45 protein-coding genes and 2 pseudogenes (1 of these 47 running past the window's edge) are annotated in these 57,671 nt (G+C 62.7%); 30 read left to right on the forward strand and 17 right to left on the reverse strand.

Annotated elements, in window-relative coordinates; translation table 11 throughout:
- Both FVF58_RS25100 and FVF58_RS25105 read right to left on the reverse strand, forming a co-directional pair.
- A pseudogene (locus FVF58_RS25100) lies at positions 1–558 on the reverse strand (hypothetical protein); the annotation flags it as partial.
- 1,079 nt (positions 559–1,637) lie between these two features.
- Positions 1,638–2,453, reverse strand: coding sequence for a class I SAM-dependent methyltransferase (locus FVF58_RS25105; RefSeq protein ID WP_149672536.1), 816 nt, complete (start codon positions 2,451–2,453; stop codon positions 1,638–1,640).
- Positions 2,454–3,321: 868 nt separating this feature from the next.
- On the opposite strand from FVF58_RS25105, the gene FVF58_RS25115 reads away from it, so the two are divergent.
- Both FVF58_RS25115 and FVF58_RS25120 read left to right on the forward strand, forming a co-directional pair.
- Positions 3,322–4,359: a 3-oxoacyl-[acyl-carrier-protein] synthase III C-terminal domain-containing protein gene (locus FVF58_RS25115; protein ID WP_149672537.1), complete on the forward strand. Its 1,038-nt coding sequence runs from the start codon at positions 3,322–3,324 to the stop codon at positions 4,357–4,359.
- Positions 4,360–4,386: 27 nt separating this feature from the next.
- A complete protein-coding gene (locus FVF58_RS25120) occupies positions 4,387–6,960 on the forward strand; it encodes an ATP-binding response regulator (protein WP_149672538.1) in 2,574 nt (857 codons plus the stop codon).
- Between the two features lie 207 nt (positions 6,961–7,167).
- Here the strand turns inward: FVF58_RS25120 and FVF58_RS25125 are convergent, their stop codons facing one another.
- A complete protein-coding gene (locus tag FVF58_RS25125) occupies positions 7,168–7,767 on the reverse strand; it encodes a ParB-like protein (protein ID WP_149672663.1) in 600 nt (199 codons plus the stop codon).
- 295 nt (positions 7,768–8,062) lie between these two features.
- Here FVF58_RS25125 and FVF58_RS25130 point away from each other — a divergent pair.
- From FVF58_RS25130 to FVF58_RS25150, 6 genes and pseudogenes are all read left to right on the forward strand, one after another.
- Positions 8,063–8,472, forward strand: a pseudogene (locus FVF58_RS25130) (GFA family protein).
- A 66-nt stretch (positions 8,473–8,538) separates the two neighbouring features.
- Positions 8,539–8,664, forward strand: coding sequence for a hypothetical protein (locus FVF58_RS54240; RefSeq protein WP_281291273.1), 126 nt, complete (start codon positions 8,539–8,541; stop codon positions 8,662–8,664).
- Positions 8,665–8,744: 80 nt separating this feature from the next.
- Positions 8,745–9,410 (forward strand): UdgX family uracil-DNA binding protein, encoded by a 666-nt coding sequence (locus FVF58_RS25135; RefSeq protein WP_149672539.1) that lies wholly within the window; start codon positions 8,745–8,747, stop codon positions 9,408–9,410.
- Positions 9,411–9,795: 385 nt separating this feature from the next.
- Entirely contained in the window at positions 9,796–10,344 is a 549-nt protein-coding gene (locus FVF58_RS25140) for a (2Fe-2S)-binding protein (RefSeq protein ID WP_149672540.1), read from the forward strand.
- On the forward strand, positions 10,341–11,345 hold the full coding sequence (locus FVF58_RS25145) for an FAD binding domain-containing protein (RefSeq protein ID WP_149672541.1): 1,005 nt from the start codon (positions 10,341–10,343) through the stop codon (positions 11,343–11,345). Before FVF58_RS25140 ends, FVF58_RS25145 begins: the two co-directional genes overlap by 4 nt.
- A complete protein-coding gene (locus FVF58_RS25150) occupies positions 11,342–13,591 on the forward strand; it encodes a xanthine dehydrogenase family protein molybdopterin-binding subunit (RefSeq protein ID WP_149672542.1) in 2,250 nt (749 codons plus the stop codon). Before FVF58_RS25145 ends, FVF58_RS25150 begins: the two co-directional genes overlap by 4 nt.
- Before the next feature lie 70 nt (positions 13,592–13,661).
- On the opposite strand, the gene FVF58_RS25155 is transcribed toward FVF58_RS25150, so the two are convergent.
- Genes FVF58_RS25155 through FVF58_RS25170 form a run of 4 tightly spaced genes read right to left on the reverse strand, consistent with a single transcriptional unit; the run spans position 13,662 to position 18,171 of the window.
- Positions 13,662–15,122 carry an efflux transporter outer membrane subunit gene (locus FVF58_RS25155; RefSeq protein ID WP_149672543.1) on the reverse strand — a complete coding sequence of 487 codons (1,461 nt, stop codon included), beginning with the start codon at positions 15,120–15,122 and terminating at the stop codon, positions 13,662–13,664.
- A 12-nt stretch (positions 15,123–15,134) separates the two neighbouring features.
- Positions 15,135–16,277, reverse strand: a complete 1,143-nt coding sequence (locus FVF58_RS25160; protein ID WP_149672544.1) for an ABC transporter permease — start codon at positions 16,275–16,277, stop codon at positions 15,135–15,137.
- Complete coding sequence (locus FVF58_RS25165) at positions 16,274–17,218, reverse strand: ABC transporter ATP-binding protein (protein WP_149672545.1); 945 nt, start codon at positions 17,216–17,218, stop codon at positions 16,274–16,276. Before FVF58_RS25165 ends, FVF58_RS25160 begins: the two co-directional genes overlap by 4 nt.
- A complete protein-coding gene (locus FVF58_RS25170) occupies positions 17,215–18,171 on the reverse strand; it encodes an HlyD family secretion protein (RefSeq protein WP_149672664.1) in 957 nt (318 codons plus the stop codon). Before FVF58_RS25170 ends, FVF58_RS25165 begins: the two co-directional genes overlap by 4 nt.
- A 313-nt stretch (positions 18,172–18,484) precedes the next feature.
- On the opposite strand from FVF58_RS25170, the gene FVF58_RS25175 reads away from it, so the two are divergent.
- Positions 18,485–19,165: a TetR/AcrR family transcriptional regulator gene (locus FVF58_RS25175; RefSeq protein WP_149672546.1), complete on the forward strand. Its 681-nt coding sequence runs from the start codon at positions 18,485–18,487 to the stop codon at positions 19,163–19,165.
- Between the two features lie 31 nt (positions 19,166–19,196).
- Here the strand turns inward: FVF58_RS25175 and FVF58_RS25180 are convergent, their stop codons facing one another.
- The 4 genes from FVF58_RS25180 to FVF58_RS25195 all read right to left on the reverse strand — a co-directional run bounded on the left by FVF58_RS25180 (position 19,197) and on the right by FVF58_RS25195 (position 22,828).
- The gene (locus FVF58_RS25180; RefSeq protein WP_149672665.1) at positions 19,197–20,267 is read right to left on the reverse strand and encodes a rhodanese-like domain-containing protein; all 1,071 of its coding nucleotides are present in this window, start codon (positions 20,265–20,267) and stop codon (positions 19,197–19,199) included.
- 61 nt (positions 20,268–20,328) lie between these two features.
- Complete coding sequence (locus FVF58_RS25185; protein ID WP_149672547.1) at positions 20,329–20,985, reverse strand: peroxiredoxin; 657 nt, start codon at positions 20,983–20,985, stop codon at positions 20,329–20,331.
- Positions 20,986–21,130: 145 nt separating this feature from the next.
- A complete protein-coding gene (locus FVF58_RS25190) occupies positions 21,131–21,493 on the reverse strand; it encodes a cyclic nucleotide-binding domain-containing protein (protein WP_149672548.1) in 363 nt (120 codons plus the stop codon).
- A 366-nt stretch (positions 21,494–21,859) separates the two neighbouring features.
- On the reverse strand, positions 21,860–22,828 hold the full coding sequence (locus FVF58_RS25195; protein WP_149672549.1) for a LysR family transcriptional regulator: 969 nt from the start codon (positions 22,826–22,828) through the stop codon (positions 21,860–21,862).
- A gap of 158 nt (positions 22,829–22,986) precedes the next feature.
- On the opposite strand from FVF58_RS25195, the gene FVF58_RS25200 reads away from it, so the two are divergent.
- Genes FVF58_RS25200 through FVF58_RS25215 form a run of 4 tightly spaced genes read left to right on the forward strand, consistent with a single transcriptional unit; the run spans position 22,987 to position 28,179 of the window.
- Complete coding sequence (locus FVF58_RS25200) at positions 22,987–24,852, forward strand: efflux transporter outer membrane subunit (protein ID WP_149672550.1); 1,866 nt, start codon at positions 22,987–22,989, stop codon at positions 24,850–24,852.
- Positions 24,853–24,862: 10 nt separating this feature from the next.
- The gene (locus tag FVF58_RS25205; protein WP_149672551.1) at positions 24,863–27,100 is read left to right on the forward strand and encodes an FUSC family protein; all 2,238 of its coding nucleotides are present in this window, start codon (positions 24,863–24,865) and stop codon (positions 27,098–27,100) included.
- A complete protein-coding gene (locus tag FVF58_RS25210) occupies positions 27,090–27,290 on the forward strand; it encodes a DUF1656 domain-containing protein (protein WP_149667965.1) in 201 nt (66 codons plus the stop codon). The genes FVF58_RS25205 and FVF58_RS25210 overlap by 11 nt, the downstream gene beginning before the upstream one ends.
- Before the next feature lie 13 nt (positions 27,291–27,303).
- Complete coding sequence (locus FVF58_RS25215; protein ID WP_149672552.1) at positions 27,304–28,179, forward strand: efflux RND transporter periplasmic adaptor subunit; 876 nt, start codon at positions 27,304–27,306, stop codon at positions 28,177–28,179.
- Between the two features lie 244 nt (positions 28,180–28,423).
- Here FVF58_RS25215 and FVF58_RS25220 read toward each other — a convergent pair whose 3' ends face one another.
- The 3 genes from FVF58_RS25220 to FVF58_RS25230 form a co-directional block, all read right to left on the reverse strand.
- Complete coding sequence (locus tag FVF58_RS25220; protein WP_188130923.1) at positions 28,424–29,818, reverse strand: MFS transporter; 1,395 nt, start codon at positions 29,816–29,818, stop codon at positions 28,424–28,426.
- A 70-nt stretch (positions 29,819–29,888) separates the two neighbouring features.
- The gene (locus FVF58_RS25225; protein ID WP_149672554.1) at positions 29,889–30,881 is read right to left on the reverse strand and encodes a PDR/VanB family oxidoreductase; all 993 of its coding nucleotides are present in this window, start codon (positions 30,879–30,881) and stop codon (positions 29,889–29,891) included.
- A gap of 35 nt (positions 30,882–30,916) precedes the next feature.
- On the reverse strand, positions 30,917–32,239 hold the full coding sequence (locus FVF58_RS25230; protein ID WP_149672555.1) for an aromatic ring-hydroxylating oxygenase subunit alpha: 1,323 nt from the start codon (positions 32,237–32,239) through the stop codon (positions 30,917–30,919).
- A gap of 282 nt (positions 32,240–32,521) precedes the next feature.
- Here FVF58_RS25230 and FVF58_RS25235 point away from each other — a divergent pair, with 282 nt between their 5' ends.
- Positions 32,522–33,664 (forward strand): FAD-dependent monooxygenase, encoded by a 1,143-nt coding sequence (locus FVF58_RS25235; protein WP_149672556.1) that lies wholly within the window; start codon positions 32,522–32,524, stop codon positions 33,662–33,664.
- A 24-nt stretch (positions 33,665–33,688) separates the two neighbouring features.
- Entirely contained in the window at positions 33,689–34,465 is a 777-nt protein-coding gene (locus tag FVF58_RS25240) for an IclR family transcriptional regulator (protein ID WP_149672557.1), read from the forward strand.
- 69 nt (positions 34,466–34,534) lie between these two features.
- Here the strand turns inward: FVF58_RS25240 and FVF58_RS25245 are convergent, their stop codons facing one another.
- Positions 34,535–34,762, reverse strand: a complete 228-nt coding sequence (locus tag FVF58_RS25245; RefSeq protein WP_149672558.1) for a hypothetical protein — start codon at positions 34,760–34,762, stop codon at positions 34,535–34,537.
- On the opposite strand from FVF58_RS25245, the gene FVF58_RS25250 reads away from it, so the two are divergent.
- The 3 genes from FVF58_RS25250 (at position 34,752) to FVF58_RS25260 (ending at position 38,524) form a co-directional block, all read left to right on the forward strand.
- Positions 34,752–35,846, forward strand: coding sequence for a porin (locus FVF58_RS25250; RefSeq protein WP_149672559.1), 1,095 nt, complete (start codon positions 34,752–34,754; stop codon positions 35,844–35,846). The genes FVF58_RS25245 and FVF58_RS25250 overlap by 11 nt on opposite strands.
- 79 nt (positions 35,847–35,925) lie before the next feature.
- Positions 35,926–36,888 (forward strand): AraC family transcriptional regulator, encoded by a 963-nt coding sequence (locus FVF58_RS25255; protein WP_149672560.1) that lies wholly within the window; start codon positions 35,926–35,928, stop codon positions 36,886–36,888.
- 490 nt (positions 36,889–37,378) lie between these two features.
- Complete coding sequence (locus FVF58_RS25260; RefSeq protein WP_149672561.1) at positions 37,379–38,524, forward strand: branched-chain amino acid ABC transporter substrate-binding protein; 1,146 nt, start codon at positions 37,379–37,381, stop codon at positions 38,522–38,524.
- Positions 38,525–38,639: 115 nt separating this feature from the next.
- Here the strand turns inward: FVF58_RS25260 and FVF58_RS25265 are convergent, their stop codons facing one another.
- A complete protein-coding gene (locus FVF58_RS25265; protein WP_149672562.1) occupies positions 38,640–39,563 on the reverse strand; it encodes a LysR family transcriptional regulator in 924 nt (307 codons plus the stop codon).
- Between the two features lie 101 nt (positions 39,564–39,664).
- Between FVF58_RS25265 and FVF58_RS25270 the strand changes: the two genes are divergently transcribed.
- The 6 genes from FVF58_RS25270 to FVF58_RS25295 all read left to right on the forward strand — a co-directional run bounded on the left by FVF58_RS25270 (position 39,665) and on the right by FVF58_RS25295 (position 47,223).
- Entirely contained in the window at positions 39,665–40,573 is a 909-nt protein-coding gene (locus FVF58_RS25270) for an HpcH/HpaI aldolase/citrate lyase family protein (protein WP_149672563.1), read from the forward strand.
- Between the two features lie 43 nt (positions 40,574–40,616).
- Positions 40,617–41,858, forward strand: coding sequence for a CaiB/BaiF CoA transferase family protein (locus FVF58_RS25275; protein ID WP_149672564.1), 1,242 nt, complete (start codon positions 40,617–40,619; stop codon positions 41,856–41,858).
- 86 nt (positions 41,859–41,944) lie between these two features.
- Entirely contained in the window at positions 41,945–42,811 is an 867-nt protein-coding gene (locus FVF58_RS25280; protein WP_149672565.1) for an amidohydrolase family protein, read from the forward strand.
- 82 nt (positions 42,812–42,893) lie between these two features.
- Positions 42,894–44,258 (forward strand): short-chain fatty acid transporter, encoded by a 1,365-nt coding sequence (locus FVF58_RS25285; RefSeq protein ID WP_149672566.1) that lies wholly within the window; start codon positions 42,894–42,896, stop codon positions 44,256–44,258.
- A 38-nt stretch (positions 44,259–44,296) separates the two neighbouring features.
- Complete coding sequence (locus tag FVF58_RS25290; protein WP_425468966.1) at positions 44,297–45,673, forward strand: 2-hydroxycarboxylate transporter family protein; 1,377 nt, start codon at positions 44,297–44,299, stop codon at positions 45,671–45,673.
- 245 nt (positions 45,674–45,918) lie between these two features.
- The gene (locus tag FVF58_RS25295) at positions 45,919–47,223 is read left to right on the forward strand and encodes a gallate dioxygenase (protein WP_149672567.1); all 1,305 of its coding nucleotides are present in this window, start codon (positions 45,919–45,921) and stop codon (positions 47,221–47,223) included.
- A 92-nt stretch (positions 47,224–47,315) separates the two neighbouring features.
- Here the strand turns inward: FVF58_RS25295 and FVF58_RS25300 are convergent, their stop codons facing one another.
- Positions 47,316–49,073 carry a tannase/feruloyl esterase family alpha/beta hydrolase gene (locus FVF58_RS25300; RefSeq protein WP_246217196.1) on the reverse strand — a complete coding sequence of 586 codons (1,758 nt, stop codon included), beginning with the start codon at positions 49,071–49,073 and terminating at the stop codon, positions 47,316–47,318.
- Positions 49,074–50,341: 1,268 nt separating this feature from the next.
- Here FVF58_RS25300 and FVF58_RS25305 point away from each other — a divergent pair.
- The 6 genes from FVF58_RS25305 to FVF58_RS25330 all read left to right on the forward strand — a co-directional run.
- Complete coding sequence (locus FVF58_RS25305) at positions 50,342–51,691, forward strand: MFS transporter (protein WP_149672667.1); 1,350 nt, start codon at positions 50,342–50,344, stop codon at positions 51,689–51,691.
- Positions 51,692–51,760: 69 nt separating this feature from the next.
- Positions 51,761–52,786 (forward strand): amidohydrolase family protein, encoded by a 1,026-nt coding sequence (locus tag FVF58_RS25310; protein ID WP_149672569.1) that lies wholly within the window; start codon positions 51,761–51,763, stop codon positions 52,784–52,786.
- 2 nt (positions 52,787–52,788) lie between these two features.
- Complete coding sequence (gene ligK / locus FVF58_RS25315) at positions 52,789–53,472, forward strand: 4-carboxy-4-hydroxy-2-oxoadipate aldolase/oxaloacetate decarboxylase (RefSeq protein WP_149672570.1); 684 nt, start codon at positions 52,789–52,791, stop codon at positions 53,470–53,472.
- 13 nt (positions 53,473–53,485) lie between these two features.
- Positions 53,486–54,193: a substrate-binding domain-containing protein gene (locus FVF58_RS25320; protein WP_149672571.1), complete on the forward strand. Its 708-nt coding sequence runs from the start codon at positions 53,486–53,488 to the stop codon at positions 54,191–54,193.
- A 132-nt stretch (positions 54,194–54,325) separates the two neighbouring features.
- The gene (locus FVF58_RS25325) at positions 54,326–56,266 is read left to right on the forward strand and encodes an FUSC family protein (protein WP_188130924.1); all 1,941 of its coding nucleotides are present in this window, start codon (positions 54,326–54,328) and stop codon (positions 56,264–56,266) included.
- Positions 56,267–57,301: 1,035 nt separating this feature from the next.
- Positions 57,302–57,671, forward strand: partial view of a hypothetical protein gene (locus FVF58_RS25330; RefSeq protein ID WP_149672573.1) — the beginning only. It continues 962 nt past the right edge of the window; 370 of the gene's 1,332 nt are visible here — the first part of the coding sequence; it begins with the start codon at positions 57,302–57,304; the stop codon falls past the right edge of the window.

Genomic DNA, 57,671 nt, shown 5'->3' on the forward strand with positions numbered 1-57,671 from the left:
ACCACTCTTGTTGCAATGGTAGACCTTGCCACCGTACCAAAGTACGAGCGCCACGTTGAAATTGGGACCTGCGGCGACGCCGTTCCTGTAAACGATGCCGTTGACAAGCGTCCATTTCGAGCCAGACTTGTCGATGATGTACGGCGCGGAAGGTAGGGTGGTACCGTCCGCGGAAATGCTGCCCAAACGCGGATCGATGGTGCTCACCCATGCCGAGCCGTTCCATTGATAGAACTGGCCGCTCTTGTTTTGGTGATAAATGCTGCCGTTGTACCACAGCGCGAGCGCCACATTGTAGTTACCCCCAGCTACTGCCCCGTTTTTATATAGCAGCCCGCCCGACAGCGTCCATACGGCCCCTGCACTGTCTGTAATCGAACTTGCCGGCGGCATCGCCGTGCCGCTCGCGGATGCAGTACTCGCATGCGCCGTTGCTTTGCTGGTAGCAGCGCCAGTAGTGCCACTGCTACCGTCTTCGCCGCCGCCACCACAGGCCGTCAAAAGATAACTTCCACCGAGGGCCGCCAGCCCACCAATAAATTGACGTCGTTTTACCATGGCTGATTATTTTCCACTGTCGATAAAAATATCGGAAAAAATACAAATATTGATCTTTATAGACTTCGAATTAATGAGTTTTTGTGGATAACTCGGTTTACTTCGTTATGCTAATTATGTAAAAAGATCTTCTTCTGATTCCTGGGCGCAGCTTAAATGCTGATTAAAGCGAGCGATGGCAGGCTCGACCACGTGTGGCAATCCAGCAGACGAGCGCCGTCGATCGCTGCCGCGAGCGATCCGCGCGTCCTACTGCGTCAAAAAATCTTGGGAGACGATATGGCTACGACATCCATTGCTGCTCGGACCCTCTCGCCACCTGATGCGCAAACGTTTCAGCAGACGAATGCCGATCACCTTAGCAGCACGCAATTTCTTCCGTACCGCCTTCGCGAACGGGGTAGATCCTACCCGAAGTACTTTCCAAATCCTCCAGGAAATAGTACTTTTCGGACAAATAGTAATAATTTTTCTAATAAATTGTTGTGTCGCCAAAATCCCTGCTTTCTCATGATGATAAGAGGATTGAATGGTCACAATTATTGCGAATTCGACCCCCAGAAAAAATCGCGTTTTGCGGAGTGATTTCAAGTGCGGAAGCGAGCCAAGTCGGTGATGCACCGTTCGGGGGCGCGTTTTCGCTCGCGCCGGATAGCAGCCATGGCCGGAACTCCGCGAACTTGGTCGTTACGAGGGGCGGTGCTTTAGAGATTCGCGCAAAGATTGCGGGTCTTCAGACGCGACATTTCCGATGCCGCATCGCAAAGCGGCTTGTGCTCTCCCCGGGATAGACGAGCTTTTCGGTGCTGCCCTCTAACGTGAGCGAGGCCGGCGCCGTTGCGCGCGCTAGAAAGGGCGTGGCGCGTTCAGAGGGTTTGACGGCGATACAGTCCTCGCAATCCCGCCGTCTTCAGTGTCCCCGGTTCGGGAGCCAGCCCGAAGACATCGATGAAACAATCGGAGGAAGAGGACGTAACTAGCGCAGCCGCGATATTCGATGGGTCTGCATTCGAGTTTCGAGTGAAAACCGATTCTTGATTTGTCGCGGCCCACTTCGTGACCGCGCTGGCCAGCATAAACTATCGACCGAGTAACCTTTTTGCTGAAAAAACCAGATCAGGATGATAGGTCTTCATATAGTGCATAACCCTCGCCCGCAGCCCCCATTCTGGAACCGCATAGACCTGGTAGACCAAAATCGCCTCATTCGATATCTCGTACTTTTTCGAGAAATATAATTGCAAAAAGTTGCTACTGGTTAGAATGCCGCGGTACAGTTCTGCGAAGGGATGCTGGCATAAATAAGTCTTATTATATCCAATCGCGAATGGCACGAAATCTTTGGTTTTTCTGGCGAGATACGAGAACAAGGCCATGCTTACCTCTGGCCACTCCGGTCTGAATACGTCGTCGATCGCGATAATGCCGTTATCGCTAACGACTGCTTCGGCCAGATTCAGATCGTTGAGGGCGACATCGTGATGATGTCCCCCGTCAATATGAAAAAAACGAACCTTTCCTACTTTTCCTTCGATATCGCTGGGCGTTACCTCTGTAGAGGGTCGTTCGTCGATAAAAACGCCTTTCGCGTCAACGCCAAACTTCGTCAGATTCCGGACAAACACATCTTTATCACCGCAACCGGAGATGTCAACATTGAACTCCTGTCTCCCGAAGATATCGATTGCGTAGCAAAGGCGCCCGTTGTTGCTGATTGCCATCGGAATGAATGACTTTCCGTGATGAACTCCAATTTCTGTGATGGCGCCAGTAATGCCGTTATCGAGTTGCGATTCGAGTAGTCTCGCGAATATTTCGGCATCACATCTTGCTAGCCACCCATCAACTTCTCTTCTTCGGTGCCTGATGTATTCGTCGAGTATTTTACTGGTCATAATCGCCCTCTTTATTTCAATTCGATGATATGCCGGCTCTAAGAATTATCAATGGGGTGCGATGCTCAACGAATTTTCAGGAACAGGACGCGGGAATGCACATTGCAATCATGGTACCGCCGCGTCACGTGCCATTCGGGTGTTTTGGCCGACCACGTGGAGGTGTTGGCCGATTGTGGTGAATATTCGCTGAGATCTCTGGACGACAGATCCGCGAGATACAGTGCGGGTTTGCTGTCGCGATCGGTGGCCGGCTGGAATAGGGTCCTGCACATGAACCTTGCGCACATTAGTGCCGTCTTCGTTCAGGAGCCACACGCGGGCATCGACCACATCGTGCGACCCTCGTGATAGAACGCGACCGTATGGTCGTCGGATGGCACCCCGAATTGGCGGACCCATGTGCCATAGCCGACGAACTCCTAAGGCACCTCGGACAGCACAGATCCAGCAGCCAGTTGCCGTCGTTGCAGAAGCTCTTCTGGCAGAAGTCGTTGCAACGGCATGTCACACGACGCGGCCTGAGCCGCGTCACTTTCGCACCATTTTTCCACGGCTATTTTTTGGCATCGGCGAATCGTTCGCTATAGGGGCCGGGCTTGAAAACATGGCGACATTGCGACCGGGCGCAGCGAGTTGAACGTTTGCCCCGGTTCCCGCGGGCCCGAAACCCCGATGCCTTTTTGCTTTCACTTCCTTGCATCGACCCTGTATCTGGGACCAAGACCTAAAAGAACAATATTCATGATGAGCGGTGGACGCGTTAATGTACCAGCGCCGCGCGGGCGGGTACCCGACGTTTGGTACTCGCGTGCCATGCGGGCGAAACGTGCTTCTACTTATTGATTCAATTTTTCATGGATTTTTTATGCTCATCAAGAATGTTGCAGTCAGTCTGCCGTCCAAAGTCGTTACAAACGAAGAAGTTATCGACTTGATTCGTTTCCATTCCAAGGAATACGAAGGCGACATCGACCGGGGTATGCGTACCATCAAGACGCTGCTCGACCGAAGCGGGCTGGTCAACCGGCGCTGGTGCGAAAGCCACGAGGCGCCCATTGATCACGTTGCAATGGCGACGCGCAAGGCGTTATCCGAATCGTATCTGCGGCCGGAACATATCGAGCTGTTCATTTTTGTCGGCATCGGCAGGGGATTTCTAGAGCCGGGTAACAGCCATATGATGGCCAGCGCACTGGGGTTCGTGAATGCCGAATGCTTCGACGTCGTCGATGCCTGCATGAGCTGGACACGAGCGATGTCAATTATCGACAGTCTCTTCAAGTCCGGTCAGTACAGAAACGCTATGATTGTGAATGCCGAGTTCAATATGCTGGCCGGCGGGCCACTCTTTCCGGCAAATTTTGCGTTGAAGAACTCGGCTCAAATCGAATATACGTTGCCGTCGTTTACGATCGGCGAGGCGGCCACCGCCACGCTGCTTGTCGCGAAGGAGCCGGATAATTTCAGTTTCGCGTTCCGCGCGCGCCCGGAGATATCGGACCTGTGCACCATTCCGATTCCGGGCTATGAAGGGTTTTGCCACCCGTCGGATCGGATCGGAAAGAATGGCAACATGCGTTTCACATCATTCGGTCATGAGCTTCACAAGAATTCCGACGAGCTGTCCGCGGTGATGGAGAAACTGCCCGTGCCGAAGAAAGAGATCGACATCGTCTTTACCCACGCATCGTCGAAGGCGGCGTGGCACGGTTTTGGAGCAAAGGCGGGGATCGAGGACAAGATGTATCACATCTACCCGGAAACCGGTAATCTCGTGTCGGCGTCGATCCCGGCTGCCATTTCCATGGCCAAGGAAAGCGGGCAGTTGAAGAGAGGCGACCGGGTGGTTTGCTGGGTCGGCAGCGCCGGCATGTCATTCAACGTTAGCAGCTTCAAATTCTGAGGCTGAGCAAGCAAAGATAAAGCACAAATGAAAGCCATTTCAGGGGGCATCCGCTATCTCAACCGGGTGGTGTTCGACGCCGCCAAGGTATCGGACTACAGTGTGTTGGCGGTTGGCGTGATCGGTACGATCGGGCATCCGGTGTACTGGTTGTGGTGGACCTTCGTCGATCCTCAACCCAACGAAAATCTGTTGATGCGCGTGATCGGCACAGCCGCCTGCGCGCTGCTGCTTTTGCGCCGTTACTGGCCGGTTTCGATGGCGCGCTTCCTGCCGTGGTATTACTTCGCGACGGTAGCCTATACGCTACCGTTCTTTTTCACCTATTACCTGTTGGCCGGTCACTATTCGATGCTCTGGTCGATGGCCGAACTGGGAATGATCTTTTTCCTGATCGCCATTTTCCCGTCGTTCGCCGCGTTGTCGCTGAATCTGTTGTTGGGCATCGGTTTGGCGATCCTGTGCGCGAAGATCGTAATTCCGCAGTCCGTCCACGTGGATGCGCATCTGTTTCTCTACACCTATTTGCCGGTGTTCACGTTTGGCATTTTCGCCGGCCTCACGTTCAGCTATAGCAACCTGAAGGGGATCGTCGCGCAGGCCAGAAACGGCGCGCTGCGCGCGCTCGCCGGCTCGATCGCGCATGAAATGCGCAATCCGCTCAGCCAACTGAGGCTCGTGTTGGATCGCGTGGAAGAGGCGCTGCCCGCCACGGCGGATGGCCGCACGCCGCCGGCCCTGCCGCACGACAGAGCGGCGTCGCTTTACCGGCATCTCGCGCATGGCCAGTTGTCGATCGAGCGCGGCCTGCGCATCATCGCGATGACACTGGATGAAGTGAGCGCGAAACCCATCCCGTCGGACCGTCTCGTCTATCTGAGCGCGGCCGCCGCCACGCGTAAGGCGCTGGACGAATACGGCTTCGCCGACCAGCAGGAGCGCGCAAAGGTCCGGCTCGCGGTGCTCGAGGATTTTACGTTCAAGGTCGACGAAACCGTCTATCTGTTCACGCTGTTCAATCTGATCAAGAATGCGCTTCATCATATTGCCGCGCATCCTTCGGCGACACTTACGCTCACGGTCGACCGGCAAACGGTGCTGGTCCACGACACCGGGCCGGGCATTGCGCCCGACATCGTGCCGCATCTGTTCGAGCCTTTCCGCACTACCGGCAATTCGGCGGGTACGGGCCTTGGCCTGGCCTACTGCCAGCGCGCGATGCATGCGTTCGGCGGCACGATCGGCTGCCGCTCGGAAGTCGGCAAATTCACGCGGTTCACCCTGCAATTTCCCGTTATCCTGGAGCGCGAGGTGACGGACCATGAGCAGAAGATCATCGACCGCGCCACGCCGTTTTTCAGCGGCAAACGCATTCTCGTCGTGGACGACGATGCCGCGCTAAGGAGCAGAGCGCGCCGCGCATTGTCGAAGGTGGGCGCCGACTTGAGCGAAGCGGAGAACGGCGAGGCGGCGTTGAGCGTGCTTCAGCAGTCAGCGCGCTTCGACCTCGTGCTAATGGACATCAACATGCCGGTTCTGGACGGCTACAGCACTGCCGAGAGAATTCGCGCCGACCGTCAGTCGCCGAACTGGAACGTGCTGATCGCCGCTTATACGGCGGAGCCGGGCAACGTGACCCGCGTGCTTGCCCGGCGCGCCGGCATGGACGACATGATCAGCAAATCCTGCAGCGTGGTGGAATTGATCACCACGCTCGAGAACCTCTTCGAAAACGGCAATCGCTATCTTCACAGCGAGCGCTTCGAAGGGTTCGCCGGCAAGACGATCGTCGTCGCGGACGACGACACCTACAGCCGGCTGGTTGCCAAGGGTTATCTGGAGCGATGCGGTGCGAGCGTCATCGAGGCCGAGCACGGCCCGGCGGTGCTGGCGAAGCTGGAGGAGGGCCGCGCGATTGATGCGATCGTGATGGACGTGAATATGCCGGGAATGGGCGGCGTGGAAACCACCACGCTGATTCGCGCGCGTGCGGACTCGTATGCCGAAGTCCCCATCGTTGCATTGACCAGCCACGCCGACATGGATGCCGTGCAGGCATGTCTTGCCGCGGGCATGAACGAGGTCATGCTCAAGCCCGTTCAGGTCGGCTCGTTCTACGCCGGCCTGGCAAGACAGTTTGCAAGGCAACGTGTGTTGCGTTCGCCGGCGCAGGCCGAGGCGGCACGGACATCCGCTGTGCAAGCCGCCAAGTCCGAGCCGGTCAAGGAAGCACCGCTGCTCGACGAGAAGCACCTTGAAGAACTGGTCGCGCTCGATTTGCTGGACCAGACATTCCTCAACGGTATCGAGCAGATTCGCTCGACTGTCGCGCGGCTCGCGGCCAGCGTGGCGGTTCGCGATCTAGAAGCGACGCACGCGGCGTTGCATGTTTTGTTGGGCGTCAGCGGCAATATTGGCGCAAAGGCGCTGCATCAATTCGTGCGGCAGATCTATCCGCGCGTGGTGGAAGGCGAATGGCCTGCGCAGGCCGACTGGCTGGCGCGAATCTGCTCGTTGAGCGACCAGTCAGCGCCCGCTCTGCGGACGTATTTCGATTCGGCGAACGCGCGTGGCGATCATCGGGACGTGTTGAAGGATTGACGGCCGTTTGAGGGTGCCGCCGGCGCGGCCGCCAGTGGCACGAACGCGGCGAGCAGCGAGGCGCCCGTTGTGAGTACGCCGGCAAGCGCGGCGAGTCAGTAGGCGGGGATGCGTGATGTGTTGAACGCATCGGGTGGGCTTTCATCAGGAACGCCGCCGCCACGACCCGCAGGAGACAAACGCCGCCTCATAATTACATCAACCGCGTTACTCCCGTTGCGGGTTGCCCAGGAAGCCCGGCAGACCGATCGCGGCGACGCTTCCCGCCAGCTTGATCGCCTCGCGCAGCGAGCGCGCAAACGCTTCGTCGTCGGACGGCAGGGGCAGCATGCTGCGAAACAGATCAGCCCAGCGGAACTCTTCCAGCGGTACGGTGGTTTTCTCGAATGCGCCTGCGTCGCGAGCGAATGCCGCGAGGCTTCGGTATTCATCGTTGCTCAGGTCCCAGACATGGCGAGGCATGTTGGTAAAGCTCACGCGCCCGCCCTGCGCGTCGTAGGGATACGTCCAGCGCCGGTCTTCCATCGTCAGCCAGAACTGCTGGACTGTCAGCGACGAAAGATCTTCCTGAAGGACGACCGGCACCGCAGCAATCCGCAGCGCATGCAGCGCGGCGACGATGTGGTGATGGTCGGTCACATAAGGCTTTCCTTGGGGGCCCAGCACGACTGGCACCGGCTTTTCGGCAATTGCCATCTGCAGGTCATGTTCCGACAGGCTTCGGTATTGCTCGATCTTCTTCGCGACCTCGCGCATGCCGTGCGTCATCTGTGTCGGTCGCAACTGTTCAAGGGCAATTTGCTTCATGACGTGCTCCCCCAGGTGGACCTCAACCGGCGACGCCGGCGAGATGCGTTTGCGTTGTTTGTGTCCTGGCCGCAATCGCTTGCTGCACCCATAGCAAACCCTATTCCCAGCGGCCACGGTACGGCCGACTTCGATCACGGCGGCCGCCAGCGAGGAATGCTGCTTGCTCGCCCCGCAAATTGAACGTGGCCGCGTTCACGTCGCGCAGTTTCGCACTCTAGTCCCCGGTCCTTTCAAGGAGGCAACAATGGATTCCGAAGAAAAGCGAGAAATAGCGCCCGGCCAGGAGAGTGTGATGGAAGCCACTAGCGAACACATCGAAGAAACCGGCGGATGTGCGTGCGGTGCGGTGCGCTTTCGTGTCACCGCGCGACCGAGGCGCGTGTCCATTTGCCATTGCATGACCTGCCGCCGAATACACGGCAATGTGTTCGGCGGTTATGCAATGTTCGCGCGCGACGCTGTGGAGTTTTCGGCCCCACGAAAGCCTGGCAGAGTTCGCCCGGCGCGCGAAGGTATTTTTGCCCGACGTGCGGCTCGGTCGCGTTCATGGAATATGTGGGAAGCGACGAGCTAGACCTGCCGCTGGGTGCGTTCGACCGGGTGGGGATTTATGAGCCGACCTACGAACTGTGGTGCTGCCACAAGGAGCCCTGGTTGCCCGCAGGCGTGCGCACCGAATATGACAAGGACCGGCTCAGGTAGTCCGCGGGGGAACGCTGTTTGCTGCGGTTAAAAAGCAACCGGCGTAACCGGCACAAGGGAGTCGATATGACTGACACGAAGCAATCCAACACGCAGGCTGGCAATCCGAAGAATGCAGGCAAGGTCCAGGGCCAGCAACAGCAGAACCAGCAGAAGATGCCGCAGCATCAAGGCGGTCAGCGGCAGCCATGACGATGTTTGTTGCGTGCATACCGCTGATGTTTTTGCCGACGCTCACTCGCGAGGGTGGGCGCCGGGCAGGAATGCCCAACATGGCCGTTGAGAAAGCCGATAAACCCCAGCACACGCACAGCAGCAAGGCCGCCAGTCCAGACATCGACCGCGACCAGCAACCGGCGAGACTGGCGGACTGCCGCCGTTGCGCGCTATGGCGCGACGCCACACAACCAGTCGGCGGCGAAGGGCCGCGTAACGCGTCGATCATGCTGGTCGGCGAACAGCCGGGCGATGCGGAAGACCTGCAAGGCCGGCCTTTTGTCGGACCCGCCGGCGCACTGCTCAATAAAGCACTCGAAGAAGCGGGGCTGGAGCGCGCCGACGTCTACGTCACGAACGCAGTCAAGCATTTCAAGTGGACGCCGCGCGGCAAGCGTCGCATGCACAAAACGCCGGCGCAAAGAGAAGTTGCAGCCTGTGAATACTGGCTCGAACGGGAATTTCGGCAGATAGAAGCGCGCGTGATCGTCACATTGGGCGCTACCGCGCTTAAAGCCGTGCTGGACGATGCGCACTCGCGGCTACAGGATGCGCTCGGCAAAACGATCGAACACGGCGAACACCTCATTGTCGCAACCTATCATCCGTCGTTCGCGCTGCGTGCGCCGGACCCCGAAACCCGCCGGCGCGTCTATGAAACGATCGTCGAATCACTCCAGACAGCGCGCAAACTCAGCCATCAGCACAAGCGGTCCACGTGATTTCAAACACATGCACTCCCCCGCATGTGCCGCAAGCACGCCTCACTTGTGAATTGCCAACCTTAACTGACGCAGCTGCCGGTCCGACACCGGAGCCGCATGATTTCCCCAGGTATTCCTGACGAAGCTCACCACCTGCGCGATTTCCGTCGAGGTGAACTGATCGTTGAGCGCCGTTGAGGTCGCGGACCGGCCACGCGCGGACTACGAGCCACGCGCTCGATGCGCCCGACACGCCGGCCGGCTGCTTCTTTGCGCGGCATCTGCGCGGGTTCGGCGCGTTAGCGCGATAATCCGCCGTAGCACCGTGGCACGCCGCTTGCGCCATGTTCGCGATGGATGCGCCGTATCGCACGATCTACCGTGCGGAGTGAGGAGAACACCCATGGATACCCCAACCGTAGAGCGGACGCCGGACGTCGCGCCCGAGGAAGCACAGCGTGTGCCGGTCACGTTTGAAATCAATGGCGAAAAGCGGCACTTCGAAGTGGAGGCATGGACCTCGCTGCTCGATCTGCTGCGCGAGCACTGTCATCTGACAGGAACGAAAAAAGGCTGCGATCACGGACAATGCGGAGCGTGCACCGCGATTGTCGACGGCCTGAGAATCAACACCTGTCTCGCGCTCGCCGTGGTGCGCGATGGCGCGTCGATCACGACGATCGAAGGGCTGGCCGAAGGCGACAGGTTGCATCGGGTCCAGCAGGCTTTCATCGACCATGACGCGTTTCAGTGCGGCTACTGTACGCCGGGGCAAATCTGTTCCGCGGTCGCGATGCTCGCCGAAGGCCACGTCAAGTGCGCCGACGATATCCGCGAGCAGATGAGCGGCAACCTGTGCCGGTGCGGCGCGTACACCAACATAGTCGCGGCGATTCTGGACGCAGCGGATCTCGCGGACGGGCAGCCCGGCGCACAGGGAGCCAGTTCATGAACCGCTTTTCCTATACGCGTGCAAACGCGGTGGCCGATGCGATCGCGCAGCATCGCGCGAATGCCGCCGCTGCGTTCATCGCGGGCGGCACCAATCTCGTGGATCTGTTGCGCGAGGACGTGGCGCGCCCGAAAGTGCTGGTCGATATCAACCGCCTGCCGCTCAAGCAGATCGAAGCCACACCTGACGGTGGCTTGAAAATCGGCGCGCTGGTCACCAACAGCGCGGTCGCTTACAACGAGACCGTCGCCGCGCGCTATCCGCTGCTCGCCGACGCGATTCTGGCCGGCGCGTCGGCGCAGATCCGCAATGTGGCGACCGTCGGCGGCAATTTGCTGCAACGCACCCGCTGTCATTACTTCTACGACGTGGGCACGCCGTGCAACAAGCGCGAGCCCGGCTCCGGCTGTCCGGCGCTGAACGGCATCAATCGCATTCACGCGATTCTCGGCGCGAGCGAACAGTGCATCGCCGTGCATCCGTCGGACATGTGCGTGGCGCTCGCAGCGCTCGACGCGACCGTGCATCTCGACGGCAAGGACGGTGCGCGCACGCTCGCGTTCGCGGATTTTCACCGCCTGCCGGGCGACACGCCGAACCTCGACACCAATCTGCGCGACGACGAATTGGTCACGGCCATCGAATTGCCGATGCAAGGTTTTGCGTCGCATCACGCGTATGTGAAAGTGCGCGACCGTGCGTCGTATGCGTTCGCGCTGGTGTCGGCGGCGCTGGGCGTCGAACTCGACGGCGACAGGATCGTGGCGGCGCATTGCGCGCTCGGCGGCGTCGCGCATAAGCCGTGGCGCCGTCCCGAGGCCGAAGCCCGGTTGCGCGGCAAACCGCTGAACGCGGCCACGGTGCGCGAGTTTGCCGCTGAGTTGCTGCGCGGCGCGCAGGGCCGTCCCGGCAATGCGTTCAAGATCGATCTGGCGCGGCGTGTGATCGTGCGCGCGTTCGAACTGGCTACGCAACGTTCGTTCGAGGAGGCCGCATCATGAACCGCGCCGAAACATTGCCGGCATTGCGCGCCATCGGCGTACCGCACAAGCGTGTCGACGGCAGGCTGAAGGTGACCGGCGCCGCGCGCTATGCGGCCGAATTCACCGCCGACGCAATGACTTATGGCTTCGTCGTATCGAGCACGATCACGACCGGCCGCATCGTATCGATCGACGTATCGGCCGCGCTCGCATTGCGCGGCGTGCTGCTCGTGCTGACCCATCAGAACCGCCCGCCGCTCCCGCTCGACGAAAAGCTATACAAGGACATGATCGCGCCCAGCGGCACACCGTTCCGGCCGCTATGGGACGAGCGCGTGTGGTATAGCGGCCAGCCGGTTGCGCTAGTGGTGGCCGAGTCGCACGAACTGGCGCGCTATGCGGCGTCGCTCGTCGTCGTGCGTTATGAAAGCACCCCGCATCGAACCGACATCGACCAGGCGGTGATGAGCGCCGTGTCGCCTTCCACGGAAAAAGGCGGCTTCGATCCGCCGCCGCCCGCACGCGGCGATGCCCACGCCGCGCTCGCCAGCGCCGCTGCTCGGGTCGATGCGTTCTACAGCACGCCGGCGGAATATCACAGTCCGATGGAAATGCACGGCTGCACCGTGGTGCCGGACGAGCAGGGCCGCCTGACCGTGTACGAGAAGACGCAGGGCGTCGGCAATACCAAGTCGTATCTGACCCGGGTATTCGGTCTGAACGACGATGAGGTGCAGGTCATTGCGCCGTTCGTCGGCGGCGCGTTCGGCTCCGGCTTGCGGCCGTACTATCACCTCGCGCTCGCGGTGATGGCCGCGCGCGAACTGAAACGGCCGGTGCGGCTCACGCTGACGCGCCAGCAGATGTTCACCTTCGCGCATCGTCCGCAGTCCATCCAGCGCGTCGCGCTCGGGGCTGACGCGCACGGCAGATTGCAGGCGGTGATTCACGAAGCCGTGGCGGAGACCTCGCAATACGAAGAATTTTGCGAATCGACGGTGAACTGGGCGGGCAAGCTCTATCGGTGCGATAACGTGGCGATGGGCTACAAGCTGGTCCGGCTCGATGTGCCCACGCCCTCGGATGCGCGCGCGCCCGGTGCGACTGAGGGCCTGTTCCCGCTCGAAATGGCGATGGATGAACTGGCCGAAGCATTGCAGATGGACCCGCTCGAATTGCGGCTCATCAACTATGCCGAGCGTGACGCCAACAAGAATCTGCCGTTTTCGAGCAAGGCGCTGCGCGAGTGCTATCGCGAAGGGGCGGCGCGCTTCGGCTGGAGCCAGCGGCCGCTCGCGCCGCGCGCGCGGCGCGAGGGCCACGAGTTGATCGGCTGGGGCATGGCGACCGGCGCGTGGGACGCGATGCAGATCGAAGCGGCGGCGCGTGCGGTGATGACGCGCGACGGCCGCGTGACCGTGTCGAGTTCGACCGCCGATATCGGCACCGGCACCTACACGGCGATGAGCCAGATTGCGGCGGACGCGCTCGGCGTCGCGGTGAGCGACGTGAGCTTCGAACTCGGCGACACGCGTTTGCCGAAAGCGCCGATCGAAGGCGGGTCGTGGACGGTGTCGTCGGTGGGCAGCGCGGTCGACGTCGTGTGCAAGAGGTTGCACAACCGGCTCGTCGAACTCGCGCGCGAGCATGGCGGCGGCCGTTTCGCGGCGGCGCCGCGCGAAGAGGTGCGGCGTTCGGGCAACCGGCTCGTCTGCGGGGCGGGCCCGGAGGATGCCGTCCGTATCGATACACTGCTCGAGCGCGCCGGCCTCGAAGAAGTGGAGGAGCAGGCGAGCGTGAAGCCGCACGAAAAGCAGCGGGCGTATTCGATGGGCACGCATTCGGCCGTGTTCGTCGAGGTGCGCGTGGACGAAGCGCTCGGCACCGTGCGGGTGACGCGCGTGGTCAGCGCGATTGCCGCCGGGCGCATCGTCAATCCGAAGATGGCGGCCAATCAGATCGCCGGCGGCGTGGTGTGGGGCATCAGCATGGCGCTGCACGAGGATGGTCAGTTCGACCACGCGCTCGGCCGGCAGATGAATCACAACTTCGCCGAATACCACGTGCCGGTGAATGCCGACATTCGCGAAATCGACGTATTGTTTGTCGACGAGCATGACGACATCGTCAATCCACTTGGGGTGAAGGGCGTTGGCGAGATCGGTATGGTGGGCGTGGCCGCGGCGGTGAGCAATGCAATCTGGCATGCCACCGGAAAAAGGATAAGGGACTTGCCGATTACTCTCGACAAGCTGATTACCTAGTCAGCGCCTCTGCCATGTCCAGCGGGGCGGCCGTCCCGGCCGCCCTCGGCAGCAAGAGGTAATGCCAGATTCAGCGGCTACTGCCCACGGTCGTTTCCATCACCCCGCTGCCGAGCGACTGAAACAACGCCGCCGTATCGCTGAACTGGTCGCCCTGTGCACGGGTCCGGTCGATCGCTGTCTGCAATGCCTGGCGTTGCGCGTCGAGCAGCGCAGTCTGACTGATGCCGCCGACGTCGTACTGCTGGCGCGCGATCACGAGACTCGCCTGGGCCTGCTGGTCGGCGTCGTCGCGGGCTTGCAATTCGCGCGCATTGTCCTGCAATGCGCTCAGCGAATCGGCAACCTGCTGCAAGGCCTGCAACACTGTCTGCTGATATGCCGCTAACGCCGCGTCATAAGCCGCTTGCGCGGCGCGCTTTTTCGCGCGCAATTCTCCGCCGTGGAAAAGAGGTTGGGTCAGATTGAGGCCCACGTTCCAGATATTCAGACCTTTTACGATGTCGCCCATGCTGGTGCGCTCCGACCCAATCCCCGCCGATAAGGAAAACTGCGGATACAGATTCGCCGTCGCCACGCCCACGTTCGCGCTGGCCTGATGCAGCAACGCTTCCGATGCGCGAATGTCGGGCCGTTCGCGTGCCAGCGTCGAGGGCAGTGTGACGGGGATGTCGTTGGGCAATCGGAGCGTATCCAGCGTGATGTCGCTGTAGTCCGCTTTCGACGGCGCGACGCCCACCAGAATCGCGAGTTGATGATCGGCCTGCGCGAGCTGTGTGGTCAGCGGCGGCAACGACGCGCGTGTCTGTTCAAGCAGCGTGCGCTGACTGTGCACGTCGAGTCGAGCCACACCGCCGGCGGCGTAGCGCGCTTCGATGATTGCCAGTTGCCGTGCCTGTGCATCGGCGAGACGTTGCGTCAGCGTGATCTGCTGTTGCAGCGACGCGCGCCGCACAGCGGTCAACACGACATTGCCGGCGATGGAAAGCCGGGCGGCGTCGAGTTCGAACGACTGGTAATCGACTTGCGCGAGGCTTGCTTCGAGCGCGCGCCGATTGCCGCCGAAAACGTCGAATACATACGACACGCTCACCGATGCGTTGAACAACGAAAACGGTCCCGGCGCTTCAGCGAGCGGAACGCCGAACGCAGCGGGATCGACCTTCTGCCGCGAGGCTGAAATCTTTGCATCCACGACGGGATACTGCGTCGCGCCCGCCTGCGCGGTGTAGTTCTCGCGCGCCTCGAGCAGTTTCGCGCGAGCTTGCCCGAGTGTCGGGCTTTGACGCAACGCCTGATCGACAAGGCGATCGAGCGCATCCGAATGGAACTGCCGCCACCACATGGGCAACGTGCTGTCGGCGACGCTAAATGTTTGCGCCGATCCCGACGCGCCTTCGCCCGGCGCGCCGCGTTCGGGCAGCGGCTCGCGCGTATAGCTTTGCGTATCGGGCGCCGCCGGTGCCTGAAAATCGGGGCCGACCGCGCAACCGCCTAGCGCGAGCACGCACGCGATAACGATTGGTTTCATCGACGTGTCCTCCTAGTCCAGCGTGCGCCGATAGAAGCGCAGGGCAATAGCCATCACGATGGCCGTAAAAAGCACCATGGGCCACACGGACGGCCATAGATCAGCCCAGCCACTGCCCTTGAGCACAATGCCGCGAATCAGCCGGTTGAAATAGGTCAGCGGCAACAGATTGCCGAGGAACTGCGCCCATCGCGGCATGCCTGCGAACGGAAACATGAAGCCGGACAGCAGGATGTTGGGCAGAAAGTAGAACATTGTCAGCTGCATCGCCTGCAACTGATTCTGCGCGAGCGAAGACAGCGTGATACCGACTGTCAGGTTCGCCGCGATGAAAAGCAATGCGGCCAGATAGATCGCCACCACACTGCCGACGAATGGCACATGGAACACAAAGCGCATTGCTACAAGAATGATCGTCGCCTGAATGAGGCCGATCGCAACGTAAGGCACGATCTTGCCGGTCATCACCTCGATGGGCAGAACAGGGGTTGCGAGCAGGTTTTCCATCGTGCCGCGCTCGCGTTCACGCGTGATGGCGAGGCCCGTCATCATCACGAGCGTCATGGTCAGGATCACGCCCATCAGGCCGGGAACCACGTTGTATTGCGTAATGCCTTCCGGGTTGTACAGGCTGTGGATCTGCACGCCGAATGCGCTCGGGCCGCCGTTCAGATGCGCGAGCGCACCGGTGATGTCCTTGTCCGCCACCGGTTGAATCAGGCCCGGCAATGCGGCGAGAGCGGTGTTGGTTGCGGTGGGATCGGTTGCATCGGCTTCGACCAGCAACGACGGACGTTCGCCTCGCAGCAGTTGTCGCGAGAAATCCACCGGGACGTTCAGCACGAATTGCACGCGGCCTTGCGCGAGCGCGCGGCGGCCCGCTTCTTCGTCCGGCAGTATTTCGACGATGTCGAAATAGGCCGAGTTCGTCATGGCCGCGACGAAGCTGCGTGAAAACGCGCTCTGGTCGTGAATGATGATGGCTGTCGGCAGATGCCTGGGATCGCTATTGATCGCGAAACCGAACAGCGTCATTTGAATGATCGGCAGACCCACGATCATGGCAAACGTAATGCGGTCGCGCCGTAATTGCAGGAACTCCTTGAGGACGATGCTCCACCAGCGCGTCAGTGAAAATGCGATTGCTCTGCTCATGATGGCGCTCCGAAGTTATCTTTCGAATGGCTCATCAGATAGATGAACACCTCTTCGAGTCCTGTGCTGATCGGCTCGATACGCAGCGTCGTGCCGGCAGTGGCTTGCCTGATCGCCTTTTCCAGCGCTTCGTGATCGCTGCCGCTGACATGCAGCGCGGAACCGAATACGACGGTCTGGTCGACGCCGGGCATCGTGCGAAGCCGTTCGGACAGGTCGCTCAGACGTTCGCCGTAGATCGACCAGGTCGCGAGATCCTGTGACGCGATGACTTCGTTCGCCGTGCCTTGCGCCAGCAACTTGCCGTATGCGATGTACCCGAGCTTGTGGCAGCGCTCGGCCTCGTCCATGTAATGCGTGCTGACCAGCACCGAGATGCCGCGCGCCGCCAACCGGTGGAGCTCTTCCCAGAAGTCGCGTCGCGCGGCGGGGTCCACGCCCGCCGTGGGTTCGTCGAGCAACAACAGTTTCGGCTCGTGCAGCATGCATGCGGCCAGCGCAAGACGTTGCTTCCAGCCGCCGGACAGCGAGCCGGTTAGCTGATTCGCCCGGCTTTGCAGCCCGAGCGATTCGAGCGAGCGATCGACGGCTTCGCGCCGGTTGCGCATCTGATACATACGCGCCACGAAGTCGAGATTCTCGCGGATGGTCAGGTCTTCCCAATACGAAAACCGCTGCGTCATATAGCCGACGCTGCGCTTGATCTGCGCGCTCTCGCGCTGGATGTCGTAGCCCAGACAGGTGCCGGTGCCGGAGTCCGGCGTGAGCAGTCCGCACATCAGGCGGATCGAGGTGGTCTTGCCGCTGCCGTTTGGGCCGAGAAAGCCGAAAATCTCGCCGCGCGCGACTTGCAGCGTCACGTCGTTGACCACGTGCTTGTCGCCGAAGTGTTTGTTCAGGTTATGGACGTCGATCGCGTATGCGGGGCTATCGGCGTTCATTTCCGCACCACCGTCACGGGCTGCCCCGGATGAAGCTTCGCTGCATCCGCGACGGACGGATGCGCTTCGATCATGAACACCAGCTTCGCGCGGCTTTCGTTGCTATAAATGACCGGTGGCGTGTACTCGGCCTTGTTCGACACGTAGGTGATCTTCGCCGGCACATCGGCTGCGCAGCCGTCGCACTGTATCGTCACGTCGCGGCCCGGGGTCATTGCGCCGACCAGCGTCTGCGGCACGAAAAAGCGCACCTTGACGTTCTGCGGCGGCAGCATCTGCACGACCGGGTTTCCGGCAGGCACCCATTCGCCGGCGCGAAAGAGCGTGTCGTAGACGAGGCCGTCTGCGGGCGCGGTCACACGCTTCTGGTCCAACTTCCACTGTGCCTGCGCGACGACCGCTTCGGCGGCCGCGACCTGGGCCTGCTGCGCGGCAATCTGCTGCGAACGGCCAGGCAGGCGCGCGACTTCGACCTGACTGGTGAGTTCGCGTACTTGCGCTGCGGTGGCGTCGGCATTGGCGCGCGAATCGTCGAGCTGCGCCTTTGAAATGCCGCCTGCGCGGAACTGCGCCTCGTCGCGTGTCAGTTGCAGCGATGCCTTGCGCGCATTGGCGACGGCCTGAGAACGTTGTGCGCGATTGACGTTGACTTCGGGCACACGCTTGCCGGTTTCGATATCGGCCAGTTGCGAGCGCGCGGCGGCAAGCTGTTGCTGCGCCTGAGCGAGTGCGGCGGTTTCGTCGACCGGGTCGAGCAGGAAAAGCGGCGTGCCGGCTTTGACCGTTTGTCCGCGCATAACTTGCAACTGCGTCAGCGTGCCCGCTTGCGACGACGCGAGATAGACGTACTCGCCTTCGATGTAGCCTTGATACGCGTTGTCGTCGTGGCGCGAACAACCGGCAACGAAGCCGGTGATTAGCAGCAGCCACACAGTGATGTGAACCCGGTTCATTGCGTTCTCCCCGAAGGCAAACAACTGCGGAAAGGTGCGGCGTGCACGGGGAAAACGATTGGCGCGATGATCGGCGCGGGACAGGGGATTGAAGTCGGCATCGGGTTCATTCCACGCGGACGGGTTCTGCTCGACAGAGGTGTTCAGTAAGTAATCCATACTGTTTATCGCACGCCGGCGGCCTGCGTGTCGAAAGGGGCAAGCGTGCCGAAGGGCGGTGAAATGGCTGCAAGCCGCAGCGCAGACGAAGTAGAATAGATAATATGTGAATTTGAATTTGAATTCAAACTATTTGCGGAGTCGCGATTTCTCTATGCCCGGCAAACCAGCACAGACCGCCGTGAAGCAGCCCAAACGGGCCAGCCGCCCCGATGGTGCGGCGACCCGCCAGCACTTGCTCGACACGGCGGGAAAGGTATTCGCGGAGCGCGGATTCGCGGATGCCACCAGCAAGGAGATATGCGCGCGCGCGGGGACGCCGATGGCATCGGTGAACTATCACTTTGGCAGTCGCGAGGCGCTGTACGAAGCCGCGCTTGTGGAGGCGCATCGGCAGATGGTGGGGCTCGACGAACTCACGGCGCTGACAAAGGGACCGGGTGATCCAAGAGAAAAATTGCAGGCGGTGCTGTCCCGTTTTGTCGGCCTTTCGACGAAGGCTGGCGCGCCGTGGGGATTCATGCTGATGCTGCGTGAGATATTGTCGCCATCGCGCGCGATGCCCGCGCTCGTCGAGAAAGCGGTGCGGCCCAAGGCGGCGGTGATGCTGGGGCTGATGGGTGAGGTACTGCAGCTGGATCCGCGAGACCCGGCCGTACAGCGGGCGGTGATGTTCACCGTGCTGCCCTGCGTTGCGCTCATGATCGCGCCAAAGCAGGTGCAAAACGCGCTGCTGCCCGCTGTCGCGAAAGACAGAAATGCACTCGCGGACGACTTCGTCCGCTTTGTGATCGCTGGGCTGGATGCGATCGCCGCCGCTCATCGTTCTGATTGAGTCGAGTCGGACTGCGCGCGCGGGGCGCCTCTCAGACGCTTCCAGACGCCACCGGCAGCCCTTCGGTCTTCCAGCGCAACATCCCGCCGGCGAGGTTCGCCACCTTGCCGAAGCCCGCTTTGGTCAGCAACACGCTAGCCTGGGCCGAGCGCACGCCCGAGCGGCACACCGCCACCACCGGTTGCTCGCGGTCCAGTTCATCGAGCCGTCCCATCAACTGCGAAAGTGGCACTAACCGCGCGCCCGGCAGATGGCCCAAGCGATCAATGAACTCCGGCGCTTCACGCACATCGACGATCTGCAGCCCGGCCGCATGCTCCAGCAGCGTCATGGGTTCGATCTCCCAAACACCGCTGAAGCGTAGCGTCAGCGGCGCCCAGTCAGGCGTCTCTTGCGGCAAGGCTTCCGTGTCCGGCTGGCCGCAGCGCAGGTTCGCGGGCACCGCCACGGCCATCAGTTTGGGATGCGGCAAATTGAGGTTGTTCATATGACCAGTGAAGTCGCCGACATCCACATCGCCGCCCAGGCGCGGATTGAAACGCCGTTCTTCGGCGACGCTCGTGACAGTGATGCCGCGATAGTCGTGTGCCGGGTAGAGCAGGCAGTTTTCGGGCAGCGTCAGGATCTGCTCGTGCACCGACGCGAACAGTTGTTGCGGGCTGCCCTGCTGGAAATCGGTGCGGCCGCAGCCGCGAATCAGCAGGCTGTCGCCGGTGAAGGCCATGCTCTGGTCGTCCAGAACATAGGTCAGGCAGCCGTTGGTATGGCCGGGGGTCGCGCGTACGCTCAGGTAGCGGCTGCCGAAGTCGATACGATCGCCGTGCCGCAGCGGCCGGTTTACGCCGGTCGCGCCAGCCGCCTCGGCGAGCGCGATCTGGCTGCCGCAGCGCTGACTCAGGCGCCACGCGCCGGTGACGTGGTCGGCGTGTACGTGGGTGTCCAAGGTTGCCCGCAAGTGGAGCCCCAACTCCTGCAGCAGCGCGAGGTCGCGCGGCACCTGCTCGTAGACGGGGTCAATCAGCAGCGCGTCGCCGCTGCCACTGTCACCTAGCAGGTAGGTATAGGTGGACGAGGTGGGGTCGAACAGCTGGCGGAAGATCAACATGGCGGGCTCTGAAATAAGGGAGACACGGCGAGCCTTTGACAGCCCGCCGTGCCTGAGTTCAGCCAGGCTGCTTGGTGACGCGCAAGTACGGCTTGATGGTCTTGAAGCCGGGGAAGAGTTGATCGGCTTCCTCGTTGCTGACCGCGCCCGTGATGATGACGTCTTCGCCCTGTTTCCAGTTCACCGGCGTGGCGACCCTGTGCTTCGCGGTTAGCTGCATCGAATCGAGTACGCGCAGGATCTCGTCGAAGTTGCGGCCGGTGGTCATCGGGTAAGTCAGCATCAGTTTGATGCGCTTGTCCGGGCCGATGATAAACACCGAGCGCACGGTCGCGTTGGTGGCGGGGGTGCGTCCTTCGGAGGTGCCGGGCTCGTCGGCCGGCAGCATGTTGTAGAGCTTGGCGACCGCGAGATCGGTATCGCCGATCATCGGATATTTGACCGTGGCACCCTGGGTTTCCTCGATGTCGGCAACCCATTTGTCATGACTTTCGACCGGGTCGACCGACAGGCCGATCAGCTTGGCGTTGCGCCGTGTGAACTCGGGTTCGATCTTTGCCATGTAACCCAGTTCGGTGGTGCAGACGGGGGTGAAATCCTTCGGGTGTGAGAACAGGATGGCCCATTGGTCGCCGATCCATTCATGAAAATCGATGTCTCCCTGAGTGGTGCGAGCGGTGAAGTTGGGCGCGATGTCGTTGATTCGGAGTGACATGTTGATTTCCCTGCAAAGTGGTTTGTCAAAATGGACATCTGATCCGAGCCTGTCCACAAGTATCCAACACAGGACTACCAGACCTCAGTAATAAAAGTCACCAACTTTTCACAGACTGACAAATTTCCTCATGGCGCTGCCACGTTCATCGGCGATGCTCTGATGCGATCATTTCGATCGGGTTCGATCTGGACAGCAGCAAGGACGCAAGGCGCTGCTCCCGTTTCTGGAATGTCATTGCCGTGACGAGCTTCATCAGCTCAGTCAGGCGCTCAGAGAAGTGATTAAATACCTGGTTGTCAAATAGCTCAAGCCAGGAGAACAACTGCTTGAAACTGCTGGACGGCAGCACTAGCAGTTCGATAGCAGGCAACTGCCGGTGAGAATTCGCGTCCCGCCAGGCAGCACCTGATAAAGATGCAGGTCGCGTGCGCTTGATCGGACGCAGCAGTTCTTTGAGCAGGGGATTGAGATCGAGGATTCGGCTGTGAGTTTCCTGATTGATCAACAAATCACCTTACGAATGTGCGCAGCGATGACCGCAGCTGGCCGAAAAGTTGAGTTCAACCTCGCCCGTGACTGTTCAGCAGACGAGTAGTGGCTGTTTTGCGAAGTACGTGCCGCGCCTATGATTTTTCATTCGCACCAGGCTGCGGTCCTGGAAGACTTCCGAAATGCGTTTGCTTCGAAGAGTCTCTGCGTTTCGCGTTTGAACCCGCTTCTAAATGACGGTGCCACAAACGAAGACATATATCGTATAAGCGTGACAGGTCAATACAATCGAGTGTGTTCTGCACTGTACGGTCGCGCAGGAATTTGTTCTTTCGGCTGTTTTGATTGGCGCTGCATCAAGGCCGGTTTGCTGCGACGCGCGCTATGACATGAAACCGCACACACTCAACTCGCGATCGCGCGAAAACGTACCCAGTTCAGCCTGATCTCTCGCGAGTACCAATGGCAACTCCTCCCGCAGGAATTCCACCCAGGTGCGGATTTTGGCGTCGAGGTACTGGCGCGACGGATACAACGCATAGACATTCAGTTGCTGAGCCGTGTATTCCGGCAGAATGCGCACCAGTTCTCCGCTGCGGAGCCCGCTCGCAGCGGAATAGGCCGGCAGCAAACCAATACCCATGCCTTCGCGCACTGCGACGGCCAGCGCTTCGGCAACGTTGATCTGAAACGTTGCCGGTCCGAGTGCGATCGACTCTTCGCCGTGCGGCCCATCGAAAGTCCATTCATCGGCGCGAAATACGGGAGTCAGGATCTGGACACAGCGATGCTCGCGGAGCTCCGCCGGTGACGTCGGCGTGCCGTTGCGTTTGAGGTAGGCGGGCGACGCGCACGCGACGCTGAACGCGTTGCCCAGGCGCTGCGATACCAGGCCGGAATCCGGCAGACCGGTGGCGAGCGTCAGCGACACGTCGAAACCCTCGTCGAGCAGATCGGGCATGCGCTGCGCGAGCGTCAGTTCGATATGCACGTCCGGGTAGCGCCTCTGATAGCGGCTCACCGCCGGAACGATGTAATGCTGACCAAAACCGGTCATCGCATGGACCCTCAGCTTGCCGGCGGGGCGCGCCTGGGCGTCGCCGGCTTCCGCCTCGGCCTGCTCGACATACGCGAGGATTTGCTGGCAGCGCTGCAGATAGCGCTCGCCTGCCTCGGTCAGCGCGATGCGGCGAGTCGTGCGATTCAGCAAGCGCGTGCGCAGGTGTGCTTCGAGGTCCGAAACAGAGCGCGACGTATGCGCGGTGGTCGAGTTCAAATGTTGCGCGGCCGCAGTGAAGCTGCCCGCTTCGACGACGCGCACGAATGCCCGCATGTTCTGGAGAGTATCCATTTCCCGTTCCTTCCGAATTCGACCGGATTGTTGCATATATCAAGTGGGTGATTGATTCGCATTCGGTAAAAATCCGTTGCGATATTTTCTGTTTTTCCAACAATTTATGAAAAATATAATGATGCGAAGATTGATATAGTCATTTTTTGGAGAGAATTGTGCCGTCTCCGGTATCGAAGCGTGCCGTCGTAGTTCCGGTTCTTGCGTTATTGCTAACAATCGCCGGGTGTGCAGGTACCGGAGGCATCGCCCCGCAGGACCACGCGACCGAAGCGTCCTCGCTCGACGCGGGCAACGCGATCCGCGCGGCCAACCGCGACGCCCAGTGGCCGGCCGCCGACTGGTGGCGCGCCTATGACGATCCGCAGCTCAACGCGTGGATCGACGCCGCGCAGGCCGGCAATCCGAGCCTCGCCGCCGCGCAGGCGCGCGTGCGCGAGGCGCTGTCGATGGCGGGCGTCGCGCGCGCGGCGCTCGCGCCGCAGGTCAACGGCAGCCTGTCGATCCAGCGCCAGAAGTGGGCCGACAACGTGTACTACGGCCCGGGGCCGCTGGCCGGTGAGCAGTCGTGGAACAACACCGGCACGCTCGGCCTGTCGTATCACCTGGACCTGTGGGGCAGGGACCGCAACGCCGCCGAACGCGCGCTCGACGCCGCCCACGCGAGCGCCGCCGATGCCCGCGCCGCGCAGCTCGAACTGCAGGCCAACGTGGTGCGCACGTACATCGGCATGTCGCTGGACTACGCGTTGCTCGACATCGCGAAGGCGACCCTGCAGCAACAGCAGCAGATCGTGGATCTGGCCAGCCGGCGCCTGAAGGGCGGCATCGGCACGCAGCTCGAAGTGAGCCAGGCCGAAACGCCGCTGCCGGAGTACGAGCGCCAGATCGACGCGCTCGACGAGCAGCTCGCGCTGGCCCGCAACCAGCTCGCGGCGCTGGCCGGCAAGGGGCCGGGCGCGGGCGACGCGATCGGCCGTCCGGCGCTGTCGCTCGCCGCGCCGGCGGGGCTGCCCGCCGCGTTGCCGGCGGAGCTGATCGGCCACCGCCCGGACGTGGTCGCGGCGCGCTGGACGGTGGCCGCGCAGGCACGCGGCATCGACGTCGCGAAGGCGGACTTCTATCCGGACATCAACCTGCTCGCGTCGATCGGCGGCTATGCGGCGATGGGGCCGCTGTTCCAGTTCCTGAAGAGTCCGTCGCACAGCTGGAGCGCGGGGCCGGCGCTGTCGCTGCCGATCTTCGACGGCGGGCGGCTGCGCGCGCAGCTCGGCGCGGCGTCGGCCGGTTATGACGAGGCGGTGGAGCGCTACAACCAGTCGATCGTCGGCGCGCTGAAGGACATCTCCGACCAGGTGATCCGCATGCGTTCGCTGGCGACCCAGGCGGACGACGCGGCCCGTTCGGTGGCGGCGGCGCAGCGCAACTACGATCTCTCGCGCGAGGGTTACCGGCGCGGGCTGACCGATTATCTGAACGTGCTGGTCGCGCAGAACCAGTTGCTGCGCGCGCAGGAAGGTGTGGCGAAGGTGCAGGCTGAAAGGCTGGGCGCGCATGCGTCGCTGATGACAGCGCTCGGCGGCGGGCTGGATGAACCGGGTAATGGACCGAAGGCGGATGAGACGCTGCCGGGGCATGGCAAGGGGAAGGCGGCCATCACGGGCGACACTGCGCCGAAGGCGGCAAACGCTCCTGTGGCAGCAGGTTCGGTTCAGCCCGTGCCTAGCCATGCTGTCACCGGCGACGCGACGGACGGCAGCGGCAATGCCTCTGCGAAGGCGGCAAACGCTTCTGTGGCAGCAGGTTCGGATCAGCCTGTGCCTGCCAGCCACGCTGCCACCGGCGGCGTGACGGACGGCAGCGGCAACGCCTCTGCGAAGGCGGCAAACGCCTCGGCGCACGCCGGGGTGGCCAGCCACGCGCCCACCCCTGCGCGCATCGGCAATCACGCCGTAGCCACGACCGCCACGAGCACCGCGGCAACCACGGCGCGCGCCAGTGCCACCGCCCCCGCGGCCGAGTAAGGAAGCGCCCATGTCCGCCTCGTCCTCTTCCCTCGCGCGCCCCATCTCCCTCGCTGCCCTGCGCACCGCCGTCACCGACTGGGCGCGCACCGACGGCCTCACCTGGGTCTACCTGTTCAAGGCGCTCGCCGCCTGCTTTCTCGCGCTCGGCCTCGCGATGAAGCTCGACCTGCCGCAGCCGCGCACCGCGATGACCACCGTGTTCATCGTCATGCAGCCGCAAAGCGGCATGGTCTTCGCCAAGAGCTTCTACCGCATCTGCGGCACCCTCGTCGGGCTCGTCGTGATGCTCGCGCTGATCGGCCTGTTCGCGCAGCAGCCGGAGCTGTTCATCGTGTCGACCGCGATCTGGGTCGGCATCTGCACCGCGGGCGCCGCGCGCAACCGCAACTTCCGCTCGTACGGCTTCGTGCTGGCTGGCTACACCGCCGCGCTGATCGGCATCCCCGCCGCGCAGCATCCGGACGGCGCGTTCCTCAGCGCGCTCACGCGGGTCGCCGAAGTGGTGCTCGGCATCGTCTGCGCGGGCGCGGTCAGCGGCCTGGTGTTCCCGCAGTTCGCCGGCCTGCAGATGCGCAGCACCGTGCGCGCGCGCTTCTCGGCGTTCGTCGAGTACGTGTCGGCGTCGCTGGCCGGGCACAACGACCGCGCGCGCATCGAAGCGACCAACGCGCGCTTTGTCGCCGACATCGTCGGCTTCGAGGCCGCGCGCAGCGTGGCCGTGTTCGAAGGCCCCGACTCGCGCAGGCGTGGCGGGCGCCTTGCGCGGCTGAACAGCGAGTTCATGACCGCCTCGACGCGCTTTCACGCGCTGCACCAGCTGATGAACCGGCTGCGCAACACCGGCGCGGCCAGCGCGATCGCCGCGCTCGAACCGTATTTCAAGGAAATCGCGCCGCTGCTCGCGAAGTCCGGCGAACCGGTGCTGAGCGCCGCCGATGCCGCGCACGCCGCCGCCCAGCTCGACGCGTTCAGGGCCGCGTTGCCGGCGCGCGTGCGCGCCACACGCGCCGAACTGCTCAAGCATGCCGACGCCACGCAGCCCGACGCGCCGCTGCTCGACTTCGACACCGGCGCCGAACTGCTGTACCGCTTCATCGACGACCTGCACGCGTATGCGGCCACCTACGCGTCGCTCGCGCTCGACACGCATGCGCGCGAGCGCTGGATCGACCGCTACGAGCCGAAGACCAACGCGCTCGCCGCAGGGGTCGCGGGCCTGCGCGCGGCCCTCGTGATGATGGCGCTCGGCGCGTTCTGGATCGCCACCGCCTGGCCGAGCGGCTCGACCCTCACGCTGAACGCGGCCGCCGTGTGCGCGCTGGCGTCGTCCTCGCCCGATCCGAAGCGCACCGTGTTCCAGATGGCCGCCGGCACGCTGGCCGCCACGTTCATGGGGATGCTCGCGGTGTACGGGGTGTTTCCGCACATCGACGGCTTCGCGCTGCTGTGCGCGGCGCTCACGCCGTTCCTGCTGCTCGGCGTGTTCATGACCACGCGGGCGGCGCTGGCCGGCTACGGCGTGGGCTACTGCATCTTCTTCTGCTTTCTGGCCGGCCCCGATAACGTGATGCACTACGACCCCAGCGCGTTCATGAACGACGCGCTGGCGCTGGTGCTGTCGATGCTGGTGTCGTCGGTGGCGTTCGCGGTGCTGCTGCCGCCGTCCACGCCCTGGCTGCGCCACCAGCTGCTGGTCGACCTGCGCCGCCAGGTGGTGCTGGCGGGCCGCGCGGGGCTGCGCCGGGTGCGTTCGCGCTTCGAGAGCGGCGCGCGCGACCTGACGTTCCAGATCAACGCGCTCGCGCCCGACGAGCCCGAACTGCGGCGCGACACCTTGCGCTGGCTGTTCTCGGTGCTCGAGGTGGGCAATGCGGTGATCGATCTGCGCGGCGAGCTCGCGGCGCTGCCCGTCGATGCACGCTACGCGAAGTCGACGCCGTGGCGCGTGGCGCTGCGCACGATGGGCGACGCGTTGAGCGCGCTCTTCGGGCAGCCGCGCGAGGACCGCTTCGAACGCGCGCTGGCGAGCACCGCCGACGCGATCGCCGCGCTCCAGCAGCTGCTCGCCAGCTTCACGCCGCCGCGCGAGGAGCGGCATCGGTTGCAACGCATCCTCAGCCAGCTGCATTTCATCCGTACCGCGCTGCTCGATCCGCAATCCCCGCTCGAACCCTTGATGGGTGAACGCAGGGGTGACCACAGCGAGCGGGCCAGCGCCCCAGAAGGAGTTCCCCATGCCACGTGACATTGCCGTTTTCGACGCCTACGTGCCGGCCATCGTGCTGCTGTTCATCGCGGGCGCGGCGCTCACCTGGGTGCTGGACCGCGTGATCGCCTGGACGGGCCTGTATCGCGTGGTGTGGCATCCCTCCCTGTTCCGGGCCAGTCTGCTCGTATGTGTGTGCGGCGTGCTGGGTCTCGCCGTTTATCGTTGACCAGAGTCGAACCATGACCATCCGAAATCTCGTTGGCTTCATCGCGACAGCCATTGTCTTTATCGTTGCGATCCTGATTGGGCGCGTGCTGTGGGTCCATTACATGGATGAACCGTGGACCCGCGACGGGCGTGTGCGCGCCGAGATCGTGAACGTCGCGCCCGATGTGTCGGGCGCGGTCGTCGATCTGCCGGTGAAGGACAACCAGCTGGTGAAGAAGGGCGATCTGCTGATGCAGATCGATCCGTCGCACTACCAGATCGCGGTCGAACAGGCACAGGCGGCAGTGGCCGCGCGCAAGGCCGAGTTGCAGATGAAGCGCGACGACGCGCAGCGGCGCGCCGATATGGACGCGCTGGTGGTGTCGAAGGAAAGCCGCGAGAACGCGACGCATACGGCGTCGGCGGCCGAGGCGTCGTACCAGCAGGCGCTGGCGGCGCTCGATGCGGCCAAACTCAATCTCGGGCGCACGCGGGTGGTGTCGCCGGTCGATGGGTATGTGACGAACCTGAGCGTGTTCCGCGGCGACTATGCGACCGCGGGGGCGGCGAAGCTGGCGATCGTCGACAGCCACTCGTTCTGGGTGTACGGGTACTTCGAGGAAACCAAGCTGCCGCATGTGCGCGTCGGCGACCCGGCCGAAGTGCGGCTGATGAGCGGCGGCACCTTGCAGGGACACGTGGAGAGCATTTCGCGCGGGATCTACGATCGCGACAATCCGGAAAGCCGTGAGCTGCTCGCCGATGTGAATCCGACCTTCAACTGGGTGCGCCTCGCGCAGCGCGTGCCGGTGCGCGTGAAGATCGATGCGGTGCCGGATGGGGTGGTGCTGGCGGCGGGGATTACGTGTACCGTGGTCATCGACACAAAGCAGACTCGCAAGTTGTAAATGCAATCAAAGTCATCGATCGTTGCGAGCGGTCTTCAATGAGCTGTTCATGCCGCTCACAACGGCACCAGCACGCAGGAACTGGTCGTGCTCGGCCTGCGCCACAAGTTCTGACTCCAATCGCCGTCTGAAAAGCGCGACGGTTACGCGCTTTTCTTCTGATGCAAAAAGCCCGTCGACTATTTTCGGCGGGCTTTTTTTGCTTTCCCTTCCTTACCGGCTGTGCCGCCGGTCTCGCATCCTGCTACCTGGAAATCTCATCGAGCGTGCGGCCGCCGGTTTCCAACGCAAACGCGCCGATCACAATCGATCCGAGCAGCGAGACAATCGCGAAGTAGCCGAACACGGCCTCGACGCTCAGATAGGTCAGCAACGCGCCGATGATGACCGGCCCGATCACCGACGAAACCCGTGTGATCGCCGATGCGGCACCGGCGCCGCTCGCGCGGATTCGCGTCGGATACACCTCGGGCGCATAGACATAGACCCCGCATTGGACAATCGCGATCATCGCGACGCTGATCGACGCGAGCACCGACACCTGTTCAGCGGGAACATGCGTGCCGCTGAAGGCAAGGTAGAGCATCGGCACGGCCGCGCCGAGAAAGGCGATCGCAAATGTCTTCTTGCGGCCGAGATAGTCGATCACGAAGATGCCGACGATCGTGCCGATCAGCGTGGCGATCATGCTCACCATCCCATAACGCAACGCGACGTTCAGCGGCAGGTGGTAGACCGTGCGGTACAGCGACGGCAGCCACACCAGAATGCCGTAGGTCGTGAGGCTCGCGCAGCAGGCCATCAGCCACACCACCAACGTGCGTGTCGCGAACCCGTGCTTGAACAGCGAGCGAAACGATTCCTTCCTTTCGTCGACTCTCGTTTCGACGATTTCCAGTGCGGGCAGGCGTGCATAGTCGGCAGCCGGCATCGACTTTTCGATGCGTTCGACGATCCGGTTCGCTTCGGCGGCGCGTCCGTTGATCGCGAGCCAGCGCGGCGATTCGGGCGCGGTGCGGGGCAGGATCGCGGCGAGCACGATCGGCAGTGCGCCGACCACGAACATCGCTTGCCAGCCATACGCGGGAATCAGCCACATCGCGGCAATCGCGGCGATCAGATTGCCGAGCGCGAACGTCGATTGAAGAATGAAGATCAGCCGGCCGCGTATCTTCGCGGGACACAGCTCGTTCATGTAAGTGGCCGATACCGGCGACTCGCCACCGAGGCCGATGCCCTGAAAAAAACGCAGCGCGATGAACACCGCGTAGCTCGGCGCATAGGCCGACGCGAGACTCCCTAGCGCGAGAATCACGAGGATCCAGCGCAGCACGCGCAGCCTGCCGAAGCGTTCGGCGGCGGCGCTGAAAAACAGCGCGCCGATCGTTTGCCCGACATAGCCGCCCGACACCAGCAAACCCGCATCCGCCGGCGTCAGATGCCACAGACCGATCAAGACCGGCATCACGAAGGCGATCGTCAACGCATCGAACGCATCGGTCATGTGGACGAAGCCGACGACGCCCAATACCCGCGCGTGCCAACGCGTGAGCGGCAGCCGTTCGATGCGCGCCGAGATGGTCGCCGCGTCGTGCAGACCGCTGGCGCGCGTGACGACGTCAACGTCGTTCTGTTTCATTGTGCTCGAGAGTTCCATCATGTCCTCAGAAGGGATACTGCGGGGGGAAGTACGCGGCTTCAGATGAAGTTCATGCAAGGTCGAGGGCGAGCGTTTCGCTCTTCGCGCCGGAAACGCAAATCATCATGACGTTGCCGGCGGCCCGATCGGATTGCGTCAGCACGGAGTCGCGATGGTCCGGGCAACCGCCCAGCACGCGGGTTTCGCAGGCGCCGCACAAGCCTTCGCGGCAGCTGTACCCGACCTCGACATCCGCTTCGAGCAGCACGTCCAGCAGCGCTTTGCCGGCCGGCACGAAGAGGGTCCTGCCGCTGCGGGCGAGTTCGACCGTATAGCCGGCCTGTTGGGTATCGACGGCGGGCGCGCTTGCTGTAAAACGTTCGATATGCACGTTGCCGATACCGGCGGCAGCGCACGCTGCTTCGAAGGCGCTCAACATCGCGCCCGGTCCGCAGCAGTACGCGTGGACGCTCTGGTCCTGTTGCGCGAGGAACGCGGCAAGATCGAACGGACGGCTGTCGTGCTCGTCGTCGAAATGCAGGCGCACGTCGCCGCCCAGCGCCTCCAGTTCGTCGAGAAATGCCGCCTGTGCGCGGCTGCGCGCGCAATACACGAGCTGCGCGTCGCGGCCTCGCTGACGCAAGCGGCGGTACATGCACAGCATCGGCGTGATGCCGATGCCGCCCGCGACCAACACCGTCGACGCGGCCTCTTCATCGAGCGCGAAGTTATTGCGCGGTTTGCCGATCGGCAGCGTCGAGCCGCAGCGCAACTGTTCGTGCACGTAGCGCGAGCCGCCGCGGCTCTTTGCGTCGTCCAGCACGCCGATCACATAGCGGCCGCTTTCGTCCGGCGAGTTGACGAGCGAATAGCTACGCGTGATGCCATTCGGCAGATTCAGATCAATGTGCGCGCCGGGCGTGAAAGGCGGAAACGCCGTGCCTTCCAGCGGCACGAGTTCGATGCTCAGCACCCGTTCGGCTTCATGGCGGATCGTGCGTACCCGCGCGCCGAGGCTGGCGGTCCCGCGCGTCGCGCCGCCGCCGACTGTTTGCTCGTCCATGGTTCAGACTCTCGATAGATGGCTTCGACGCTTGATCAGGTCGGCTCGGTTTCGTGCTCGTCTTTCTGACGCGCACCGTGCACGGAGAAAAAGCGCGCGCGCTTGACCTTCTGCCCGACCGCGGCTTCATAGGCGTCACGCACTTCATCGGGTTGTCCGTACTGCCCGATGAAGTCGCGCAGATAAGCGCCGAGCAGCGGATGCGCGGCCAACGCCTCGCGCGTCATGCCATTGAGCATTTCGTCGCGGCATGCCGAGGGCAAATAGACGTTGTGATTCGCGGCGCTATCCGTGATCAAACCCTTCGGCGGCTTGCCCGCGGCGACCGCTTCGAGTTCCTCGAAGAAGCGCCGGCGCAGCATCACGATGCCGCGATCGCTCGCGCCGAGCGTCTCCCTGGTGCGGTCGGTGATCGCGCCCTGGCCGACCCACGCGGCAAAGTCCTGGTTCGCCACATGGCTCGTGATCCAGTCGCCGTTTTCGTCGCGCAAAGGTCCGTACCAAGCGGGAATGTGCTGCTGAACGTAGGGCTCCTGTTCCTTCGGCACCTTGTTGAACACCCACAGCAGGCTCAGCGTATTTTCATCGTCGATGGGGACGCGCCATTCGAAGTGGTGTCCCAGGTAGAAGCCGTTCGGCCACAGCGTCACGCGGCCGGTGGTCCACATCGGGTTCGCTTCGTTTTCATGCGCGCGCAGGCGCTTGTAGACGAAGCCGTAGTCGAACTCTTCGTACAGCGTGCGCAAGTGGGTCGGCACATGTTCGGACTGGTTGTCCTGTTGCCGTTCGGTCCAGTTGTTGTGCGTCCACTCGAAGTGGATCGGATCGATCGAGTTCTCCTGGCACTGAAACCAGTTGCACGGAATTTCCGCCATCACGACTTGCGCGAAGCCGTTCGTATAGTTGAACGGCTCCCAGTCCGGCAATTCCGGCGCGGGCGCGGGACCCATGTACGCCCAGATCATGCCGGCTTTCGCGCGCACTTCGTAGGCGGTGATCTTCGTCTTCCGACGCAGCCGTGCTTCGGCATCGACGATTTCTTCGTAGGGCTGATGCGTGCATTGGCCGCCCGCATCGAATTCCCAGCCGTGATACGCGCAGCGCAGCCCGCATTGCTCGACGAAGCCAAACGCGAGGTCGGCGTTGCGATGCGGACAGCGCCGCTGCACGAGCCCGAACTTGCCACTCAGATCCTTGAAGAGCACGAGGTCCTCGCCGAACAGGCGGATCGGTCGCACGGATTTCCGGTCGAATTCGGCGACGCCCGCCACCGGATGCCAGTAGCGGCGCAGATAGTTGCCCATCGGCGTGCCGGGGCCAACCTCGGTGAGTAGCTTGTTCTTTTCCTGACTCAACATGTCCTGTGTCCTCGAATGTTGGAAACGCAGCCGGCGCACTAGCCATGCACCGTCGGCGATGAGCGAATTCTTCGCGACCCACCCCGGATCGCACAACCTCTCCAAAATCCAAAAAGGTTGCCGATCGTCTCGCGCGCCTGTCCGGTCTGTCGCTTTGACACTGGGGGTTTTTCCTGATCCTTTTCGCTTGCTGTCAAAAATAATCACGCCGACAATATCTGTTCATTTATGTTCTATATGTTCAAAAATGAACAGACGGAACGCATTAACGTGAGAACAGACATGCTGAAGATCGGGATCATCGGTGGCGGAATTGGCGGACTGGCAGCGGCAATCGCATTGCGCAAGGCCGGGCATCAGGTCACTGTGTTTGAACAGGCGGAGCGCTTCGGGCGGGTCGGTGCGGATATCAACCTGACGCCCAACGCGGTCCGCGCGCTCGACGGACTCGGCGTCGGCGCGCAGTTGCGCGAGACGGCGGCGCGCCCGAACGCGCGGATCAGCCGGATGTGGGACACCGGCGAGGAAACCTCGCGGCTGGCGATGTCGGACGAGGCGGAGCGCAAATACGGCGCGCCCCAACTGACGATGCATCGCGCGGACGTGATGGCCGCGTTGGAGCAGGCGCTGCTGCCCGGCGAACTGCATCTGGGCAAGCGCACCGAAGCCTTCGGCCAGACTGCGGACAGCGCGACGGTCACGCTCGCGGACGGCTCGACGCACGCGTTCGACCTGCTGATCGGCGCGGACGGCATCCATTCGGGCGTGCGCAAGTTCCTGTTCGGCGACGAGCGTCCGCAGTTCACCGGCATCGTGTCGTACCGCGCGGTCGTGCCGGCGGAGCGGCTGAGCGGCGGCGATCTCGGCGCGTTCGTCAAGTGGTGGGGGCCGACCGACGATCTGCAGATCGTCACGTTCCCGCTGAACCGGGGCCGCGACGTGTTCATCTTCGCGACCACGTCGCAGGCCGACTGGACGCACGAATCGTGGACCACGCCCGGCGATCCGGACGCGCTGAGAAAGGCCTACGCCGCGTTTCATCCGGAAGCTCGCGCGTTGCTCGCCGCATGCGACACGGTGCTCGCGTCGGCGTTGTATATTCGCGATCCGCTGCCGAAATGGACCGGCGAGCGGATGGCGCTGCTCGGCGACGCCTGCCATCCGATGATGCCGTTCATGGCGCAAGGCGCCGGCATGGCGATCGAGGATGCGGTCGTGCTGTCGCGCGCGTTGGCGAATGTCGCGCCGGACGGCCTCGGTGCGGCGCTGTCGCGCTACGCGAGCGCGCGTCAGGAGCGCACGGCACAAATCCAGATCGGCTCGCGCGGCAACAACTGGCTCAAGACCGGCGGCAACGCCGACTGGGTCTACGGCTACGACGCGTGGAGCGTGCCGCTGCCGGAGCAGGCGTGCGAACCGGCGTAGCCGCACCACACTCAACATGCAGAGATGACAGAGACACCCGACAACCCGAAGACCGCTGACAATTCGGCATCGCCGGTGGAACGCGCGTTCCGCCTGCTGCGCTTCATCGCCGACGGCGGCTCGACCGCCAATCTGAGCGACGTGGCGCGGCAGATCAACGTGAACCGCGTGACGGTGATGCGTCTGCTCGAATCGCTGAAAGCGGCGGAACTGATCGAAGCCAATCCGGCGGGCGGCTCGTACCGTCTCGGCATGCCGTTTCTGACGCTCGCGGCGAGCGCGCTCGGCGGCGCCGACCTGACCGCGCGCGCCCGGCAGATCTTGCCGGGGCTGGTCGACAAGACCGGTTTGTCGGCGTATCTGGCGGTGCTCGAAGGGACCCGGATCATCTATCTGCTGTGCGAGACGCCGGACACGCCGCTCGTGAGCCGTATTCGCGTCGGCAGCCGGATTCCCGCGCATCGCGCGACGCCGGGACTCGCGATGCTCGCCCATCTGCAACCGGCGGCGCTGCGCGCGCTCTATGCCGCCCATCCCGAGGACGACGACCAGCCCGACTGGGACGCGCTGACCCTCGCGCTCGACACGGTGCGCACCAACGGCTGCGCATGGAGCTTTTCGGGGCTCGAAGCGGGCATCGATTCGTGCGCGGCGGCGGTCAAGGACAGCCGGGGGAGCGGTGTTGCGGCATTGAGCGTCGCCGGGCCGAACACCGCTTTTTCCGCCGACGCCGCCTTGCGCGAGACCGTCGAAACCAGTGTGAAAGCCGCCGCCGACGCGCTGTCCCTCTCCAGCCTTTAATCCACGTTCCTTCCAGCCGCTCCGGCTGTGTGCCGGCGCCTTCGCTTGTCGCGAAAACGGGACGATCGGCTACTTTTTCAGGAGCCCCGGTCCTTGGCGCGGTTTTTTGCGTCGCCAAGAATCCCCCATCTGCTCGCCGGCCTGGTCGATGACCGGCGAGCGATGCGCGATGTGCGGCAACGGCAACGCACCGTGTCCGTACAGCGCGCTTATGGGGAGACCGGTCGTCGTGACCGACTCCAAACCCACAATGATAAGCATTGCTGCATAAAAGGCTTGGTGAAAAATGAAGGTCACACGAACGGCTCTGTCCGCCACATTTCTCGCAGCAACCACAGCACTCGCGACCGTCGGCGCACACGCGCAAAGCAGCGTGACGCTGTACGGAATCGTCGATACGGGCGTGCAGTACTACAACAATGCCGCGAGCGGCGGTTCGGTTATCGGCATGCCTTCGCTGACCGGCGAAGTGCCGTCGCGCTTCGGGTTGCGCGGCACCGAAGATCTCGGTGGCGGCTACAAGACGTTCTTCGTGCTGGAGAACGGTTTTGCACTGAATAGCGGCGCGCTGAATTACGGCGGACGCCTGTTCGGCCGCCAGGCGAATGTCGGCGTGAGTTCTCCGTACGGTTCGCTGACGCTCGGCCGCCAAATGAACATGTCGATGTACGTGCTGCTGAACGCCGACGTGATCGGCCCGTCGATCCATTCGATGGCAAGTTTCGACAGCTATCTGCCGAACGCGCGCAGCGACAACGCGGCCGGCTATCTCGGCAAATTCAACGGCTTCACGGTGGGTGGCACATACAGCACGGGGCGCGACGCGGCGGGCCCGGCCGGACCGTCGGCGACGAATTGCGCCGGCAATGTCGCGGGCGACCCGGTCGCGTGCCGGCAGTACACGATGATGCTCGCGTACGACGCGCCGCAATTCGGCGCTGCCGCCTCGTACGACGTGATGCGCGGCGGCACGGGCGCGTCGGCGCCGCTGTCGAGCCCGGGCTACACCGACACGCGCACGATCGTCGACGCGTACGCCAAGTTCGGTCCGACGAAAATCGGCGGCGGCTGGATTCGCCGCAATACGTCGGCGGCGGTGCACAGCCAGTCCGACATTTATTTTCTCGGCGCTTCGTACTATGCGACCCCGGCGTTATCATTCGATGCCCAGGCGCTACGCTATCTGTTGCGCGAGACATCGAACTCGACACTGTTCGTGGGCCGCGTGAATTATCTGCTGTCCAAACGCACCACGGTGTACACGTCGGTCGGCTACGTCACGAACAGCTCGCGCGGCACGGCGGCGGTGGCGGCGGGCGGATCGGTCGGCGCCGGGCAGAATCAGGTCGGCGTGATGGCCGGAATCCAGCAGCGCTTCTGAGCGCAGCGCTTTGATCGAACCCGGACCGCAAGGATCGGCCTCGCCTGCAACACGGCGGGGCGATCCACGGAGAACCACGATGGCAACAGACCTTCTGAGCGACATTCTTGCCGACTTGCGTGCGGACGCTGTTGTCACCGGCCGGTTCACGCTGAGTGCGCCGTGGGCGATCCGCAAACCCGCCGTGTCCGGCGCGCCGTTTCGCATGTGCACGGGCAGCCCGTTTTATCTGATCGTCGAGGGCGAGCCGCCCGTGTATGTGAAGCCGGGCGATTTCGTGTTGCTGCCGCATGGCGACGAACACATCATGGCATCGTCGCTCGATGTACGGCCCGTGCCGTTCGATTCGCTGATGGCCGACAAGGGCATCCATCCGCGCTTCGACACGCCGCTCGAATTCACCGCGGGCGGCGGCGGCGCCACCAGCGAGCTTTATACCGGCATCGTCGTGTATCGGGACATCATGCGCAGTCCGCTTTTCTCGGTGTTGCAGACGCTGATCCACGTGCGCGCGGACGACCCGGCCGTGGCGCCCTGGCTCGTGAGCACGCTGCAAAGCTTCATTCAGGAGTCGATGACCTGCCAACCCGGCTGGGAGATCGCGGCGTCGCGGCTGTCGGACGTGCTGTTCGTGCAGTTGCTGCGCGCGCATTTGCAGTCGACCGCGAATCATTCGGGTTGGCTGCGTGGTCTTGCCGATCCTCAAATTGGGCGCGCGGTCGCGCTGATTCATCGCGAGCCGCGGCGCGACTGGAGCGTGGCGAGCCTCGCGGCGGCGGCCGGGATGTCGCGCTCGCGCTTTAGCGCACGGTTCATGGAAGTGGTCGGTGATACGCCGATCGGTCATCTGACTGCCTACCGGATGTATCTCGCGAGTGGTGAGCTGACGCGCGGAAGGCGCACGTTGATCGAGATTGCGGAGAAAGTGGGTTACACCTCGGAGAAGGCGTTTGCGCGCGCTTTTCATCGGTGGTCGGGGATGGCGCCGAGGCGCTATGCGCGCAATGCGCATGCGCTCGATGATCTGGCGAAGCGTGGGTGAGGCGCGGTACGTGCCATAGTAAGCGCGTGTATTGGCGATATCAGGCTGAGCTGCTTTAACTCTTCACACCGCTCAAACACCGCGAAGCGGCTTCATTCCTGCGCGATTTTCAGCTCAAGTCTTTCCACCGAAATATCGACGCATTATCGGCATCGACTCGCATTGGGTAATCGAAGATTTCTCTTCGAGATAATGCGAGATTTACGAATTTTGTCGATTGGCTGGTCAATGCTGCTAGCGTCCAAGCCGCACTCTCTCCGCGCCGGGCACCGGTTTTTTCTCCATGAAACACGGACCAGTCAACGCCGGACCCTGTCGAAACCTTTTGCTATTTCCAATTTTGCGTTATCGTCCTGCACCAAAATTCAGGGCGCCGGATGCACTCGCCAGCCAATGCTGCAGTTCATCTCGCCCAATGAGCGCTAACGAATTCATCAACTTCACGACCATCACAACCAGTTGGTTGGAAAACACAGAGGAGATTTTCTGCATGAGTTTCAAGCTTCACAAACTGTTGCCGATCAGCGCCGCAGTCGTTGCATTCGCAGGCATGGCGACCACGGCGTGCGCCGATCAGGTCGTCAAGATCGGTCACGTCGGTCCGCTGACGGGTGGCTCGGCCCACCTCGGCAAGGACAATGAAAACGGTGCACGTCTCGCGATCGAGGAAATCAATGCGAAGGGACTGACGATCAACGGTCAGAAGATCACGCTGGTGCTCGACGCGCAGGACGATGCCGCCGATCCGCGCCAGGCCACCCAGGTCGCGCAGAAGCTGGTCGACGACAAGGTCGTCGCGGTGGTCGGCCATCTGAACTCGGGCGCATCGATTCCGGCGTCGAAGATCTATAGCGATGCGGGCATCGTGCAGATCTCGCCTTCGTCGACGAACCCGGCCTATACGCTGCAAGGCTTCAAGACGACCTACCGGGTCGTCGCGACCGATGCGCAGCAGGGCCCGGCGCTCGCGAACTACGCGGCGAAGAATCTGAACGTGAAGACCGTGGCCGTCGTCGACGACTCGACGGCATACGGCCAGGGTCTCGCGAACGAGTTCGAGAAGACCGCCAAGGCGCTCGGCCTGAAGGTCATGTCGCACGACGCGACCAACGACAAGGCGGTCGATTTCCGCGCGATTCTCACGAAGATCAAGGGTGAGAATCCGGACGCGATCATGTACGGCGGCATGGACGCAACCGGCGGCCCGTTCGCGAAGCAGGCGCGCCAGCTCGGCCTGCGCGCGAAAGTGCTGTCGGGCGACGGCGTGTGCACCGAGAGCCTCGCGCAACTGGCCGGCGCAGCCGCCGGCAATGTCGTGTGCTCGCAGGCGGGCATGGCCGTCGAGCGGATGGACGGCGGCGCGCAGTTCGCGGCGAAGTACACGCAGCGCTTCGGTCATCCGATCGAGTTCGACGCGCCGTTCACGTATGACGCGGTGTACATCGTCGTCGATGCGATGAAGCGCGCGAATTCCACCGAGCCGTCGAAGGTTCTCGCGAAGATCGCGGGCACCGACTACAAGGGCGTGACCGGCCAGACGACGTTCGATGCGAAGGGCGACCTGCAGCACGGCGTGATCTCGCTGTACGACTACAAGGACGGCAAGAAGACGCTCGTCGACGTGATGAAGATGTAAGCGTGTAAGCGTTAAGCGGCATGTATCGACGCGGGGCGGTTGGAGTAGGACTTCACCGCCCCGTTTCGATTGGTGTTCTGAAACCGTCGCCGTTGTACGAATCGATAATCCTCATTCAAGCTTGGGCGCGTGGCCGTTTTCGCGTTTTGCGCTCATCTGTGCGGCTCTCGCGCTGCAAGACTTCATCGGCACACCGCAGAAAGCCGCCGATCAGGCGTGCGCGCGGCGACGCTCTGTGCCACAGGACGCCGAAACGGCGCGGGTCGGTCCGGACCGGCAGCGCGAGCCTGGCCACATCCAGACTCGCCGTCAACGGCGAAACGATGTCGGGTATCAGCGAGACACCGAGGCCACGGTCCACCATCATGGCGATCGCCATCAGCGAATTCAATTCGAACAGTTCGTGCGGGACGATCTTCGCTGCCCGCAGATACTGGTCCGCCTGTTTGCCGCCGCCCAGCGAGCGGTCGTAGCGAATGAACGACTCGCGACGCAACAGTTCGTGCGGGTCTTGCCCGGCGAGCCGCGACGGAGCGAGCACGACGATCGGCTCCTCCCTCAACAGATGCCAGTCATAGGCCTTCGGCAACGCGAACGCGGGATGCAGGCAGACCGCCACGTCCAGATCGCCGCGCTGCAGCGTTTCGTATAACTCCATCGACGTCCCCGCGCGGATCAGCACCTTGGCTTGCGGAAAAGCCGTGGAAAAGCGCGCAAGCACATCGGGCAGCAGGCTGAGCAGTGCGGTCGTGATGGTGCCGATCCGCAGTTCGCCCGCGTCCTCGCCTTCGAGCGCAAAAGCCTTCATCTCGGCAACCTCGCGCACGAGACCGCGCGCGCGCTCGATCACGCGATGGCCCGCTTCGGTCGGGATCACCGTGCGCCCGGCGCGAACGAACAGCGACACGCCGAGTTCCCGTTCCAGCGCCTGCATCTGCTGGGCGACAGCGGCGGGGGTGACGCCCACGCGGCGCGCGGCTTCGGCCATCGAGCCGCTATCCACGACCAGCAGCAGGTTACGCAGGAAGTCGAGATCCATAAAGATAGATTGGCTATGGTTTGAAGATAGATGTGGATAGTTTATCTAATTCCTTCATCCACCTAGACTGGTTTCCAGCAAACCTAACCAGGATCGCAGACATGCGAAGCAAACTGTTCGTGCCGGCATCGCGCCCGGAGTTGTTCGCCAAGGCGCTCGCCAGCGCCGCCGACGCGCTGTCGTTCGATCTGGAAGACGCGGTCGCCGCCGAGCGTAAGCCGCAGGCACGCGCCGCGTTGCGCGAGCTGCTGCTCTCCGACGCTGTCGCGCGGGCCACGAAGGTGCTGATCGTGCGCGTGAACGCACTCGACACGCCGCATTTCGCCGCCGATATCGCCGCGCTCACCCAACCCGGACTCGCCTTCATCAATCTGCCGAAGCCCGAAAGCGTCGACGACGTGCGCGCGGCGGCCGCCGCGCTCGAACAGGCGGAGCGCGCCAACCGCGTGACGACGCCGATCAGGCTGCTGCTCAATATCGAATCGCCCAAAGCGTTCCGGCATGCGGCGGAGCTTGCCGGCGCGCATCCACGGGTTGCCGGTCTGCAACTCGGTCTCGGCGATCTGTTCGAACCGCTCGGCGTGGCTCGCCGCGAGCCGGCCGCCATCCAGCAGGCGATGTTCGGCCTGCGCCTCGCCGCGGGCGAAGCCGGCGTTTTCGCCTACGACTCCGCGTTCGCCAACATCAAGGATGAAGCCGGCTTTCGCGCCGAAGCGCAACTCGCGCGCTCGATGGGTTTTCGCGGCAAGAGCTGCATCCATCCGAGCCAGGTAGCGCTGGCGAACGACGTGTTCCGCCCGTCCGACGACGACATCGCGCACGCGGTGCGTGTCGTGCAAGCCGCCCGCGATGCCCGCGGCAAGGGTCTGGGCGCATACGTGGTCGACGGGAAAATGATCGACCCGCCGTTTGTAGCTCGTGCGCTCGATCTTGTTCGTCATGCCAGGCAATTGGCGCTTCTTACGCCCGAACAGGACGCCGTGATCGGAGACTCGGGCGACGCCCTCTGAGCGGCATCGCGGCCGACCCCATTCGATACTGACGGAGACATTGATGAAACCATCACCGGATTCAGCCCGCGCGGTGGCGCCTGAACGTGGACAGGGGCAGGGACAGGAACAGCGGCATGGCCCGCTCTCGGGCGTGCGCGTGCTCGACCTGAGCGCCTACATCGCGGGCCCATACGGATGCACGCTGCTCGCGGATCAGGGCGCCGAGGTCATCAAGATCGAGCCGCCGTCGGGCGATAACCTGCGCAAGTACCCGTCGACGCTCGATGGGGAAAGCCGCGCGTTCCTCGGCGTCAATCGTGGCAAGCGTGGGCTCGTGCTCGACCTGAAGCAGCCGGAGGCGCTCGCGGTGCTGATGCGTCTGATCGAAACCGCTGACGTGCTCGTGCATAACTTCAGGCCGAGCGTGCCCGCCCGGCTGGGGATCGCCTACGAACAGGTGCGCGAAGTCAATCCGCGTCTGATCTACTGCGCCGTCACCGGGTACGGGGAGACGGGGCCGAACCGGGACAAGGCCGGTTACGACCAGGTGCTGCAGACGATGACCGGCATGTGCACGCTGCAAGGCAAGCGCGGCGGGCCGCCGGAGATCCTTTACGGCTCCGTGGTCGATTACTACGCGGCCGCGCTCGTTGCGGCGGGCGTGTCGTCGGCGCTGTTCGAGCGCGAGCGCAACGGCACCGGACAATATGTCGGCGTGTCGCTGCTGCGCAGCGCGCTGACGATGCAATCCGCCCGCCTGATATGGGCCGACAGCGAGCCAAAGGACGTGGGCCGCGACATGCGCTCGGGCGGCATCACCGGCATTCATCCGACCCGCGACGGCTATCTGTACATCTCCGCGAACACGCCGCATTTCTGGCAGGCATTGTGCGAGAAGACTGGCCTGGATGCGCTTGCGTCGAACGAGCGTTACGACACGGTGCGCAAGCGCGCGCTTCATTGCGACGAAATCGTTCCGCAATTGCACGCCGCGTTGCAAAGCCGCAGCGCGCTCGAATGGGAAGCGCATTTCGGCGAGGCGGTGCCGTGCGCGGCGGCCCGCAGTGTCGAAGATATGTTCGACGATCCGCAGGTGCTCGCGGAGGACATGGTCAGCAGTTTCGAGTATCCGGGCGTGGGCCGTTACCGCGGCTTCAAGCATCCGATTCGCTTCGGTGCGACGCCCGGGCCCGAGCCTTTCGCGGCGCCTGCTTTCGGTGAGCATTCGGATCAGGTGCTAAGCGCTGCGGGATGGACAGAGGCCGAGATCGAAGCGCTGCGCGCGAAGCGCGCGGTGCTGTGAGCGCGAGCGGCGCGACGCCGTCGTGACGAGTGGCGCCGCGCCCGGATGAAATGATGCGCGAGTGCATGAAATAACGGAGACGACGAATGACCATCCTGCAACCGGCGAGCGACATTCCGCGAGCGCGGCTGGACGCCCCGGCGGGCGCGTGCGATTCACACATGCATATCTACGACCGGCGCTTTCCCGTGGCGCAGCAGAGCGGCGTGTTTATCGAGGGCGCGAGCGTCGCCGAATATCGCCACGTGCAGGCGCGCACCGGCACGCGGCGCACGGTGGTCGTCACCCCGCGTCTCTATGGCACGGACAACAGCGTGACGCTCGAAGCGATCCGGCAGCTCGGCTCCGAGCGGACTCGCGGTGTCGCCGTGCTGAAGCCCGATGTCACCGACGCCCAACTGGCGACGCTTCACGAAGGCGGTATTCGCGGGATTCGCTTCACGCTTTACACGCCGAAAAATGCGGTCGTCAGTGTCGATATGGTCGAGCCGCTCGCGCGCAGAGTCGCCGAACTCGGCTGGCATGTTCAATTGCACTGGACGGCTGCACAGATCGTCGAGCATGAGGCGATGCTGGCGCGCCTTCCGTCGACGATCGTGTTCGATCATCTCGCGCGCCTGCCGCTGCCCTCAGGCGCCTCCGATCCGGCGTTTGCCGTGGTGCGCCGTCTTGCCGATTCAGGGCGCGTGTGGGTCAAGCTGTCCGGTCCCTATCTCGACTCGGTCGTGGGGCTGGACGGCGGCTACGCCGACACGACGGGGACCGCGCGCGCGTGGGTTGCGGTATTGCCGCAACGGCTGGTGTGGGGCAGCGATTGGCCGCACGTGACGGAAGCGCACAAGCCCGACGACGCGAGCCTGTTCGATCTGCTCGGCACATGGACCGACGACAACGCCACGCGCGCTCGCATCCTCGTCGACAACGCGGCAAGCCTCTATGGATTTCCCATGTGAACGCGCCCGCTCCCCAAGCCCCTCGCAAACAACGCCAGAGCGCGCATAGACGCGTGTCAGAAAGAATATCCGGAGACGAGACATGAAAACTACCGCTGCGGCAACGCCCGCACGCAAGATACGCTTCACCGACGCGACGATCAGTTTTTTTGAACGGACCATCCCGGACCCGTTCGTCCTTGCCATACTCATTACCGTCGCGGTCGCCGTGATATCGGCGGTGTTCGCTCCGCATGCATCGGTCGGGCGGCTGGTCGGCGGCTGGTACAAAGGTTTCTTCGACATCCTGACTTTCGCGTTCCAGATCACGCTGGTGCTCGTGACCGGACATGCGTTCGCGCATGCGCCGCCCGTGCAGCGCGTGTTCAAGGCGCTGGTGTCGATTGCGCGCACGCCGGTGCAGGCGGCCACGCTGACGTTCGTGCTGGTGGCGATCGCGTCGTTCTGCAACTGGGGACTCGGTCTCGTGGTCAGCGCGTTGCTTGCGCGCGAAGTGGCCAAGCGCATGCGTGTCGATTTCGCGTGGATCGTCGCTGCGGGTTTTTCGGGCTGGGTCGTCTGGGCGAGCGGCATTTCGAGTTCGATCGCGCTTGCGCAGTCCACGCCGGGCAGCGCGATGAACGTCGTGCAGAAGCTGACCGGCGAGGTGCTGCCGTTCAGCGCAACCATATTCACGAGCTTCAATCTGGTGCCGACGATCGTCATGCTGTTCGCCGTGCCTGTCACGCTGGCGCTGCTCAAGCCGGCCGACGAAGACGCGGTGGTCCTCGACATCGAGAAGAATCCCGATACACCGCTGCGCGAAAAGCCGGCCGGCAAGCTGAGTTTCGCGCGCTGGATCGAGTACTCGTGGCTCGGCAGTGCGTTTGTCGGCGTGGCGGGAATTGCCTGCCTCGTTCTGGCGCGGTCCGAACATATCGCGTTTTCGGGTGTCAACGCGGTGATTTTCGTGATGTTCATCGCGGGCGTCATCCTGCATGGCTATCCGCTGGCCTATGCGGACGCCGTGAAAAACGCGGCGAAACAGACGGGCTCGATGATGCTGCAATACCCGCTGTACGGCGGGATCATGGGCATGATGGATGCCACCGGGCTTCCCGATGTGATCGCGCACTTCTTCATTGCCATTTCGAATGCGCACACGCTGCCGTTCTGGAGCTACGTGTGCTCGCTGATCGTCACGTTCTTTATTCCCAGCGGCGGCGGTCACTGGGCGGTGCAAGGTCCGTTCGTCGTGCCCGCCGCGGTGGCGTTGCATGCGTCCGTGCCGGCCACGACGATGGCGGTCGCGATGGGCGAACAGGTCTCGAACATGATGCAGCCGTTCTGGGCCGCGCCGGTCGTGGCGATGGCGGGAATCGGCGTGCAGCGCGTGCTCGGCTTCACCGTGATGACCTTCCTCGTCGGTGCGCTCGTGTACGGCGCTGCTTTGCTGCTGCTGGTCTGATGGCGATGGTCCAGAACGATATGAACGGAGACAGTCAGATGGAATCGGTCACGACGCATCGCGCAGTACCCGCAGCCGCCGGCGCAGCCCCGGCATCTTCGACCATGGCGGCGGACACGAAATCTTTCCGGCAGCGCTGGTGGCGCGTGTTCGATACCCGCATCGGCGCGTTGCCGCTGCCCGTGTATTGCGTGCTGCTCGTCGTGCTGGGCGCGATGACGCTCAAAGGCAAACTCGCGTCCGACCTGCCTACCGGCATCGCGCTGGTGACGGTCGGCGGCTTCAGTTGCGCGGAGTTGGCCAAACGCATTCCGTGGGTTCGTCATATTGGCGCGACTTCCATCTTCGCCGCGTTCATCCCGTCGATGCTCGTGTACTACAAGGTCATGCCGGCGCCGGTAGTCAAAGCCGTCACCGACTTCACGAAGAGCTCGAACTTCCTCTATCTGTTCATCGCGGCGATCATCGTGGGCAGTGTGCTCAGCATGGACCGCCGCACGCTCATCAAAGGCTTCGTGCGCATCTTCATTCCGGTTGCGAGCGGCTCGGTTGTCGCGGCGCTGGTGGGCACCGGGGTGGGGACGGCGCTCGGCCTCGATGCGAAGCATGCGCTGTTCTTCGTGGTCGTGCCGATCATGGCGGGTGGCGTCGGCGAAGGCGCGTTGCCGCTCTCGGCGGGTTACGCGCAGATCATGGGCGCAGAGCAGGGACCGCTATTTGCCCAGGTGCTCTCCGCGGTGATGCTCGGCAATATCGCCGCGATCTGTTGCGCGGGTCTGCTGAGCTACCTCGGCACGCGCCGGCCCGACTGGACCGGCAACGGCCGTCTGACCGTGGCCGAGGACAACGACGCCGGCATGAACCCGGCTCCGCTGTCGTTCGAGTTCGATGTCAGTTCCGTCGCCGCGGCAGGCGCGACCGCGATTGCGTTGTACCTGCTCGGTGTGCTGAGCCATCAGCTGTTCGACTGGCCCGCGCCCGTCGTCATGCTCGTGCTCGTGGTGGCGGCGCAACTGTTCCAGGTGGTGTCGCCGCGTGTTCGCGGCGGCGCGCGCTTCATGTACAGCTTTTTCTCGACCGCGGTCACGTATCCCTTGATGTTCGCCATCAGCGTGGCAATGACGCCGTGGGGCGAAATCGTCACCGCCTTCCACTGGGTGAACATCGTCACGGCGGTGTCCACCGTGTTGGCGCTGATCGTGACGGGCTTTGTGGTCGGGAGGCTGGTCGGCATGTACCCGGTGGAATCGGCGATCGTCAATGCGACGCATAGCGGACTCGGCGGCACCGGCGACGTAGCGATCCTGACCGCGGCCAACCGGATGGAGCTAATGCCGTTTGCGCAGATCGCGACGCGCATCGGCGGAGCCATCACCGTGATGACGGCGTTAGCGGCTTTTGCGTATCTGCGCTGATCAGGGCCGGCTTTCGCGTCCGGAGGCTTCAGCCGGTTCATATGAAATTCTTCGCGTGCAGCGATACAGACTTGTGCGCCTGGGTCGGCTCGGTCGGAGGCGCGAGCCGCCTTCATGCCGCACTACCTGCGCAAAACCGGCAGTAGATCAAACCCCGCTCCAACTGCTTATGGCAAGATTGGCGATCAGCGTCGGGCAAAGCGTGGCCGCGTCGCCGGATCAACGAGTCTTCGCAGGAGAACGGTATGGCACGCATCATCGGCGGCATCGCCGCCTCGCACACACCCACCATCGGGTTCGCTTTCGACAAGAACAAGCGCGACGATCCGGTCTGGGCGCCGATCTTCGAGAATTTCGCGCCGCTCGCCGCATGGCTCGCCGACAAGCGTCCCGATGTGATCGTCGCCATTTACAACGATCACATCACGTCGTTCTTCTTCGATCACTACTCGGCGTTCGCGCTGGGCGTCGGCGCGCAATGGCCGGTCGCGGACGAGGGCGGCGGCGCGCGCGATCTGCCGCCGATCGACGGGCACCCGGGACTGGCCGCTCATATCGGTAAGTCGCTGATGACCGAGGAATTCGACATGTCCTTCTTTCAGGGCAAGACGCTCGATCACGGCTGTTTTTCGCCGCTGTCCATGTTGTGCCCGCACGAGCCCGAATGGCCAGTGAAGCTGGTGCCGCTGCAGATGGGCGTGCTGCAATTGCCGATGCCCAGCGCGCGCCGATTCTATAAGCTGGGCCAGGCGCTTAGACGCGCGATCGAAAGCTATCCTGAGGATCTGAAGGTCGCGATCCTTGCGACCGGAGGCCTGTCCCATCAGGTGCACGGCGAGCGTGCAGGCTTTAACAACGTCGAATGGGACCAGCGCTTTCTCGATCTCTTCGAGCGCGATCCCGAGCAACTGGCCGAGATGACGATTGCCGAATATGCCGAACTCGGCGGCTACGAAGGCGCGGAAGTCGTGATGTGGCTGACCATGCGCGGCGCGCTGTCCGCTAATGTCGTTTGCAAGCACCGCAGCTATTACCTGCCGTCGATGGCGGGCATCTCGACCGCGATCTACGAAGGCGAAGAGGGCGCGGCGAACGCCGCGATCGTCGAGCGCCACCGGCAGCGGATGGCCGTTCAACTGGCGGGCGCCGAGAAGCTCGAAGGCACGTATCCGTTTTCGATCGAAGTGGCCGTGCGCGCGTTCCGGATCAACGAGTATTTGCACAAGCTGGTCGAGCCGGCTCACCGCGAGGCGTTCGTGCGCGATCCCGAGGCGAGCTTCGAGGCGGCCGGATTGTCGGATGAAGAACGCGATATGCTGCGTCAGCGCGACTGGCGCGGCCTGCTGCACTACGGCGTGATTTTCTTCATGCTGGAGAAGCTGGGCGCGGTGGTCGGCGTGTCGAACCTGCATATCTACGCCGCAATGCGCGGCGAAACGCTGGAGGCGTTCCAACGCACGCGAAACGCGCCGGGCGCGTTGTACTCGGTGGCGGGTAAGACCGCGGGCAAGCTCGAGTGGGATGGCGCGGAGAAAGGCAACGCCGAATAAATCGGAGCGCCTCTCACTACACTCGATGCAGGAGGGTACGTAGCAGGCCGGCCCCGCAGGGCCGTCCCGGTCACTGCGTAGTTGAAGCCTGCTTACGGCGCCGCGACGCCTTGGGTCTTCGCGGTGTACGACTTGTAGAAGCTCGAACCGGCCCATGCAGGTGCCGATGCGGTGTACAACGGTGCGCCTTGCGTGTAGTTCGCGCCGTCGTGCCAGTCACCGGAACCGGTGAACTTCGCTACCGCCGGATACGGGTACACCGGACGAGTCGCCGTCACTGCGTTCGACGAATTGGTCTGATACGTCATCACCGCATTCGGAGCCTTGGCCTGCTCGACCCAGCCGGTCATCTGCGACACCAGGTCGATGTTGGGGAAGCCTTCGCCGCCGCCGCAGTGGCCGACACCCGGCACGACATACAGCCGCGCGAACTCGTTGACGTTCGACTCGCCCATCGTGCTTTGCATGGACTCGTAGTAAGCGATCGTGAAGAGCGGCGAGATGTGCTGGTCAGCCCAGCCGTGCCACAGGATCAGCTTGCCGCCGGCCTTCTGGAACGCGGACAGGTCGGGGCTCGTCGCATCGTTCAGCGGGTGGTTCGCCTGCAGATAGATCGGATAGAAGCTCGCGTCCTGATAGCCGAAGCTGTCGATGGTCGGCATGCTCGGCGAACCCGTGAAGATCAGGTTGTACGCCCCGGTCACGATCGAGTAGCTGAACAGGCCCGTGACAGGCACCGGCGTATCCGTCGAGTTCGTGGTCGGTACTTCGACGCCGATCCAGTTGGCTTCCGAACCATATTGCGGCGACCCGGCCAGCATGCGCTCACCGGTTGTGGCATCCGTCGGGCCGCTGTAGATCCTGGTCGCGGTCGCGACTTCGGCCGCCGTCAGGCAGTTGCTGGTGCTCGTCGCGCCGCTCGCGCACTGGATCGTTGCCGGGTCAAAGTGGCAGGTGCGCGGATCGGCCAGCAGGCCGTCGGGTACGCCGGTTTGACCACCGCAAGCTGCGACCACGGCCTTGTGCAGCACCTGAGCCTTGTCGGCGTAGAGCACGGCTTTGCCGGTGCTGTCGCCGGTGGTGCTGTTCGACTTCACGCTCCAGCCGTGATACAGCGAGTTCTGGATCTGGAAGTGAGCGGCCGGGGCGCCGGCGATGATGCCGTTATAGTCGGTCGGGTAACGCTGCGCGGCCATCAGTGCTTCGCGGCCGCCATCGGAGCAACCCACGAAGTACGAAAACTTCTGCGCCTGACCGTAATAGGCCTGGATCAGCTTCTTCGCCGCGAGCGTCGTGATGTGCTGGCCGCGGTACGCAAAGTCAGCCTGCTTTTGCGGGTCCGTGGTCCAGGCGGAGCTTTGGCCCGAGTGACCCATGTCGGTCGCTGCTGTCACGAAGCCGCCTTGCTGCACGAGCGGGCAGGTGTAGCTGAAGCTGAACGAGCTTTGCTTGGTCGGATCGCTCAGGTTGCCGCACAGGCCGCCGCAGCCCAGTTCCGCGAAACGTTGCGTCCAGGTGTTGACGGGCAGCGCGACTTCGAAGGTGTTCGACGGCGCGAGCGTGCCTTTCACCGTGCAGAAGTTGACGGTGGCGCCATTGAGCGTGGCCGCGGTGACGGTAGCCGAGGTGATCGAGCTGCCTGCGCCGCCGATGTCGGTGATGTCGATCGAAGCCAGCTTCGAACAATCGACGACCGGATTGACGACCGCCAGCGGAGTGGGGGAAAGACCGCCACCGCCGCCACAGGCGGCGACAAGGGCGGCGCTCACGCAGACGGTGAACAGTGTCAGCAGCGAGGCTTTGCGCGCATGAACGCGTGCGAGCAGCCCGAAGGAATGCAGAGCTCTCACGCTTGTCTCCTTGTGTTGTTGTCGAGCATCGGAACCACACGTGTGCGTGCGGACCGCATGACGCATTCGTGGTTTGCGTGTTGCCTACTTATCTTCATGGATTCACATCTCCTCTTTTAATGCTTCGTTTCCCAAAAAAGTCTTTTTAGATCGTCGATCGTTCCGGCGCTTGTCGATCATTCGCGATGCGATGACGCGCACCAGCAGCCGACGACGATTCCCATCGAATCGTCGTGCGCACGCCTGCGTATCACTTGAGGATCAATCGAAGTTAGTTAAGATGTCTAACTTGTTTTGGGTCGTGGCTGGGAAAAGCCGGGCAACCCTCCGATGTGCTGTCGTTCACTCTTGTTTTTCCCCTTTCTCTTCCACAGTAGATGCACTGAACAACGCGAAAGATGTGCAGCCTCGACATGTGACCCCGCTCGCTGAGTTTGGACGCGACGTTAGCCGGGCAGGGAAGCGCGTGAAATCGGGGGTTAACCAGAATGATGCGGAAGCGGGCCGCCGAGCAACGCGTAAAAGACACCCTGCCGGTTCGAACAGCGCCGCGCGCAGGACCGCCGCACAAGCATTTCGCTCGTCGCTGCGACATGCGGATCTCGCGACTGCCGCTCGCCTGCACGACGACACGCAATAATTTTTTTAGATGGGGAAAGAGATTGAAAGAGATTGAAATTGACGGCGCGGCTGGCCGGCTTTGTCGCGCTATGGCGCTTCGATTGAAGCGGCGTTCACTTTTCCATTCGCACGCAGTTGTCCCTACGAAGCCGAAGCTCTCGCGACATAAGGTTGTCGCCGCGAGTGGACAAATGAAAACGTGCGGTTGGTGGAAAGCAACTGGCGCATGTGTGCCCGTATCTTGAAGCGGGAAAAAAGCGTCGGCTCAACTGTCCTTTCTATGCGACTTCGTTCCCGAGCCATCTGATCTGCTTATCGGGGTGTTCTTCAGCGGGCATTCGCCGGGGCCACCGGCAAGGGCCCCAGGATTGCGCCACAGCCTTATCCGAATGGCATTTGAAGGCGTTTTCGCCACTGCGGCGGTGCTATGCGGAACACCAGAAACCCGGATACTTCCTCAACACATCTGGTTAACCCGCCCCTTTGAAGCCGGAGGGCGAACCGCTACCTTCAGTTCGGGTCATCTGGAAATGCTATATGAGGCACCACGACATGACGGGTAGCGCAATCAACGGGAGCAAAGCGAAGTGCTTTGAGCGCGCGATAAGACCAATGAAGGAGACAGGAGAAATCTGATGACAAGTGGAATGACGAGCGGTAAGAGAATAGACATCAAGGCGTTCATCGACGAACGGCCGATCTCGCTCTATCAGTGGCTACTGGTGGCGCTGTGTTTTCTGATCGTGACGGCCGACGGCATGGACGTCGCCATCATGGGTTTTGTCGCGCCTTCCATCATTCACGACTGGGGCATTTCGCGGCCCGCGTTCGGCCTCGTGATGAGCGCGGCGCCGATCGGTCTGGTGATCGGTGCGCTGACAGCGGGGCCGGCATCGGACCGCATCGGCCGCAAGTGGGTGTTGATTACGTCGGTGTTTCTGTTCGGCGTGTTCACGATCGCGACAGCGTTCACGCAATCGCCGGGCGCCATGGCGCTGCTGCGGCTTCTGACGGGTATCGGCCTCGGCGCCGCGATGCCGAACTCGACGACGCTGCTCTCCGAGTATGCGCCGCAGCGCAAGCGCGCATTGCTGATCACCATCATGTTCACGGGCTTCAACCTCGGTTCGGCTTTGATCGGCTTTGCTGCCGGCTGGCTGATTCCGGTTCATGGCTGGCGCTCGGTGCTGCTTTTCGGCGGCGCGCTGCCGCTGGTGCTGATCCCGTTCCAGATCTGGCTGTTGCCGGAATCGGCCCGTTTGCTCGCAGTGCGCGGTGCATCGTCCCAGCGTATCGGCGCGGTCCTCGGCCGGGTCTGCGGTGAGCGCTTTGCCGGCGACGAAGTGTTCGTCTCCACTGAACCGCCGCTGCCGACGCGCAAGCCGATCGGCGTGCTGTTCTCGCAAGGCTACGGCTCGATGACTCTCGCGCTGTGGGTCACGTATTTCATGGGCCTGCTCGTCATCTACCTGCTGACCGGCTGGCTGCCCACGCTGATGAAGGACGCCGGGCTGACCGTCACCGCGGCCGCCAACATTACGGCGATGTTCCAGATCGGCGGAACGATCGGCGCGGTTCTGGTCGGCTGGGTGATGGACAAGGTCCGCCCCGCTCCGGTGATCAGCGCGGCATACCTGGGCGGCGGTCTGTGCGTGCTGGGATTGGGTTACATCGGTGCGTTGTCTTCGTCGCTGGCGTTGCTGGTGTTTGCCGCGGGCTTCTGCATGAGCGGTGCGCAGACCGGCCTGAACGCGTATGCGCCCGGCCGTTACCCGACGGTGGCGCGTGCCACGGGCGTAAGCTGGATGCTCGGCATGGGCCGCTTCGGCAGCATCTTCGGCTCGGCAATCGGCGGTGCGTTGCTCGGCTTCGGATGGCAGTTCGGCGCGATTCTCGCGATGCTCGCGATCCCCGCTACACTGGCTGCAATCGCTATCCTGGTGAGTCAGCGCGTGAGCGCCAGCGAGGCTGCGGCAAGTCCGAACACGGCACATTGAGGCATGCGCGGCGCGCGCCGATCTCGCCGCAGCGCGCCGCTCCTGAAGTCAAATTTCTGAGGAGAGACGGTGATCATCGACATTCACGGCCACTACACCACCGCGCCGAAAGCGTTGGAGTCGTGGCGCAACCGCCAGATCGCGGGCATCAAGAATCCGTCTGAGATGCCGAAGGCGTCGGAATTGCAGATCAGCGACGACGAGCTGCGCGAATCGATCGAAAGCAATCAGTTGAAGCTGATGCGCGAACGCGGTCTCGATCTGACGATCTTCAGCCCGCGCGCGAGCTTCATGGCGCATCACATTGGCGACGCGCAGATTTCCAGCACATGGGCCGCGATCTGCAATGATCTGTGCTACCGGGTGAGCCAACTCTTTCCAGACAGTTTCGTTCCGGCGGCGATGCTGCCGCAAAGCCCCGGTGTGGACACTGCCACATGCATCCCGGAACTGGTCAAGTGCGTCGAGCAGTACGGCAATGTGGCGATCAATCTGAACCCCGATCCGTCGGGCGGCCATTGGACCAGCCCGCCGCTGTCCGATCGCTACTGGTATCCGATCTACGAGAGGATGGTCGAGTACGACATTCCGGCGATGGTTCACGTGAGCACGAGTTGCAACGCGTGTTTCCATACCACCGGATCGCATTACCTGAATGCGGATACCACCGCGTTCATGCAGTGCCTGACGTCGGACCTGTTCCGCGACTTTCCGACCCTGCGCTTCGTCATCCCGCATGGCGGCGGCGCGGTGCCGTATCACTGGGGCCGTTTCCGCGGACTCGCGCAGGAGCTGAAAAAGCCGCTGCTGAAAGATCATCTGCTCAACAACATCTTCTTCGATACCTGTGTCTATCATCAGCCGGGCATCGATCTGTTGACCCGCGTGATCCCTGTCGACAACATTCTGTTCGCGAGCGAAATGATCGGCGCGGTGCGTGGCATCGATCCGGAGACGGGCCACTATTTCGACGACACGAAACGCTATATCGAAGCGGCGCACGTCGATGCGCAAGAACGTCACAAGATTTACGAAGGAAATGCGCGGCGTGTCTATCCGCGCCTGGATGCATTGCTTAAATCGAAGGGACAGTAATCATGTATGAACTTGGAGTCGTCTATCGCAACATTCAGCGCGCGGACGCCGACGTTGCCGCGAAACTCGGCGCGCTCGGCTCGGCGACCGTGCACGAGGCGATGGGGCGCACGGGTCTGCTGAAGCCGTATATGCGGCCTATCTATGGCGGCGCGCGCGCGAGCGGCACGGCGGTCACGGTGCTGCTGCAACCGGGCGACAACTGGATGCTGCACGTCGCGGCTGAGCAGATCCGCCCGGGCGACGTCGTCGTCGCCGGGGTCACGGCAGACTGCACGGATGGCTATTTCGGCGACCTGCTGGCGACGAGCTTCAAGGCGCGCGGCGCGCATGCGCTGATCATCGACGCCGGCGTGCGCGACGTGAGCGTGCTCACCGAGATGAACTTCCCGGTCTGGAGCAAGGCGATCTCCGCGAAAGGCACGGTCAAGGCGACGCTCGGTTCGGTGAACATTCCCGTGGTGTGCGCAGGCGCGCTGGTCACGCCGGGCGATGTGGTCGTCGCGGACGACGATGGCGTGGTAGTGGTGCCCGCGGCGTCGGCGCAAGCAGTGCTCGAAAAGGCGGCCGCCCGCGAAGCAAACGAAAGCGAAAAGCGCGCAAAGCTGGCCTCCGGCGTGCTGGGTCTGGATATGTACAACATGCGCGGGCCTCTGGAACAGGCTGGGCTGCGCTACAAAGATTAATAGGGCAGTCACCATGGTCAGCGGTCAAACCGGACGCAAGCCGATCACCGGCATTTCGTCGATGGCCACGCGCCAGGTGCTGGCCGAACTCGCGCGGAGCTACGAGCGTCTGTCGGGGCGGCCGGTGGCGATCGAGTCGGTCGGCGGCGTCGACGCGGCCCGGCGTGTTCAGGATGGCGAAGCATTCGACTTTGTCGTGCTGGCGGCGGACGCGCTCGACCGGTTGGCCGCCGCGGGCCGCGTCGATCCGGCGAGCCGGGTCGACCTTGCGCGTTCCGGCATGGCGATTGCAGTCGCGGCAGGGCAGGCGCGTCCGGACATCGGCAGCGAAGCGGCGCTTCGCGAGGCCATTCTCGGGGCGCGCAGCATCGGCTATTCGACGGGGCCCAGCGGCGCGCATCTGAAGCGGCTGTTCGAGCGTTGGGGCATTGCCGGGCTCATCGAGCCGCGCATCGTGCAGGCGCCGCCGGGTGTCCCGGTCGGGGCGCTGGTCGCGCGCGGGGATGTCGCGCTCGGCTTTCAGCAATTGAGCGAATTGATCCACTTGCCCGGCATCGACGTGATCGGCGCGCTGCCGCCCGACATTCAAGCCACCACCGTGTTCGCCGCGGCGGCTTGCACCGCGACGAGTCAGCGCGAGGCCGTGCAGGCGCTGCTGGCGTTTCTGACATCGCGCGAGGCCGATACTGCCAAGTCGCGAAACGGTATGGAGCCGGCCTGATCGCAGTACACTGCGTGCTGCACCAATGCTTCATCTCGCGTCCGGACATCCGCCGGCCCGGACGACGCAGCGAGGGGCATGCGGCGCGGACCGGCGTGCGGCATCGCGCCGTACCCCTCAGGCTGCGAGCGCATGAAACGTCCCCATCGTCCCGCGCCCAATGTGGCTGCGCCTGCTCACGTTCCGTTCGGAATCCGCGCGCTTTTCAGTCTCCGCAAGTCCGCGCGGCGCTGGCCCGTCGCTTGTCGCGCCGCGCTCAGCATCGGGTTGCTGGTGGCCGTCGGATGGCTGACCGGAAATATAGCGGCCGGCTTGACCGCGACGATCGGCGCTTTCACGTCACTCTACGCATCTGAGCGTCCTTATCACAACCGTGCGCGGGTGCTGGCTGGCATTGCGCTGTCGTTCGCCGTGGTCGTGAGTCTGGGCATGGCGGTGCAACAGCTGCCGTTGATGGCCGTGCCGCTGCTTGTCGTGATCGCGATGGTCGCGACGTTCGTTTGCCATGCGATCAAAATCGGGCCGCCGGGCGCGTATATGTTCGCGCTCGCATGTGCCGCCGGCACGAGCGTGCCGGCCGCTCACATGGCCTTCTATCATGCGGGATTGCTGGTGTTGGCGGGTGGTGCGGTGTCGTGGATCGTGCACATGACGGGGGCGCTGGTCTCGCCTAGAGGTCCGGAAAGGGCGGCGGTTGTTGCAGCGGCTCAGGCGGTCGCGCAATTTGCGGAAGCGGTCGACGCCGGCACCGACGCCGATGCGAACGCACAGGCGCGCCATGACGCGGCGTTGTCACTCCATGCTGCGTGGGCCACGCTTGTCAGTTATCAATCGTCCGACTCTCGTCGCGATGCGGTGCTCGCCCATCTGCTTGCTCTCAATCGCGAACTGCATCTGCTTTTTGCCGCGTGCGTCGACTCCACCGACTCGCGTGCGGCAAGTCAGACCGTGTTGGCCGACAGAGCACGGGAGGTCGGCAGGCGAGTGGCATCCGCCGGTGAGCATTCAACTTCGACGTATGCGTTCGACGTTCCGCTGGGGCGTCTGCGCTCGACAGAACTGATACGGGAAGCTTTCAGGCGCGGCTCTCCCGCGTCGATAGTCGCGGCCCGCGTAGGCATTGCGGTGGCGGTGGCCGGCGCGATCGGTGCAGTTTTCGGCGTCGAACGCGCGTATTGGGCGATGGCGGCGGCCGTGCTCGTTCTGCATCAGGGGCTGGACTGGGAGCGAACCGTAAGGCGCGGCGTCGAGCGAACCATCGGCACGCTCGTCGGTCTCGCACTCGCGAGTGCAATCTTCGCGATCCATCCAGAAGGACCGTGGCTCGCGCTGACGATGATGAGCCTTCAGTTTCTCGTCGAGATGCTGATCACGCGCAACTATGCGTTCGCCGTGGTGTTCGTCACGTCCATTGCGTTGCTCATCGCCTCGGGCGGCCAGCGTGTGGCGGAACCGGGCGCGTTGCTGTGGGCGCGAGGGCTGGATACGGCGATCGGTTGCGGCGTCGGGCTGCTTGTTTACATGTTCTTTAAAACACGTGGCTCGCCCATGTCCATCCGTCAGCGGATCGTGCTCGCGCTGGCGACGGTTCAGACGGTGCTCGAACATCTCGCTAGCGGCTGCGTGACGACACCCGGAGGGCTGCGGGCGCGGCGCGATCTGCAGCATGGCATCTTTGCGCTGATAGAGTCGTATGAGGTGGAGGCGGGCGGCCTGGCGGGTGAGCGTGCCCTCGCAGCACGCATGCGGCCAGCGATCTTCGCTACGCAACGGCTCGGCTATAAGGTACTTGCCGCTTGTTGGGTTCTTGAAGCGACAGCGCGGGAGCAAATCATCTTGGCCGCATCCACGGATGCTTCGCCTGATGAGTTGGCGAACGCCGCGGCTGTGCTGGAAGAGATCATCGGCACATTGCGAGCCAACGGCACTGGTCCGGCTGCGCTTCAGCCCTTACCGGACTTTCTGCGCGGCGAGATAGAAGAGTTGAGAGAGTGGCTCGCGTGCGGGTCATCGAATCGCGGTGCGAATGCGCGGCGCGGCGAAGACGGACAGCGTAGCGCAGCGTCTTCCTGAAGTGATTCCGCCGGTCGCACTGACTAAGCGTCTCATTGGATGCCTCGGCGCGATGCCGATCGGCCGCGCGTGCGTTTGTAATGTGGTGCGCCGGTTTTTCGCGGTGGCTTGCACGAAGCCAGCCTTCGTGAGGACGGTGAAGATCATTGCGCACAATTTCTACTGTCACGATTTTTATCGCTTTGCATCCTTATTCATTGTTGTTTGGTGAATCGGTCTGTTTATTATTGTATTAGTACTCCATGTCGTTCCAATTAATTCTGAATAACGGTTTAACAGCGTGGCGTGGCAAGCACGCAGTGTCGAGGGAAATGTAAAAGCTGGTAACGAAAGTTGACTTTCCAGAGTGTATCAGCCCGCTCAATCATTAGGCCATCTTTTTATCTAGCCGATCTTTACTCCCACAATAATTTTGGAAGGTAAATGACGTGCCCACTCGACGCATCAGTGAAAACGACGGGCCTCAAAATGCTTTTGTTATAGGGTCGAATTGTCAAATTTCTCGGGCATCCGTCCTCTGATCATAAGAAGAAAGTTGAATTCTTGACGTAGCAAGAAATTATTAGAAATATTTATGCTATTTGGCCTATAAGTGCTATTTCTTCTGTTGGAAACCGCCATTTACGCGTACTATTTACCCACGTCGACGCGTTTGTGGGAATAATTTGCCGAGCGAGTTGCGGCCTGTGTGCCCGTTTGGCAAGCGTTTGCGCGACGTCTGGCCGCAGTTTATTCGCGCAGCAGCAGGACTCGTAGTCGGTTGTCTCCTCTGATTGTCAAACGCGGTTGATTTACGCGTCGGCTCGCCATTGGCCATCGGCGGCGCTCGTTAATTGCATTGCCGCATCCAGGCAGGTTCTTGTTCGGCATTCAATCAGAATTCAGTGCTGCACCCGGAATGTGCTGAAGACTATTCATTTTTAGTCGTGCGGTCTGGAATGAATATTCACCGGTGCATTAAATAACTCGAACTTCCAAAAACTAATATTTGGACTTTTTTCGAGAGAATTTTCTCGATTGTGGAAATAATTCGACATGGTAAAGCGACGTCAATTTCTTGGTTGCCTGACGGCACTTGGTGGAAGCGTTCTTTTGAGCGCATGCGGTGGCGGCGGCTCGGAAGACGGGAGTGGCAGCACGTCTTCATCTTCTGCCGCTAAAGCAACGACAACGGCGCGTGCGGCCACCGGCTCCACGAACGGCACGGCCATGCCGCCGGCCTCGTCCATTACGGACAAAGCAGGCGGAGTCTGGACGCTTTCCAACGGCGTCATCTACAGGAATGGCGCTGTCGTGGGCAACAACTACAACGTGTCGCTGGTACTTTGGTACGGTGGCAGGATGTATCACTGCAACAAGAGTGGTTACTTCTACGTGAATGCAGAGGTTGCCAATGGATGGCTGC

Source organism: Paraburkholderia panacisoli (assembly GCF_008369935.1).
Lineage (GTDB): Bacteria > Pseudomonadota > Gammaproteobacteria > Burkholderiales > Burkholderiaceae > Paraburkholderia > Paraburkholderia panacisoli.

Excerpts from the sequence above, each read along its gene's own strand:
- FVF58_RS25105 (WP_149672536.1), bottom strand. The coding sequence starts at position 2,453 with ATGACCAGTAAAATACTCGACGAATACATCAGGCACCGAAGAAGAGAA.
- FVF58_RS25115 (WP_149672537.1), top strand. The coding sequence starts at position 3,322 with ATGCTCATCAAGAATGTTGCAGTCAGTCTGCCGTCCAAAGTCGTTACA.
- FVF58_RS25120 (WP_149672538.1), top strand. The coding sequence starts at position 4,387 with ATGAAAGCCATTTCAGGGGGCATCCGCTATCTCAACCGGGTGGTGTTC.
- FVF58_RS25125 (WP_149672663.1), bottom strand. The coding sequence starts at position 7,767 with ATGAAGCAAATTGCCCTTGAACAGTTGCGACCGACACAGATGACGCAC.
- FVF58_RS54240 (WP_281291273.1), top strand. The coding sequence starts at position 8,539 with ATGACTGACACGAAGCAATCCAACACGCAGGCTGGCAATCCGAAGAAT.
- FVF58_RS25135 (WP_149672539.1), top strand. The coding sequence starts at position 8,745 with ATGGCCGTTGAGAAAGCCGATAAACCCCAGCACACGCACAGCAGCAAG.
- FVF58_RS25140 (WP_149672540.1), top strand. The coding sequence starts at position 9,796 with ATGGATACCCCAACCGTAGAGCGGACGCCGGACGTCGCGCCCGAGGAA.
- FVF58_RS25145 (WP_149672541.1), top strand. The coding sequence starts at position 10,341 with ATGAACCGCTTTTCCTATACGCGTGCAAACGCGGTGGCCGATGCGATC.
- FVF58_RS25150 (WP_149672542.1), top strand. The coding sequence starts at position 11,342 with ATGAACCGCGCCGAAACATTGCCGGCATTGCGCGCCATCGGCGTACCG.
- FVF58_RS25155 (WP_149672543.1), bottom strand. The coding sequence starts at position 15,122 with ATGAAACCAATCGTTATCGCGTGCGTGCTCGCGCTAGGCGGTTGCGCG.
- FVF58_RS25160 (WP_149672544.1), bottom strand. The coding sequence starts at position 16,277 with ATGAGCAGAGCAATCGCATTTTCACTGACGCGCTGGTGGAGCATCGTC.
- FVF58_RS25165 (WP_149672545.1), bottom strand. The coding sequence starts at position 17,218 with ATGAACGCCGATAGCCCCGCATACGCGATCGACGTCCATAACCTGAAC.
- FVF58_RS25170 (WP_149672664.1), bottom strand. The coding sequence starts at position 18,171 with ATGAACCGGGTTCACATCACTGTGTGGCTGCTGCTAATCACCGGCTTC.
- FVF58_RS25175 (WP_149672546.1), top strand. The coding sequence starts at position 18,485 with ATGCCCGGCAAACCAGCACAGACCGCCGTGAAGCAGCCCAAACGGGCC.
- FVF58_RS25185 (WP_149672547.1), bottom strand. The coding sequence starts at position 20,985 with ATGTCACTCCGAATCAACGACATCGCGCCCAACTTCACCGCTCGCACC.
- FVF58_RS25195 (WP_149672549.1), bottom strand. The coding sequence starts at position 22,828 with ATGGATACTCTCCAGAACATGCGGGCATTCGTGCGCGTCGTCGAAGCG.
- FVF58_RS25205 (WP_149672551.1), top strand. The coding sequence starts at position 24,863 with ATGTCCGCCTCGTCCTCTTCCCTCGCGCGCCCCATCTCCCTCGCTGCC.
- FVF58_RS25210 (WP_149667965.1), top strand. The coding sequence starts at position 27,090 with ATGCCACGTGACATTGCCGTTTTCGACGCCTACGTGCCGGCCATCGTG.
- FVF58_RS25215 (WP_149672552.1), top strand. The coding sequence starts at position 27,304 with ATGACCATCCGAAATCTCGTTGGCTTCATCGCGACAGCCATTGTCTTT.
- FVF58_RS25220 (WP_188130923.1), bottom strand. The coding sequence starts at position 29,818 with ATGAAACAGAACGACGTTGACGTCGTCACGCGCGCCAGCGGTCTGCAC.
- FVF58_RS25225 (WP_149672554.1), bottom strand. The coding sequence starts at position 30,881 with ATGGACGAGCAAACAGTCGGCGGCGGCGCGACGCGCGGGACCGCCAGC.
- FVF58_RS25230 (WP_149672555.1), bottom strand. The coding sequence starts at position 32,239 with ATGTTGAGTCAGGAAAAGAACAAGCTACTCACCGAGGTTGGCCCCGGC.
- FVF58_RS25235 (WP_149672556.1), top strand. The coding sequence starts at position 32,522 with ATGCTGAAGATCGGGATCATCGGTGGCGGAATTGGCGGACTGGCAGCG.
- FVF58_RS25240 (WP_149672557.1), top strand. The coding sequence starts at position 33,689 with ATGACAGAGACACCCGACAACCCGAAGACCGCTGACAATTCGGCATCG.
- FVF58_RS25250 (WP_149672559.1), top strand. The coding sequence starts at position 34,752 with ATGAAGGTCACACGAACGGCTCTGTCCGCCACATTTCTCGCAGCAACC.
- FVF58_RS25255 (WP_149672560.1), top strand. The coding sequence starts at position 35,926 with ATGGCAACAGACCTTCTGAGCGACATTCTTGCCGACTTGCGTGCGGAC.
- FVF58_RS25260 (WP_149672561.1), top strand. The coding sequence starts at position 37,379 with ATGAGTTTCAAGCTTCACAAACTGTTGCCGATCAGCGCCGCAGTCGTT.
- FVF58_RS25265 (WP_149672562.1), bottom strand. The coding sequence starts at position 39,563 with ATGGATCTCGACTTCCTGCGTAACCTGCTGCTGGTCGTGGATAGCGGC.
- FVF58_RS25270 (WP_149672563.1), top strand. The coding sequence starts at position 39,665 with ATGCGAAGCAAACTGTTCGTGCCGGCATCGCGCCCGGAGTTGTTCGCC.
- FVF58_RS25275 (WP_149672564.1), top strand. The coding sequence starts at position 40,617 with ATGAAACCATCACCGGATTCAGCCCGCGCGGTGGCGCCTGAACGTGGA.
- FVF58_RS25280 (WP_149672565.1), top strand. The coding sequence starts at position 41,945 with ATGACCATCCTGCAACCGGCGAGCGACATTCCGCGAGCGCGGCTGGAC.
- FVF58_RS25285 (WP_149672566.1), top strand. The coding sequence starts at position 42,894 with ATGAAAACTACCGCTGCGGCAACGCCCGCACGCAAGATACGCTTCACC.
- FVF58_RS25290 (WP_425468966.1), top strand. The coding sequence starts at position 44,297 with ATGGAATCGGTCACGACGCATCGCGCAGTACCCGCAGCCGCCGGCGCA.
- FVF58_RS25295 (WP_149672567.1), top strand. The coding sequence starts at position 45,919 with ATGGCACGCATCATCGGCGGCATCGCCGCCTCGCACACACCCACCATC.
- FVF58_RS25305 (WP_149672667.1), top strand. The coding sequence starts at position 50,342 with ATGACGAGCGGTAAGAGAATAGACATCAAGGCGTTCATCGACGAACGG.
- ligK (WP_149672570.1), top strand. The coding sequence starts at position 52,789 with ATGTATGAACTTGGAGTCGTCTATCGCAACATTCAGCGCGCGGACGCC.
- FVF58_RS25320 (WP_149672571.1), top strand. The coding sequence starts at position 53,486 with ATGGTCAGCGGTCAAACCGGACGCAAGCCGATCACCGGCATTTCGTCG.
- FVF58_RS25325 (WP_188130924.1), top strand. The coding sequence starts at position 54,326 with ATGAAACGTCCCCATCGTCCCGCGCCCAATGTGGCTGCGCCTGCTCAC.